Origin of the sequence: Bifidobacterium olomucense (assembly GCF_012932375.1) — a bacterium.
Taxonomy (GTDB): Bacteria; Actinomycetota; Actinomycetes; order Actinomycetales; family Bifidobacteriaceae; genus Bifidobacterium; species Bifidobacterium olomucense.
The window spans coordinates 115,343-173,013 of the sequence record NZ_JAAIIG010000006.1 but is presented as its reverse complement, the minus strand read 5'-3'; the positions used below and the strand labels follow the sequence as shown (position 1 = coordinate 173,013).

32 protein-coding genes and 1 tRNA gene (2 of these 33 running past the window's edge) are annotated in these 57,671 nt (G+C 61.3%); 29 read left to right on the top strand and 4 right to left on the bottom strand.

The annotated features are described in order from the left end of the window. The 20 genes from G1C97_RS07950 to ilvC (G1C97_RS07855) all read left to right on the top strand — a co-directional run. Positions 1–909, top strand: partial view of a heavy metal translocating P-type ATPase gene (locus G1C97_RS07950; RefSeq protein ID WP_169241301.1) — the 3' portion only. It extends 1,407 nt beyond the left edge of the window; the window shows 909 of its 2,316 coding nt (coding positions 1,408–2,316); its start codon lies off the left edge, out of view; it ends in the stop codon at positions 907–909. Positions 910–1,210: 301 nt separating this feature from the next. Continuing rightward, entirely contained in the window at positions 1,211–2,497 is a 1,287-nt protein-coding gene (locus G1C97_RS07945; RefSeq protein ID WP_169241300.1) for an MFS transporter, read from the top strand. A 153-nt stretch (positions 2,498–2,650) separates the two neighbouring features. Beyond that, positions 2,651–4,009, top strand: a complete 1,359-nt coding sequence (locus G1C97_RS07940; protein ID WP_169241299.1) for a glycoside hydrolase family 30 protein — start codon at positions 2,651–2,653, stop codon at positions 4,007–4,009. Between the two features lie 174 nt (positions 4,010–4,183). Continuing rightward, positions 4,184–4,852, top strand: coding sequence for a TetR/AcrR family transcriptional regulator (locus G1C97_RS07935; RefSeq protein WP_169241298.1), 669 nt, complete (start codon positions 4,184–4,186; stop codon positions 4,850–4,852). 638 nt (positions 4,853–5,490) lie between these two features. Next, positions 5,491–6,954 carry an FAD-dependent oxidoreductase gene (locus tag G1C97_RS07930; protein ID WP_169241297.1) on the top strand — a complete coding sequence of 488 codons (1,464 nt, stop codon included), beginning with the start codon at positions 5,491–5,493 and terminating at the stop codon, positions 6,952–6,954. Positions 6,955–7,225: 271 nt separating this feature from the next. Next, entirely contained in the window at positions 7,226–8,176 is a 951-nt protein-coding gene (gene htpX / locus G1C97_RS07925; protein ID WP_169241296.1) for a zinc metalloprotease HtpX, read from the top strand. Between the two features lie 156 nt (positions 8,177–8,332). Continuing rightward, a tRNA-Gly gene (locus G1C97_RS07920) sits at positions 8,333–8,406 on the top strand. A 291-nt stretch (positions 8,407–8,697) separates the two neighbouring features. Continuing rightward, on the top strand, positions 8,698–9,705 hold the full coding sequence (locus G1C97_RS07915) for a DMT family transporter (RefSeq protein ID WP_169241295.1): 1,008 nt from the start codon (positions 8,698–8,700) through the stop codon (positions 9,703–9,705). A gap of 207 nt (positions 9,706–9,912) precedes the next feature. After that, positions 9,913–10,980: a class II fructose-bisphosphate aldolase gene (gene fbaA, locus G1C97_RS07910; protein ID WP_169241294.1), complete on the top strand. Its 1,068-nt coding sequence runs from the start codon at positions 9,913–9,915 to the stop codon at positions 10,978–10,980. 126 nt (positions 10,981–11,106) lie between these two features. After that, entirely contained in the window at positions 11,107–11,967 is an 861-nt protein-coding gene (locus G1C97_RS07905; protein WP_169241293.1) for a YwqG family protein, read from the top strand. 180 nt (positions 11,968–12,147) lie between these two features. Next, positions 12,148–13,434 carry an adenylosuccinate synthase gene (locus G1C97_RS07900; RefSeq protein WP_100497075.1) on the top strand — a complete coding sequence of 429 codons (1,287 nt, stop codon included), beginning with the start codon at positions 12,148–12,150 and terminating at the stop codon, positions 13,432–13,434. A gap of 72 nt (positions 13,435–13,506) precedes the next feature. Then, complete coding sequence (locus G1C97_RS07895) at positions 13,507–14,403, top strand: fluoride efflux transporter FluC (protein ID WP_169241292.1); 897 nt, start codon at positions 13,507–13,509, stop codon at positions 14,401–14,403. Position 14,404: 1 nt separating this feature from the next. Next, on the top strand, positions 14,405–14,776 hold the full coding sequence (locus G1C97_RS07890) for a fluoride efflux transporter FluC (RefSeq protein WP_169241291.1): 372 nt from the start codon (positions 14,405–14,407) through the stop codon (positions 14,774–14,776). A gap of 232 nt (positions 14,777–15,008) precedes the next feature. Next, complete coding sequence (locus G1C97_RS07885; protein WP_169241290.1) at positions 15,009–16,649, top strand: MFS transporter; 1,641 nt, start codon at positions 15,009–15,011, stop codon at positions 16,647–16,649. Positions 16,650–17,387: 738 nt separating this feature from the next. Continuing rightward, a complete protein-coding gene (locus tag G1C97_RS07880) occupies positions 17,388–18,467 on the top strand; it encodes a LacI family DNA-binding transcriptional regulator (protein ID WP_169241289.1) in 1,080 nt (359 codons plus the stop codon). Between the two features lie 198 nt (positions 18,468–18,665). Beyond that, on the top strand, positions 18,666–20,189 hold the full coding sequence (gene gtfA / locus G1C97_RS07875; RefSeq protein WP_169241288.1) for a sucrose phosphorylase: 1,524 nt from the start codon (positions 18,666–18,668) through the stop codon (positions 20,187–20,189). Positions 20,190–20,362: 173 nt separating this feature from the next. Continuing rightward, the gene (locus G1C97_RS07870) at positions 20,363–21,712 is read left to right on the top strand and encodes an MFS transporter (protein ID WP_169241287.1); all 1,350 of its coding nucleotides are present in this window, start codon (positions 20,363–20,365) and stop codon (positions 21,710–21,712) included. Between the two features lie 1,179 nt (positions 21,713–22,891). Continuing rightward, complete coding sequence (locus G1C97_RS07865) at positions 22,892–24,280, top strand: MFS transporter (RefSeq protein ID WP_169241286.1); 1,389 nt, start codon at positions 22,892–22,894, stop codon at positions 24,278–24,280. Positions 24,281–24,623: 343 nt separating this feature from the next. Beyond that, complete coding sequence (gene ilvC / locus G1C97_RS07860; protein WP_100497084.1) at positions 24,624–25,676, top strand: ketol-acid reductoisomerase; 1,053 nt, start codon at positions 24,624–24,626, stop codon at positions 25,674–25,676. A 1,297-nt stretch (positions 25,677–26,973) separates the two neighbouring features. Beyond that, entirely contained in the window at positions 26,974–28,116 is a 1,143-nt protein-coding gene (gene ilvC, locus G1C97_RS07855) for a ketol-acid reductoisomerase (RefSeq protein WP_277348174.1), read from the top strand. A gap of 902 nt (positions 28,117–29,018) precedes the next feature. On the opposite strand, the gene G1C97_RS07850 is transcribed toward ilvC (G1C97_RS07855), so the two are convergent. The 3 genes from G1C97_RS07850 to G1C97_RS07840 all read right to left on the bottom strand — a co-directional run bounded on the left by G1C97_RS07850 (position 29,019) and on the right by G1C97_RS07840 (position 37,090). Then, positions 29,019–30,905: a glycoside hydrolase family 13 protein gene (locus G1C97_RS07850; protein ID WP_169241284.1), complete on the bottom strand. Its 1,887-nt coding sequence runs from the start codon at positions 30,903–30,905 to the stop codon at positions 29,019–29,021. Positions 30,906–31,208: 303 nt separating this feature from the next. Further along, positions 31,209–32,225: a LacI family DNA-binding transcriptional regulator gene (locus G1C97_RS07845; RefSeq protein WP_169241283.1), complete on the bottom strand. Its 1,017-nt coding sequence runs from the start codon at positions 32,223–32,225 to the stop codon at positions 31,209–31,211. 431 nt (positions 32,226–32,656) lie between these two features. After that, positions 32,657–37,090, bottom strand: coding sequence for a prealbumin-like fold domain-containing protein (locus G1C97_RS07840; RefSeq protein ID WP_169241282.1), 4,434 nt, complete (start codon positions 37,088–37,090; stop codon positions 32,657–32,659). 577 nt (positions 37,091–37,667) lie between these two features. On the opposite strand from G1C97_RS07840, the gene G1C97_RS12440 reads away from it, so the two are divergent. The 4 genes from G1C97_RS12440 to malQ all read left to right on the top strand — a co-directional run bounded on the left by G1C97_RS12440 (position 37,668) and on the right by malQ (position 48,692). Then, positions 37,668–42,044, top strand: coding sequence for a SpaA isopeptide-forming pilin-related protein (locus G1C97_RS12440; RefSeq protein ID WP_169241281.1), 4,377 nt, complete (start codon positions 37,668–37,670; stop codon positions 42,042–42,044). A gap of 72 nt (positions 42,045–42,116) precedes the next feature. Further along, a complete protein-coding gene (locus G1C97_RS07830) occupies positions 42,117–44,060 on the top strand; it encodes a SpaH/EbpB family LPXTG-anchored major pilin (RefSeq protein WP_169241280.1) in 1,944 nt (647 codons plus the stop codon). A 200-nt stretch (positions 44,061–44,260) separates the two neighbouring features. Further along, positions 44,261–45,439, top strand: coding sequence for a class C sortase (locus G1C97_RS07825; protein ID WP_169241279.1), 1,179 nt, complete (start codon positions 44,261–44,263; stop codon positions 45,437–45,439). A gap of 946 nt (positions 45,440–46,385) precedes the next feature. Next, a complete protein-coding gene (malQ, locus tag G1C97_RS07820) occupies positions 46,386–48,692 on the top strand; it encodes a 4-alpha-glucanotransferase (RefSeq protein ID WP_169241323.1) in 2,307 nt (768 codons plus the stop codon). A gap of 372 nt (positions 48,693–49,064) precedes the next feature. On the opposite strand, the gene G1C97_RS07815 is transcribed toward malQ, so the two are convergent. Further along, positions 49,065–50,789 (bottom strand): alpha-amylase family glycosyl hydrolase, encoded by a 1,725-nt coding sequence (locus G1C97_RS07815; protein ID WP_169241278.1) that lies wholly within the window; start codon positions 50,787–50,789, stop codon positions 49,065–49,067. Positions 50,790–51,054: 265 nt separating this feature from the next. Between G1C97_RS07815 and G1C97_RS07810 the strand changes: the two genes are divergently transcribed. The 5 genes from G1C97_RS07810 to G1C97_RS07790 all read left to right on the top strand — a co-directional run. Further along, positions 51,055–52,296, top strand: coding sequence for an extracellular solute-binding protein (locus G1C97_RS07810; protein ID WP_169241277.1), 1,242 nt, complete (start codon positions 51,055–51,057; stop codon positions 52,294–52,296). Positions 52,297–52,764: 468 nt separating this feature from the next. After that, positions 52,765–54,138 (top strand): carbohydrate ABC transporter permease, encoded by a 1,374-nt coding sequence (locus G1C97_RS07805; RefSeq protein ID WP_169241322.1) that lies wholly within the window; start codon positions 52,765–52,767, stop codon positions 54,136–54,138. After that, on the top strand, positions 54,138–55,034 hold the full coding sequence (locus G1C97_RS07800; RefSeq protein ID WP_169241276.1) for a sugar ABC transporter permease: 897 nt from the start codon (positions 54,138–54,140) through the stop codon (positions 55,032–55,034). The genes G1C97_RS07805 and G1C97_RS07800 overlap by 1 nt, the downstream gene beginning before the upstream one ends. A gap of 265 nt (positions 55,035–55,299) precedes the next feature. After that, positions 55,300–57,369: a type I pullulanase gene (gene pulA, locus G1C97_RS07795; protein ID WP_335341351.1), complete on the top strand. Its 2,070-nt coding sequence runs from the start codon at positions 55,300–55,302 to the stop codon at positions 57,367–57,369. Positions 57,370–57,441: 72 nt separating this feature from the next. Next, positions 57,442–57,671: the 5' end (the start) of an HAD family hydrolase gene (locus tag G1C97_RS07790; RefSeq protein WP_169241275.1), read on the top strand. The gene runs 595 nt beyond the window's last position; the window shows 230 of its 825 coding nt (coding positions 1–230); its start codon is at positions 57,442–57,444; its stop codon lies beyond the right edge, outside the window.

Genomic DNA, 57,671 nt, shown 5'->3' with positions numbered 1-57,671 from the left:
GTCAAGAACATCGAGGAGACGGCCGGCAAGGGCGTGTCCGGTACAGTGAACGGACATGCGGTCCGTGTCGGGCGGCTGTCGTTTGCGGCCGCGCAGGAGGACGGCTTCTTGCCGGCGGCCGCGGGTGGCGTTGCGGACTCCCGTCGGGCGGCGGACGCTGACTCCCCGGGACTTGCCGGTAAGGCCCGAAATTCCGCGGATTTGCGCACGCGATTCGGGATGCTGCAGCCGGATGAGATGGCGTCCTATATGTCGGTGGACGGTCAGTTGATCGCCCGCATTGTGTTGCGCGATGTGCCGCGCGCCAACGCCAAGGCCGCGCTCGCCGCCCTGCATGGGCTCGGTGTTTCCAAGCTCGCGATGCTCACCGGAGACAAGCGCGCTTCGGCGGAGATCATCGCGCGCGAAGTCGGCATCGACGAAGTTCACGCCGAACTGTTCCCGGAAGACAAGGTGGCCGCAGTGTCGGCGGCGACTCGGGACGGCTCCGGTGACAGGCCGGATGGGCGCGCCCTGTCCGTGCCTCGCACAGGAGTCCCGGCCGGTAAGGACTTCATGGCGAAGCCCGTCACAATGATGGTGGGCGACGGTGTGAACGATGCGCCGGTGCTGGTCGCAGCCGACCTCGGCGTCGCGATTACCGACGGCACCTCCACCGCCGCTTCGGAAAGCGCGCAGGTGGTGATCATGAACGACGATATCGCCGCCGTGCCGCGCGCCATCGCCATCGCCCGACGTACCAAGCACATCATGCTGCAGGCCGTGGTCGCCGGACTCGTGCTGGCGGTGATCGGCATGATCGCCGCCGCGTTCAACCTGATCCCGGTGGTAGTCGGTGCCTTCCTGCAGGAGGCCATCGACGTGGTGAGCATCCTCTGGGCCCTCACCGCCGTGCTGGACCGGCGATGAGCAAGGCGGTTCTTCGGCCGGCTTGAGGACCTGCCCTGGCGAACAGCCGCATGATGCGGCTATTCGCCGGATGATTTTTCTTGGGTTTGTTTGCTGTAATGCTGCGTGTGAATGCGCGGAAACCGCATGATTCCAAGCGAAACGCCCTGCTGAGAGGCCTTGTTTTCCGATTTGACTTAATAGTCATTAAGTGTAAAGTGGTCATCGTCAACAACAGAACATCGCTTCGACTGCGCATAGTGATGGTGCTGGTTCATTGCAGAACAGTGCGAGCCGAGTCGATGGCAACAAAGGAGTAACGATGTCCGTTTCTGAAGCGGTATCAACAGCCTCGAAAGCGTGGACTGGCTCAGTAAGCGATGATGAGCAGCCCAAAGCCCCTATTCTCATTGGCGTTGCAACGGCCCTCGGCGCCATGCTGTGGCTCGGCCCGTACCTTGGCGTAAACGCCGTGCTGCTGCCGGCCAAGGTCGAAATCATCGATCCGGCGAACAAGGCCAGCATCATCGCATTGCTGTCCGGCTCCGCAATGGTGTTCGCCACGCTCGCCAACATCATCATCGGCGGCCTGTCTGACCTTACCCGCAGTCGTTGGGGTCGCCGTACCCCGTGGCTGATCGTCGGCTCCGTCGGCTGCTTCGTGATGCTGCTCGTCTTCAACGCCGTGCAGACCGTGCCGCTGCTGGTGGTTTCATGGTGCCTGTACCAGGTCTTCCTCAACGCGCTCGTCGCCCCGATCGTCGCGGCCATCGCCGATCGTGTGGCGCCTAAGCACCGTGGCCTGATCTCTTCCATCTACGCATTCGGCTACGTGATCGGCCAGTACGGTGGCCAGCTCGTCGGTGCCCAGTTCCTTGGCCCGAAGATCGGCACCGGCATCATCGTGATGAGCGTGCTCACACTGCTGTGCGGTCCGATCACCGTGCTGCTCATGCGTGAACAGTCCAGCCTCGGCATGGAGAAGAAGAGCTTCACCTGGGATATGTTCGTGCAGCACTTCATCTTCCCGGTCAAGGATTGCCGCGACTTCTACCTCGCCCTGTTCGGCAAGATGCTGGTGAACACCGCCACCACCGCCATCATGGCCTATCAGCTTTACATCCTGAGCGATTACATTCATCTCGATACCGCCGGCCAGAAGAAGTACGTGTCCATTATCTCGATGCTGCTCATGGTCACCGCCATCGTGATGTCCATCGTCGCCGGCCCGATCTCCGACAAGATCAAGAGCCGTAAGATTCCGGTGGCGTTCGCCGCCCTGCTGGTGGCCATCGGCGTGGCCATGCCCATGGTTTCCAGCGCTCCGTGGACCATGGTCGCCTACGGTGCCATCGCTGGCCTTGGTATGGGCATCTTCTTCGCCGTCGATCAGGCGCTGAACATCGAGGTGCTGCCGAACGCCGAGAACGCCGCCAAGGATCTGGGCATTCTGAACCTCGCCAACACCGGTTCCCAGCTGCTCGGCCCGATCGTGGCCGCCGCCATCGTGCTCGTGTCCGGTGGCAGCTACTATGGCCTGTTCCCGGTATGCGCCGCGGTCTCTGTGATCGGTGCCGTGCTGATCATGATGATCAAGCGCGTGAAGTAATCGCGCCGGCCGGCCATCCCGCCAAACCGGACCCCAGCCGATCATCGATAAGTCGATCGTCGATAAATACATACCAACCCAACACCAATATCAGCCAAGGCATTCTCGTCACTTTGACTGAATACTGATTAACCAATAAGGAGATTTCCGATCATGGTCACATGGATTGAAACCACCGAGGCCAATCGCTGGCAGACCAAAGAAGCCCCGGCTCAGGGCGCGACCAGCGAACTGGGCGTCACACTGACCGGCGGCAAGGAGCAGGAAGTAGAAGGCTTCGGCGGCTGCTTCAACGAACTCGGCTGGCTGCCGCTGCAGCAGCTGAGCGAGCAGGACCGCGAACAGGTGATCAAGGAGCTGTTCAGCCCCGACGAGCTCAACTTCCGTTTGAACCGCGCCCCGATCGGCGCCAACGATTTCGCCGCCGACTGGTACAGCTACGACGAAACCCCGGGCGACTACGAACTCAAGGACTTCTCGGTCAAGGGCGACGAGCGCGCCGTGCTGCCCTACATCCGCGCCGCCAAGAAATACCAGCCGCAGCTCTCCGTACACTCCAGCCCGTGGAGCCCGCCCACGTGGATGAAGAACCCGCCGGTCTACAACTACGGCAAGCTCGTCATGACGCCGGAGAACCTCACGGCCTACGCCAACTACTTCGTCAAGTACGTGCGCGCCTACCGCGCCCTTGGCGTGAACGTGACCCGCGTCTTCCCGCAGAACGAGCCGTGGTCCGACGCCAAGTACCCCACCTGCAAGTGGACCAGCGAGCAGCTGCGTATCTTCATCCGCGACTATCTGGGCCCCACCTTCGAGCGTGAGAGGCTGCTCGGCAAGGCCGAAGACGGCGGTGTGGAGATCTGGCTCGGCACCCTGAACGGCCCGCGCGACATGCAGTTCGTGAGCCTCTACGGCATGGTGCTCGAAAACTACAACCGCTACGTCGACAACATTCTGATGGACGACGAAGCCCGCAAGTACATCACCGGCATCGGCTACCAGTGGGAAGGCCGCGACTGCATCGAACGCACGCACAAGGCATGGCCTGAGCTGAAGCTCATGCAGACCGAATCCGAGTGCGGCATGGGAGACAACTCCTGGGAGTACGCCGAATACATCTTCCACCTGGTCAACCACTACCTGACCCACGGCGCGCTGGGCTACACCTACTGGAACATGGTGCTCGCCGGCACCGAAAGCACGTGGGGCTGGCATCAGAACTCCCTGTTCTCCGTGGACACCGAAGCCAAGACCTTCACCCGCAACCCCGAGTACTACGTGATGCGCCACTACTCGCACTTCGTCAAGCCGGGCGCTCGCGTGCTTGACCTTGAGGGTCGCTTCTCCTCGATGGCCTCCGCCTACGAGAACCCGGATGGCTCGCTGGTCGTGGTGGTACAGAACGCTCTGGAGCGCGAGGTGAGCTTCAGCTTCGCCGATCCGACGAACGCCGACCGCGCCTTCACCGCAACGTTGGCGCCGCGCTCCTTCAGCACCTTTACGCTGGACTGAGTGAGCAGCACAGCCGCTCGGTAATGCTGCACTGCAGCGCCTAGGTCTTCCCGACATCGCAATCGATGATTGGGAAGACCTTTTTTGTATGTGATTTGTATGTGATTGGGGGCTCTGCGCATTCCTGCGCATCGTATATGGTGACTGTGTATGCGAATGCTGGCAATGTGATTGATGAAGGTGTGGTTGGCCGCAGTGGTTGGATCGAAAAACGGGGCGAAACGTACGCGAGGCGTCAAGGATACCAAGGCTCAGATGACGGCGGAGGAACGCCGCATCAGCATCATCAACACCACCACCCAGTTCGTGGCGCAGCATGGTTTCTGGGGATTGCGTCTGCGCGAGATCGCCGTAGCTGAAGATATGACTGAAGCCGGCCTGCTCTACCACTTCGGCTCCAAAGAGGGGTTGCTGCTCGCCGTGCTGGATTATCGCGATAAAACCGATCGCGCGGCGTTGTATGGCCGTCTCAATGTGCCGTTGCCGGCCGGTGGCGAGGCCATCAGTGACGAGGATGATTTTCCCGTCGGACTGCGCGATCTGACTGTTGCCACTACCGAGCGCAATGCCACCCAGCCGGAAATCGTTCGCCTGTACACCGTGTTGGAAGGCGAGGCCTTGAGCCAGAATCATCCGGCATATGAGTACTTCCGCAATCGCGAACAGTGGGTGATGCGTGAATACACGCGGGCGGCGCGCAATGACGGTGCCGCCGAGCCTGAGCGCACCGCCCGTCAGGCGCTGGCCGCCATGGACGGTCTGCAGATGCGTTGGCTCTACGATCCGGATTCCATTGATCTCGCGAGCGAGTGGAAGCTGCTCGTCGATCGTATTCTGCGCTAGCGGAAGGCCGAATCCCCGTAATCTGACATTAGCGAGGCCCGTGATCGTGCAGTATCCTGCTGCCGTAGCTGCTGAGTGTCCCGGTTCTGAGTTGCAACGTTGAAATTTGCTACGGGGACAAGATTCCTTGTCCCGGTAACGAGTTCTTGGCGGTTTTGTAATACCGGGACAGATTGCTGTGCTCGAATGCAGCTGAACGTCATTCTTCATAATTCGGAATTGTTGGAATTCCGCCATTTTCTCTACGATCGATGCGTGTAAGGCAAGAAGTTCGCAGAGTTAATCTGTCTCGGTAATCCCAAATCAGGCAAAATAGCGTACCGGGACATGAAAACCTGTATCGGTATGGAGAAAGCGGGAGACATCGTGCCGCTGGTACAGGGATTGAGTTGTACCGGCCCGTTTGAATAAGTGCGCGGCGGTGCTGATCAGAGACTGCCGCGGCTTTCGATATTGCTCGGGAAATCAACCAAGCTGCGTACGCTGATCCCGCGCGATTCGCGCATCTCGTGCAACTCGGGCGGCGATGATATGCGTCGCACGACCCGCGTGCCCCCAGCTTCGTCCTGTTCGGCATCACGGAATTCCCACTGCTTTACCCCTGTTGCCGCGGCATGCTTTGCGATAACCTGTAACGCGTGACTGAATCTGTGAATACTTCCGCAACCAACGAATTGCGTATTGCTGTGATCGGCGCTGGCCCGGCCGGCGTCTACTCGTCCGACATCTTCCTGCGCCAGCTCAAGAAGCTGGGCGAAGAGCTCGGCCTCGGTACCCAGGCCCGCATCGACCTGTTTGAGAAGCTGCCGGTGCCGTTCGGTCTGGTGCGCTACGGCGTGGCTCCGGACCACCCGTCCATCAAATTCATCGCCTCCGCACTGGAGAAGACGCTCGACAACCCGGACATCCACCTGTACTGCGACGTGGAGTTCGGCAAGGACGTGACCCTTGAGGACCTGCTCGCCCGTTACGACGCCGTACTGTTCGCCACCGGTGCGGTCAAGGACAAGCCGCTGAACCTGCCCGGCGCCGATCTTGACGGTGTGTACGGCGCCGCCAAGTTCGTCGAATGGTACGACGGTTACCCCACCGGTGCCCGCGAGTGGCCGCTGACCGCCGAGAACGTGGCTGTGATCGGCGGCGGCAACGTGGCCATGGACGTGGCCCGCGAGCTGATGCGCAACGCGGACGATCTCAAGGCCAAAACCGATATTCCGGACAACGTGTACGAGGGCATCGGCCAGAACAAGGCGAAGGTGCTGCACCTGTTCATCCGCCGTGGTGTGGCGCAGGCCAAGTTCAGCGTGCAGGAGCTGCGCGAGATGGAGAAGCTGCCCGGCGTGCAGCTCATCATCAACGAAGACGATTTCGAGCTCGACGATGAGACCATCGAGGTGGCTGGCAAGGACAAGCTCACCCGTCAGATGGTCGAGGAGCTGTTCACCATTCGCGAGATGGCCGAGGACATGGAAGACGACGGCGACGTGGACTTCGAAGGCAACCCGGCCGATCGCAAGTACTACGTACACTTCAACTCCGCTCCCACCGAGATTCTGGGCGAGGACGGCAAGGTGAAGGCCATCCGCGTGGAGCGCACCGAAACCGGTGCCGACGGCAAGATGCACCGTACCGGCGAGTTCACCGATTACCCGGTCGAGGCCGTGTACCACGCGATCGGCTACCAGCCGGCCGAGGCGCCGGGCATCGCCTACGACAATCACGGCGCCCATCTGGCCAACGCGAACGGCGACGGCCGCATCACCACTGATCCCGACGGCGGCGAAGTGCGCGAGCGCCTGTACGCCACCGGTTGGGCCAAGCGCGGTCCGGTCGGCCTGATCGGCTCCACCAAGTCCGACGCTCTGGCCATCGTGACCAACATGCTTGAGGATCTGGCCAAGGCCGCCGAAGGCGGTCGTGTGGCCGCCGATCGTGACCCCGAATCGATCGACCGCCTGCTCGCCGAGCGTGGTGTCAAGCCGATCGACTTCGCCGGCTGGAAGAAGGTGGACGCGTTCGAGCGCGCCGAGGGCGCCAAGGAAGGCCGTGAACACAAGAAGGTCATCGACCCCGAGCAGATGCGTGAGCTGGCTTTGGCCTGATGCGCTTGACGGCGCTGATGCGCTGACGGCGTGACCGTGTGGAATCGCACGGGAATCACGTGGAACTGCGTGGCAACCATGGGCGGCTGGGTGTACCGGCCGCCCTTTTGCATGTGCGTATGTGCGTGCTGCATGTACTGCATGGAAGATCGCGTGATCGGACCGGACCGGTCGCGATGTGCTACGGGTGCCGAGAGCATCACGAATATCTTGATTTTTCTCCTCGCGCATATCCAGCAATCATTCAGGCTATATCCTTAGGCTGAGCCTCATGGATGCCAAAGTACGGGTGCATGGCCACATGAACGGCCTGAAGACGACGCTGTTGTTTGCCTTGATGTGGGCCGTCATCATGCTGATCTGGTGGGCTACCGGCGGAAGCCGCCAGACGCTGGGCGTGTACATTCTCATCGGTTTGGGCACCACGTTCTTCTCCTACTGGTTCTCCGACAAGCTCGCCATCGCCTCGATGGGCGCGCGTGAGGTCTCGGAAGCGGAAGCCCCGGAAATCTATCAGATCGTACGTGAGCTGAGCGCCCGTGCCGGCAAGCCGATGCCCCGCATCTACATAGCTCCTACGATGAGCCCCAACGCCTTTGCCACCGGCCGCAACGAACGTCATGCCGCCGTGTGCTGCACCCAAGGCATTCTGCGGATTCTCAATGCCCGTGAACTGCGTGGCGTGCTTGGCCATGAACTGATGCACGTCTACAACCGCGATATTCTGACTTCCGCCATCGCATCGGCCATGGCCACCGTAATCACCTATCTCGGCTATTCGCTGATGTATTTCGGCGGCGGCTCGCGCGATAACCGTGAAGGCGGATCGGGCGGTCTCGGATTAATCGGCGTACTGCTCAGCGCAGTGCTGGCTCCGATCGCTGCCTCACTGATTCAGCTGGCCATCTCGCGTACCCGTGAATATGACGCCGACGAAGACGGCAGTCTGCTGACCGGAGACCCGGAAGCCCTTGCGTCCGCGCTTAACAAGATTTCCTACGGTGCGCAGACCACGCCGTTGCGCAAAACCGCCGGCACCCAGTCGGTGGCTGCCATGATGATCGCCAATCCGTTCTCTTCCGCCGGGTTCGCCAAGCTGTTCTCCACGCACCCGCCGACCGACGAGCGCATCGCCCGCCTGATGCAGATGGCGCATGAGATGAACGGCGCGTCGCTGCAGTCCGGTGGCGCGGTCCCGTATTCGACGCGGGTGTTGCGCTAATCGCTAGTCTCTAGTCGCTAGTCGATTGGTGATTGCGGCGGATGTGGTCGCGACGTAATCACGGACAGCGTGGTGTACCTCGGCACTAGGGCGTGATACAGTGGTGACTCGTGCATTCGAGTGTTACGGCGGTCGGGTGCAAGCCATACGGCAATTGCGGATGTAGTTCATCGGTAGAACGAAAGCTTCCCAAGCTTTAAAGGCGGGTTCGACTCCCGTCATCCGCTCCATTGATAATCATTGAAATTCCGCCGTTTCCCCATGTTTTGGACTGAAAAAACGTCTTTCCGAGAACAATATGAGAACGATTCATATCGTCTGAGTGCTGTCTGGTGCAGCAGCCCTAAGTCTTGGTTTGGGTTGTCGTTTGTCTGTCTTCTCTATTGCTTGTGAGGTTTCGGGCTTGCTTGTGGGGCGACGGCCGCTCACGCTTCCCGAGGACGGACATATTGTGCCCACCCCTGTTCCCGACGTCAATGGCTGGGCACGCCATAAGGCGAGTTGGCGTAGTGTGTTGGTCGATGCGTGACTCAACCTCAATAGATGCGACCGATGCGACCGATGCGACCGGTATCGAGACCGGGCAATCCGACGCGGTTTCGGCCCCGGCGCCGGCCAAGCCCAAGCGATCCGCCCCCACCTTCGAGCGCACTCCGCGCGATATTGTGATCGGTGCGGCATTGGTGCTCGCCGGTGGCATGCTGTGGGGTATCAATGCCACGGTTTCCAAGATTTTGATGGGTGCCTACCATGCCGATCCGCTGTGGATCGCATGCGTTCGTCAACTGGCCGCCGGCGTGATCTTTCTGGCATGTTCCGCCGTGTTTACGCCGCGCAAGCTGATCGGCGTGTGTCGCGATTGGCGTGTGTGGCCCAAGCTTGTGGCCTGCGCGTTGGCCTGTGTGCTGCTGGTGCAGGTGGCCTATCTCAACGCTATCGATTGGACGAATTCCGGCACGGCCACGGTGCTGCAAACGCTCAACCTGCTGTTCGTGTTGTTGTTCGTCTGCGTGCGGGGCAGCCGACTGCCGCGCGTGCGGGAGAGTGTCGGTGTGGTGCTCGCGTTTGTCGGAACAGTGCTGATTGCCACCGGCGGCGACTTGGCTCGGCTCAGCTTGCCGCTGCCGGGTTTAGCGTGGGGTTTGATTGACACGTTATGCACGGCGGTGATGTCGATCGCGCCGATCGCCATGATGGCCAAATGGGGCAATTTCACGGTAAACGGCATGATGTTCATCGTCTCCGGCGTATTGTTGGTGCCGTTTGTGCGGCCATGGGCAAGCGCTCCCGCATTGGACGGATTGGGGATCGCGCTGATGACGTTCACCGTGGTGGGCGGCACGTTCGGCGCCTATTGGCTGTTCCTGGCCGGCACACAGCGGTGCGGTGCCATGCGGGCCACGATGCTGGGCACCAGTGAGCCGGTGACCGCCACGATCTCCGGCGTGCTGTTCGCCGGCACCGTGTTCACGCCTACCGATCTGGCCGGATTCGCGATGATCATTCTGATGGTGTTCCTCATGCGGTAACGAGCGGTACCTGCGGTGATGCGTGCGGTGGCGTCGGGTACCTGCGGTGGCGTCGTCCGCGCCCATACCTGCACCCGCACCTACACCGACACCCACGCCCACATCCCACAACAGCGTTCCCGTCAGCAGTCCCCGCTGTGACCAATCGCACAGTCGCCGAACCGACAAACCGGTGCTGGCGGGCAGTCCCCGCGCGATAATGAAGCCATGACAATCGCAACACCGGAACGCTATGCCGAAATGCTTGATGCCGCACGTCGTGGCGGATACGCTTACCCTGCCATCAATGTGACCAGCTCGCAGACGCTGAACGCCGCATTGAAGGGCTTCGCCGACGCTGAATCGGACGGCATCATCCAGGTGTCCGTGGGAGGCGCGGCGTACGTATCCGGTATGGGCGTCAACGATCGCGTCACCGGTTCGCTGGCCCTTGCCGCGTTTGCGCACGAAGTGGCCGCAAAGTACCCGAACATCACAGTGGCCCTACATACCGATCACTGCGCCAAGCAGTACCTCGACGAATGGGTCCGTCCACTGCTTGCCCACGAGGCCGAACAGGTCAGGCGCGGTCAGGAGCCTACGTTCCAGTCGCATATGTGGGACGGCTCCACTGTGCCGTTGAAGGAGAATCTGGACATCGCCGAAGAGCTGCTTGACAAGTCGCAGGCGGCCCACACCATTCTGGAAATCGAAATCGGTGCTGTCGGCGGTGAGGAAGACGGCCACTCCGCCGAAATCAACGAAAAGCTGTACTCCAGCCCGGAAGATGGTCTGGAAGTGGCCCGCCGACTGGGCTTGGGCGAGCGCGGCCGGTACATGGCGGCGTTCACGTTCGGCAATGTGCACGGCGCGTACAAGCCCGGCGTGGTCAAGCTGCGTCCGGCGCTGCTCGGCGAGATTCAGGCTCGCGTGGCGCGTGCGGTGGCCGAGGGTGAGTTGCCGAGCGCGGCCGGTCAGGTGGCGTTCCCCAACGGCAAGCCGTTCGAGCTGGTGTTCCACGGCGGCTCCGGTTCCACGCCGGAGGAGATTGCAGAGGCGGTCAGCTACGGTGTGGTGAAGATGAACATCGACACCGACACCCAGTACGCGTTCACTCGTCCGATTGCCGACCACGTGTTCGAGAACTACGACAAAGTGCTCAAGGTCGACGGCGAGGTCGGCGAGAAGAAGTTCTACGATCCGCGTTCGTGGGGTCGCAAGGCGGAAGACGGCATGACGCAGCGTGTGATCGAGGCCTGCCAGCAGCTCGGTTCCGCCGGCAAGGCGCTGAAGTAGGTGCGCTGACGTCGGTTCCGCCAGCCTCTTCTCAGCTTTTCAGCCGTATGGCAGCACTTTGGAAATAGTCAAGGTTTGAATTAGGGGAGCATTGGGGAAGCATTAGGGAAAGGAATTGGTGGGATTATGGTACTGGAGAATCCGGAGAACGACGATCCTGGCCTGCTGGTGCAGGAGATTGTGCGGCGCATCGTGCGCGACACGAGCAAGATGGCCGTCTCATTCACGCCTGAACTTGACGTGCGCCCTGATTTGCTAGGGAATTTCGTCGGAGGCCAATCGTATTGGTCGCCCCAAGGCGTGCCGGTCACGTCCGCGTCCGGCGATCCGCTCTACCCGTTGATGCAGATTCGCTGTACAGATCCTAATATTCCGGGATACCCCACACAGGGGCTGCTGCAGTTCCTCATCGGCACGGATATTATGTACGGCTGCGATCTATCCGCCGATTACGATAGCGAAGTCGACAACGATAACCGGTGTGTGCGCTATATTCCTGAGGCCCCATCCGTACTTGACAACTCCGAGATCGTGCGGCTCCCGCATATCGGCACTGATTCGGATCCTGATCTGCACACGCCGTTCTGTTCGAATTTCCATGGTTGCGCGTTGCGGCCGGAGCTTATCGAGGATCCCGTGTCTCATGAATGCGACGAGTTCGAACCGGCGTACGAAAGCGTCATCGCGGAGTTTGACCCTGCTGTGATTTCGGCGGCCGAAAGTGCGTTGGGTGATCTTGAGCAGGAGGTGATGGACCAACTCAACGTAGTGTCTCCCGGATCATGGTTCCAGATGGGTGGACATCCGGTGTTCACCCAGTCCGACATCCGCGAGGATTACGACGATGAACTCGTGCTGCTGAAGATGGATAGCTACGACGATGTGCTGATGTGGGGTGATTCCGGTTGCGCGAACTTCCTCATTCGCCGTGAGGACCTTGCGCGGCTCGATTTCTCCCATGTGCTGTACGCGTGGGATTGCCTCTGAGCTTTAGTTCTTTGGCACGAGGGCAGGTCTGCGTGAGATCGCCCCTGCCGCGAGTAGAGGCCGTAAGGTAACCTAGTCCCCGGCGGAAAACGTGCGTGGAGCCGTGCAAACAAGTACAAAGCACGTGCAAAAACACGTACGAGACAACGTACAACAGTGTGCAAATCGGGGAGGGCCAGCATGCCTGGAATTGTTCTTATTGGTGCTCAGTGGGGCGACGAAGGTAAAGGCAAGGCAACCGATCTGATCGGCACCAAGGTCGATTACGTGGCCCGCTTCAACGGCGGCAACAACGCTGGCCATAGCGTGGTGGTCGGCAACGAATCGTACGCCCTGCACCTGCTGCCTTCCGGCATCATCAACCCGCACCTGACCCCGGTGATCGGCAACGGCGTGGTGGTCGATCCCGAAGTGCTGTTCCAGGAGATCGACGGCCTTGAGGCCCGCGGCATCGACTGCTCCCATCTGCTCGTTTCCGAAGCGGCGCACATCATCGCGCCCTATCATCGTACGCTTGACAAGGTGACCGAGCGCTTCCTCGGCAAGCATAAGATCGGCACCACCGGCCGCGGCATCGGCCCGGCTTACGCGGACAAGATCAACCGCGTCGGCATCCGCGTACACGACCTGTTCAACGCCAAGCACCTGCATGACAAGGTCGAAGCCAGCCTCCACCAGAAGAACCAGATGCTGGTCAAGCTCTACAACCGTCGCCCGATCGACGTGGACCAGACCACCGATGAGCTCCTGAAGCTCGGCGAACGCCTGAAGCCGTACGTGGCCAACACCGGTCTGATCCTCAACAAGGCGCTTGACGAGGGCAAGACCGTGCTATTCGAAGGCGCCCAGGCCACCATGCTCGACGTGGACCACGGCACCTACCCGTTCGTCACCTCTTCCAACCCGACCGCCGGCGGCGCTTGCACCGGCACCGGCGTGGGCCCCACCAAGATCAACCGCGTGATCGGCGTCTCCAAGGCGTACGTGACTCGCGTGGGCGAGGGCCCGTTCCCCACCGAGCTGTTTGACGAGTCCGGCGAATGGCTGCGCGCCCAGGGTCATGAGTTCGGCGTGACCACCGGCCGCCCGCGTCGTTGCGGCTGGTTCGACGCCGTGGTGAACCGTTACGCCTCCCAGGTCAACGGCCTGACCGACATCGTTCTCACCAAGCTCGACGTGCTTACGGGACTTAAGGAAATCCCGATCTGCGTGGCCTACGATGTGGACGGCGAACGTCACGACGATATGCCGACCGATCAGGCCGCCTTCGCCGCCGCCAAGCCGATTTACGAGACCATGCCCGGCTGGGATGAGGATATTTCGCAGGTCCATGATTTCGATGATCTGCCGGCCACCTGCCAGGCGTACGTCAAGCGTTTGGAGGAGCTCAGCAACTGCCGTATCTCCGCCATCGGCACCGGCCCGCAGCGCGACCACATCATCTCCGTGCACTCCCTGATTGACTGAACCGTCGACCGAATCGTCGACCGAACCGTACGTAACGTGTAACGACTGAGTTCCTCAGTGAAACCGCAGCTTATGTCTGATTCCGTGAACAACACCAGTGCCGAGCCGCAGCCCAGCACGCAGGAGATTTCCGTCGCCCAGGTTCGGGCCCAATCCATGCCCGAACCGCAGGGCGCGGCCGCCGCGGCCAAACCGCCGCAGATTCCGCTCGCGCCCATCAAACGCGTTCAGGCCCGATTCAATCCGTTGGCCGACGGCATGCTGTATCTGGTGGTGTTCCTCGGCGGCACGCTGGGCACCGCCATGCGTTACGGCTTGAGCTTCATCCTGCCCGCCACCGCCGGGGCCGAGGGGTTCTGGCACGCCTTCCACGTGCCCACCTTCACGGCGAATATGGCGGCCTGCTTCATTTTCGCGTGCCTGACGTCCTACCTGTCGCAGGCGGTATGGATTCGCAAGCGCGTGCGCGAGCTCACCTCACGTGGCATCGGCATGGGTATGTGCGGCGGCTTTTCCACGCTGTCCGCGTTGGCGATCGAGGAACTCACCACGTTGCAGGGCAGTGTGGTCGCCGGTGCTGTGTGCTATATGCTGGTGAGCTTCCTGCTGGGCCTGATTGTGGCGTATGTCGGTGCGCGGCTTGGTTTGGCGCTGGCCGCCGACAAAACCGCGAAAGTCGCGATTGCCGCGGTCCGTCAGCAGCAGACGGGCAATTGGCGTCACGTGACGGCGGGGGAGACGGTGGTCGTGCCTACCGCTCAGGGTAACGGTAGCGTCGCGTCACCCGCGTCATCGCCCGTGTCGCCGTCCGATATGCCCGGCGTACCCAACGCGGCTTCCATCACCTCTGACGGCACCGATTCCGCACCTGCCGCCACCGCCCCTATCAACCCGCCCTCCTACGAACCTGCGCCAATCACCGACGAGATTCCGCTGGTAGGCGACCCGACCACTGGGGAGGCGCACTGAGATGTCGTTTCTGCTCATCAGCATGTGCGGCGGCCTGGGTGCCGTGGCCCGATTCGTGCTGAACACATCCATCCAGCGCTGGTGGAATCGCATGTTCCCGCTCTCCACGTTCATCATCAACGTGATCGCCACATTCTGCGCCGGCGTGGCGGCGGCCGCATACGCGCATCAGGTGGTGCCGCAGTCCACGTACCTGCTGTTCGTCACCGGATTCCTCGGCGGCTTCTCGACCTTCTCCACCGCGATTAACGAAATGGTTTCGCTGGCGCGCAACCGTCATTTCGCCATGGCTGCGTACTACTTGGTGGCCACTATCGTGGTGCCGATTATTTGCGTTACGTTGGGATGGATTGTCGGCTCGCTGGGTCGCTGAGCAGGGTCGCTGAGCGGGTGCCGGACGGGGATCGGATAAAAAGCCCGCACAAAAGTCCCGGACGGGTGTCGCACGGACGTGTCGTGCGAAAACATCGCAGGAACGTGCCGTACGAAACCCCTCACGAACGTGTCGTGCGAAAACATCGCACGAAGCGCTGAAGCAAAGCCCGCCAACGGATAGTCTCGCCATGTGCTGACAATGGACTCACGAGAAGCATAAGGAGGGCATCATGTTGGAACCGTATGTGCGCCCGGGTATTGACGATCGCCCGGACCTCGATAAAGCGCTCAGCCCGGAGGACAAGGAGGCCGTGGCGCGACTGGCCATGAAACCGAGCCGCCGCCCGCCGGAAGCGTCTTCCGATCAGCCTGAAGCGCAGGCCATGCGTCTGGCCGCATCCGCCACGTCCGCAGCCGCCGCAGCGGTGTCCAGCGTGGACACCCCGGCACCTGATATGTCGTCCGCGTACCTTGACATGCGCGACCCGATGGTGTCCGCCAGCGGCGAGAAGCCGTCCGCGGCCCGCGTCTCCCGCCTCAACTGGGGCTTCTTCATCGCCTCCATCTTGGTGGGGGCTCCATGGGTGGCGCTGAACACCGTGGCGATGCCCAACGTGGTGGCGCGACTCGGCGGCTACAACACGGCCGTCCGCGGTGAGATTCCCATCAACCCCGCCACCGGCCGCGCACTGCCTGTGGCTACGGAACTGGCGATGCCGTTGGCCGTGCTGGTGATTGTGGGCGTGGTGGCTTCCGTGTTCGCCCTGCCGCTGATTTCCGGTGCTTCCGACCACACCCGTACGCAGTTCGGCCGTCGTACCCCGTGGATGGTGGTCGGCGGTGTGCTGAGCGCGCTGCTGACGTTGCTGCTTGGACAGGACATCAATATTGTCGGCTTGTGCGTGCTCTGGGCGGCGATGCAATTCGCCTACGCCATGCTTTCCGTGCCGCTGGCCAGCGCCATCAGCGAACGTGTGCCGGACAAGTTCCGCCCGCGCATCGAACGCTGGCATGGCATCGGCGTGATGCTCGGCCAGGCGGCTGGCGTGTGCTTGGGTGCCATCGGCGTGATGTTCAGCTCGTTCACCCCGTTCGTTCTGACCGCGGTGCTGTTCGCGCTTTCCGGCATCCTGACCGCGCTGATCCTGCCCAAGGAGCCGTCCAGCGAAGCCCTGCCGCGCGCGCCGTTCAACGCGTCCACCGTAGTCGCCCAGCTGCGCCCGCCAGCCGACGCCCCCGCGTTCGCCCGCGTGTTCGCCGCCCGCACCGCAATGATGACCGGTGTGGGATTGACCGGCGTCTTCCTGTGGTACGTGGTGCGCTACTGGGTGTACGGCAAGGCGGTGCTGTTCACCTCCGCGCCGCTGACCATTCCGGCCGGCTCCCTCATCATGGCCATGGCTATAGCGACGTTGATCGGCACGGCTTTGGCCTCTTGGCTTGCCGCTCCGATCTCCGAAGGTATCGAGGAGCGCGGGATCGCGACCGCCGCCGTAGTCGCCGGCTCGTGCCTGCTGTACGCCGTGGGACTGGCGCTCGCTTGGGGCCTTGGCGTCTGGTCCACCGGTACCGCACGTGAAAATGGTCTGATCGCCTTCGCGCTGATCTCCGGTTTCGCGTTCGGCATTTACGATGCGCTCGGCCTTGAGCTGGTGATGGATGCCCTGCCCGACCCGCGCAATGCCGGACACGACCTTGGCGTCTTCGCGCTCGCCAACTCGGCTGGACTGGCGCTTGCGGCCATCATCGGCGCGCTGCTGGTCAACGCGTTCGCGTCTAGCTACGGGTACTATCTGCTGTTCCCCGCAGCTATCGTCGCGGTACTGATTGCCGGCGCGGTGACGCTCGTCGGCTCTCGTGCGAACGACTGATTGTGGGCGACTGGTCGCCGATTGCGGTTGCGATTGCATGCTCCCGGCGTCGGAATCGTGTGTCGTGTTCGCTTGTTGTCTCAGTACCTTAGTCAATCGTTTGACGTAGCTGCCGGGACAGTTTACGCTGTCCCGGTTCGGCATTTCGCCTCTTATTGCAGAACCGAGACAGTTCAATCCTTCTGCAGACGGGTCCCGATGCGGAACGCATACCTGAAAACGTTGGAATTGCAGGCTTTCCGGTTAAGGCTTATATGCGCTTTCCTCATGATGCTTGTCTCGGTCTGGTAAAAGGAGCCGAATCGGGCTACCGGGACAGCCGAATCTGTCCCGGTTCGCGAATATAACGTTTTACCCGGCAACCGTGCCAGTACGTGATGCGGGGGCAGAGCGTCCTTTACCGCACACGTCCTTCGCCGTATATGCTCTGCACGGTCCATGACAGCATATGGCCGAATGCCGCAAGCCTTGCGCCTGCAGGTGTTTTCGCGAGAGCTTTGGCACCACGCTTTGCCGCACTGGAATCCGGAGCGAGTGTTTGTTGACAATGTACGCGAGATTGTCGAACGACGATTGTACGGCGTTCGTCGTGTGATCAAACCGGTTCGAGTACACTGGGCGTAGTTGACGTTGGCCGTACCGGCGTATGCGCGTATGGCCCAATGATGTGCACGGCATACGTCCGGGAATCGGCAGGCTGACGGCGATTACGGGCGATTGGACTCGTAAGGAGGAATCATGGTTGGCATGCGTGACGTGGCTCGCAAGGCAGGGGTTTCAGTGAGCACCGTTTCGTTGGTGGTAAACAACGCCGGATACGTTTCGACGGACATGCGTGCCAAGGTCGAAGCCGCCATGCGCGAGCTCGACTACATCCCCAACGAGTTGGCCCGCAACCTTTACCGCGATCGGACCGATACCGTCGGCGTGATCGTGCCAACCATCGCCCACCCGTTCTTCGCATCCCTCACTTCGGCCCTGCAGCACGAGTTCGCCGAGCGTGGACTGAAAACGCTGCTGTGCTCCACCGTGGACGCCGACAAGGGTGAGGCGGAATACGTCGATATGCTGCAACGTCATATGATGGACGGCATTGTCATGGCCGCGCACACCGCTCACCCGGCCGATTACTGGACGTCGATCGGGCGACCCATCGTGGCGTTCGACCGATATCTCGGCCCGGGCATCCCCTCGGTGGATTCGGACCATGAGCAGGGCGGTCGGCTGATCGCCCGTCAGCTCATCGATTCGGGCGCGCGTCATGTGGTGCTGATCGGCGGCCCGCGCGCGCAGTTCCACGATCTGGCGGCTCATGTTGACGATGCGGCCGCAGACGGGAACACCACCTTCCCCACGGTGCGCTATTACCTCACGTTGGAGCATGAACTCGATGCCGCGGGCGTGCGCCACGATTATGTGGAGGCCGGCGAGGTGTCCGAATTCGCCGGATACGCCGCCGCCGCGCGCGAATTGTTCGACCGGTTCGACGATGTGGATGCTGTGGTCAGCTCTGATACGGGTGCCGCGTTGTGCGTGCAGGAGGCGATACGCCGCGGGCTCAGCATTCCGCACGATCTGCAGATTATCGCCTATGACGGCACGTATGTGGCGGATGCCGCAGGACTTCGCCTCAGCGTGATTCGGCAGGATTTCGCGGCGTTGGCTTCCGTGCTGGCCTCGCGTCTGAGCGACTGCATCGCCGCGGGAGCGGGGGAAGGTGCCGCCGGCGACGCTGCGGGCAATGCCGCAGCGCAGTCCGGTGGCTTTGGCGAGACCGTCGTCCCCGTGACTTTCGTGCCGGGAGAAACCACGCGCTGACCCAGCTTTTCATATAGCTTTCATCTCTTTTGCCCCGGCGTGTCGAACCGGTTCGAGATTTGACGCACTCGAACCGGTTCGATATAGTATGTATCAGGCTTGGCAAGGACAATGTGCCGTCCTGAACGAGCCGCCGAAACCCTCCATATGAGGAATGCGTTCGCCAGCTGCGAGCGTCACGAGGATAAAGGAGATTCGATGAAGAACAAGGTCCAGCTCATCACCTATGCCGATCGCCTGGGCGACGGAAACCTGAAATCGCTGACCGATATTTTGCGCACCCGTTTCCGGGGCGTGTATGAAGGCGTGCATATCCTGCCGTTCTTCACGCCGTTCGACGGTGCCGACGCCGGCTTCGACCCGGTGGACCACACCACGGTCGACCCGCGCCTCGGCTCATGGGATGACATCACCGAACTGGCCAACACCCACGACATCATGGTGGACACCATCGTCAACCACATGAGCTGGGAATCCGAGCAGTTCCAGGACGTGATGAAGCGCGGCGAAGACAGCCCGTACTACAACATGTTCCTCACCATGAGCACCATCTTCCCGGATGGCGCCACTGAAGAAGACCTCGCCGGAATCTACCGTCCGCGCCCGGGTCTGCCGTTCACCCACTACACTTGGGCCGGCAAAACCCGTCTGGTGTGGACCACCTTCACCCCGCAGCAGGTGGACATCGACACCGACTCCGCCGAAGGCTGGGCCTATCTGACCGGCATTCTCGACCGACTGGCCGCCAGCCACGTCAAGTCCATCCGCCTCGACGCGGTGGGCTACGGTGCCAAGGAAGCCAACTCCAGCTGCTTCATGACCCCGAAGACCTTCACGCTGATCGAGCGCATCAAGGAAGAGGGTGCCAAGCGCGGCCTCGAAACCCTGATCGAGGTGCACAGCTACTACAAGAAGCAGGTCGAAATCGCCCACAAGGTCGATCGCGTCTACGACTTCGCCCTGCCGCCGCTGCTGCTGCACTCGGTGTTCACCGGCCGCACCGACGCGCTCGCCCACTGGGTCGAAGTGCGCCCGAACAACGCCGTCACCGTGCTTGATACGCACGACGGCATCGGCGTAATCGACATCGGCTCCGACCAGCTCGACCGTTCCCTCAAGGGCCTCGTGCCCGACGAGGACGTGGACAATCTGGTCAACACCATCCACGCCAACACCAACGGCGAGTCTCAGGCCGCCACCGGTGCCGCCGCGAGCAATCTTGACCTGTATCAGGTCAACTCCACGTACTACTCGGCGCTCGGCTGCAACGATCAGCACTACATCGCCACCCGCGCCGTGCAGTTCTTCCTGCCGGGCGTACCGCAGGTCTACTACGTCGGCGCGCTCGCCGGCGCGAACGATATGGACCTGCTGCATCGCACGAACGTGGGCCGCGACATCAATCGTCACTACTACTCGACTGCGGAAGTCGACGAGAACCTCGCTCGCCCGGTGGTCAAGGCGCTGAACGCACTGGCCAAGTTCCGCAACGAACTGCCGGCGTTCGACGGCGAGTTCACCTACCAGACTGATGGCGACCGTTCGCTGACCCTCACCTGGACCGCGGCCGATGGCTCATCCGACACGACGCTCGTATTCGAACCGGCTCAAGGCCTCGGGGTGGATAATGGAAATGCCATTGTCACCCTCACCTGGCGCGACGCCGCCGGTGAACACGAGACCCGCGATCTCATCGCCGAGCCGCCGGTCGTGTCCGCCTGAGCGGCTGGACGCCCTCGATTTCCCTGACCTTCCTTGGCCCGTCTTTCGTGAGACGGACCAAGGAATCGCCTGACATAATCCCGGGCCTTACGTACTTGACCTACGTACGTGACTCACATACTTGACTGAACAACGAAGTTATCAATAACAAGAAAAAGAAAAGGGAATCAATTATGGAACAGAATAGTGCGGCTGCAACCGCTGCTATACCGGTCCGGGACCCGTCGGTGTCCGCCGATGGGCACCGGCCGACCAAAACCGAGGTCATCCGCCTCGGCATCGGCTTCACCGTCTCCGCGGTGGCCTGCGCCATCCCGTGGGTCGCGCTGAGCTCGCTGATCCTGCCGTACGTGTTTGAAAGCATCGATGCGGGCACCAAGGAAACGATGCTGGGCCTGGTCAACATCTTCGGCTCCATCGTGGCTTTGCTGGCCAACATCATCTTCGGCACGCTCTCCGATCTGACCCGTTCGCGCTTCGGCAAGCGTACGCCGTGGATCATCGTCGGCGGCCTGATCACCGGTCTGTCGATCGGTGCCATCGCGTTCACCCGCTCGCAGGTGCTCATCATCGTGCTGTGGTGCTGCGCCCAGCTCGGCTACAACGTGATGCTCGCCCCGTACGTGGCCACCATGTCCGACCGTGTGCCGGACAACGTCCGTGGTACGATCTCCGGCTTCTACGGCGCCGGCATCGCCACCGGTCAGACTCTCGGCTCGTTCGTTGGCGCCCAGCTGCTCAAGCAGGGTGATTCCGGTGTGTTCGCCGGCTGGATGATGGGTTTGGTCATCTTCGGCCTGTGCGGCATCTTCGTTGTACTCGTCTGGCCGCGTGAGAAGGGCAACAAGGATGAGGCTCGCGAGGAGATCACCGCCAAGTCCGTGGTCATGCGCTTCCGTCCGCCGAAGAACGCCCCCGACTTCTACTATGCGCTCGCCGGCCGCACGATGATGATGGGCGGCTACTGGATGATCAACACCTACCAGCTGTATATCGCCCAGGATTACGTTTTCGCCGGAGACCCGAACGCCAAGATCAAGGCTGCATCCGTCATCGCCACGATGGCCGTGATCACGCTGGTCGTCTCCCTGATCGCCGCTGTGTGCGCCGGTCCGATCACCGATAAGCTCGGCATGCGCAAGCTTCCGGTGGCGCTCGCCAGCTGCCTGTTCGCCGTCGGCGCGTTGATGCCGCTGCTGTTCCGCTCCGAGATGGGCATGTACCTGTTCGCCGGTATCGCCGGCCTCGGCTACGGCACATACAACGCCATCGATCAGGCGCTGAACGTCTCCGTGCTGCCGAACCCGGAGGAGGCCGGCAAGGATCTGGGCATCCTGAACCTCGCCAACACGCTGTCCACCGTGATCGGTTCCGCGATGACCTCGTTGATCGTGGTGATCGTCAAGTCCGTGCTGGGCGTGACCAAGACTCCGCCGGCCGCATACTCCGTGGTGTTCATCGTGGCCATCGCGATCGTGCTGGTCGCCGCTTGGCTCATCATGCGCATCAAGCATGTGAAGTGATTGCGGTGTGGGGGTCGGTGGTGCGAGATGCGGCTGTGCTCGTGCTGTACTGAGTCCCTATTCAATCTCTCCAAAGCTCCATCGGTCCAATGCGACCGGTGGGGCTTTTCTCTTTTTCTGTTGGTGCGGCGTGGTTTGGTCGGGGCGGGCGGGTTGGAGTTGGGGTGGGGGGAGCCGGTAGCCGAGATGGGGCGTGCCAGCTGTTCTCGCCGGGGCGGGGTGCATCGGCCACCTTCGTGCTGGGGCTCGGCGATGTTGCTGGGCTATTCCTTGGCAGACTGTCCTCGCGCCGGGTATTTGGCGATGTTGCTGGGATGGGATCTGGCATGCTGGCGTCGCTGAGGAGTGTGCTGGCGTCGGCGTGGTGCCATGTGCTGGCGGGATGCCTTCGTAATCGGGTTTGGGCGGAGTCGTTTGGCCGGTTCTTGGCATGTTGCCACCGCTGAGGCGGGGCGGGCGGCGTCAATGCGCGCCCTTTTGGCAGGATGCCTTCGCTGAGGAGGAGGTTCATGGCTGATGTGCTGATTTTGGCTTGTGACATGTCGAGAAGAGGTGTTCTTGCGGTGGGGTGGTGCCGTGTACTGGCACGCTGCCTTCGGTCGGGCGCTCAGCGATGTTGCTGGGCTGGGATCTGGCATGCTGCCGCCGCTGAGAAGTTTGCTAGCGTTGGCGCGGTGCCATGCGTTGGCACGCTGCCATCGCAAATAATATGCGGCATCCGTTTGTCAAGACCCTACGTCCACATAATGAACCCCTGCTGGATTGCGCGCCCAGCCGAACCTATCTTTGCATTCCAGTTCGGGTCGAACGGACCCGAGGAACACCGAAAGGAGGCCACGCGATGACTGGATTCAATGCTTCTGCGTTTGTATCCGCACGAATTATTAGCCCGTCTTCGCTGGCGGACTAATTCGGCATGATGCTTGAAGCCCCGTCAACGAAGGCAGGGCCCATCAAGCTGACACAATCGGTAAGGCCCTGCACGATGCGGGGCTTTTTTGTTGCGCTCACAAGGCTTATGGCAAACCCCGCAACCCGCAAGAGGAAAACCGCGGACGGATAGCAAACAGCAACAAGTAAGACAACAACAGTGATGCAGTGTGAAACGCATCGTGAAACACTGCGGAACATCGCTCTCGCAAGTTGGGTAATGCGAGGCGAGAACCTACAGGAGCAATAATGACTGCAGCTCTCGAAGAGACTGGTCTGGAACAGGCTGCCGGCGCGGCAAGCGCAGCAGCCGGCAAGGCCGCCGCATTGGTACGCGATTCGGTCAAAACCGTTATCGCAGCATCGATGGTCGGCACCGCCATCGAATTCTATGATTTCTACGCCTACGGTACCGCAGCGGCAAACTACTTCCCGCACATCTTCTTCTCCGACAAGGCCAACCCGACCGTGGCCCTGCTGATGAGTTTGCTGACGTTCGCCATCGCATTCATCGCTCGCCCGCTCGGCTCGCTGGTCTTCGGCCACTTCGGTGATCGCATGGGCCGCAAGACCACGCTGGTCGTAAGCCTCATGACCATGGGCGTCGGCACCTTCCTGATCGGCTGCCTGCCCACCTATGATCAGGCCGGCGTGTTCGCAGTCGCCATTCTGTGCCTGCTGCGTTTCGTGCAGGGCATCGGACTGGGCGGCGAATGGTCCGGCGCGGCTCTGGTGGCCACCGAGAACGCGCCTGAAGACAAGCGCGCGCTCTACGGCTCCTTCCCTGAGCTTGGCGCACCGATCGGATTCTTCCTGTCCAACGGCACCTACTTCGTGCTCGAATCCTTCAACGATCAGGATGCGATGCTGTCCTGGGGCTGGCGCGTGCCGTTCCTGCTTTCCGCAGTGCTCGTGATCATCGGCCTTGTAGTCCGCGTTCACATGGAGGAGACTCCGATCTTCCGCATGGCTCAGGCGCAGAAGAAGGTCGTCAAGTCCCCGCTGACCGAGGTCTTCCGCAAGTCTTGGCGTCAGGTGCTGCAGGCCACTTTCCTTGTGGCTGTGACCTACACGCTGTTCTACACGCTCGCCACCTGGTCCCTTGCATGGGGCACCAAGGACACCGCGAACGGCGGTGGCGATCTGGGCTTCACCAATCAGGAATACCTGCTCATGCTGATGATCTCCATCTGCGTGTTCGCCCTGTTCATCGTGCTTTCCTGCCTGTATGCGGATAAGCTGGGCCGCCGCCGTGTGCTCACCTTCTCCTCCTGCGCACTCGTGGTCTTCGCCCTGCTCTTCCCGTTCCTCTTGGACGGTCAGCTCGTGGGCCAGAAGAACTTCGTCGCCAACATGGCCTTCCTGTGCATCGGCTTTGCGCTGATGGGCATCGCCTTCGGCCCGATCGGCGCGTTCCTGCCCGAACTGTTCGACGCCAACGTGCGCTACTCCGGTTCCGGCATCGGCTACAATCTGGCCGCCATCGTCGGTGCGGCATTCGTGCCGACCATCGCCACCTGGCTGTCCCACAACTGGGGCGTGCACTCCGTGGGCCTCTACCTCGGTGTAATGGCCGTGTGCTGCTTGGTCTCCGTGCTGACCTGCAAGGAAACTAAGGACGTTGATTTCACCAAGTGAAATCAACGGCTGGTTTTCGACTTCGCGATTGCTTGTAGGTTGCAATCGCTCACTGAGCCTACGAAAGCCCACAGGGCTTTCGCTTCACGGCTCAGCACGGACGTTGACTTCACCAAGTGAAATCCGCGAAATCCGTCCATATTTATAACTGAAAATCGATGGTTCACAACGTGAAAAAATACAGGTTCACAACGTGAACCCCTTGGAGATTTTCCGGGTGCAGGCGGACTAAACCTGCATCTCGGAAAAGCCCACAAGGAAAACCAAGAAGTTTTCTGCACCAGCAGAATGCAGTAATCAATACTCATCCCATAAATAAACAAGAAATAAAGGAGCGCCAAAAATGGCAGCAACTATCTGGTACGAGAAGGACGCCGATCTGTCCGTGTTCGATGGCAAGAAGGTCGCCATCCTGGGCTACGGCTCTCAGGGTCACGCTCATGCGCTGAACCTGCGTGATTCCGGCGTTGACGTGGTTGTCGGCCTGCGTCCGACCTCCAAGTCCGTCGAGTTCGCCAAGGAGCAGGGCCTGGAAGTCAAGTCCGTCGGCGAGGCCGTTGCCGAGGCTGACGTCGTGATGATCCTGCTGCCTGATCAGTACCAGGCCAAGGTCTACAAGGAGGACGTTGAGCCGAACCTGAAGCCGGGCGCTGCTCTGGCCTTCGCTCACGGTTTCAACATTCACTACGGTTACATCAAGCCTTCCGAGGATCACCCGGTGTTCATGGTCGCCCCGAAGGGCCCGGGCCACATCGTTCGTCGTGAGTACGCTGCCGGCCGTGGCGTGCCGGTCGTGGTGGCTGTTGAGCAGGATCCGGACGGCAAGACCTGGCCGCTGTGCCTGGCTTACGCCAAGGCCCTCGGTGCTCTGCGCGCCGGTGCCATCAAGACCACCTTCACCGAGGAGACCGAGACCGATCTGTTCGGCGAACAGGACGTGCTGATGGGTGGTATCAACCACCTGTGCGACATGGGCTTCGATGTGCTGACCGAGGCTGGCTACCAGCCGGAGATCGCTTACTTCGAGGTGTTCCACGAGCTGAAGATGCTGGTCGACCTCGCAAACGAGGGTGGTCTGAACAAGGCTCGTTGGTCCTGCTCCGACACCGCTCAGTACGGCGACTACACCTCCACGGTCATCACCGAGGAGACCAAGAAGCGCATGCAGTACCAGCTCAAGCGCATTCAGGATGGCTCCTTCGCCAAGGAGTTCATGGATGATCAGGCCGCCGGCGCTCCGAAGTTCAAGAAGCTGCAGGAAGAGTACTCTCACCCGCACCTTGAGACCGTTGGCCCGAAGCTGCGCGCCATGTTCTCCTGGAACAACGGCCCGGCCAAGGATCAGGATGAGGCTGAGTCCTTCAACGGCAAGATCGCTCGTACTCAGGTTCAGTGATTGAGACGGCAGCAGCCGCTGAGTGCCTAAAGAAACAGGTCGCCATCTCGCGCACAATCTCGTGCAACGGATGGCGGCCTTTTTATGTGGCGCGGGTGCGCGGGTGGACATGTGGAGGCGTGAGCGGGACATATGCATATATGGACGAGCTGTGCTGAGGCGCAAGGTGCAGCATGGCTGTAATAACGAAATGCCGTGGCGACTGCGTCCCGCCCGTGCTGTGTAGGTGAGTCTTATACTCTTCTGGTTCCTGCTTGAACGCGCTGCGCAGAGACACTCCCTGCCCTTCTTATGCCGCTTGAGCGCTGCGCCAAGATGCTCCCTATATCTTCTTGCGTTCATGTCGCGCGAATACATCTCTGATTCTGTTTTTTAGGGTTGTGCGCCCTTTTGCTTTTGCCACAAGATTTCGTTTTCTGTGATTCTGCGGTTTCGTACCAATGCGTTGTGCCACGTGAGTGTATTTGCGGCGTTTCCGTCACTTCGTACCACGCGTATTGGCGTAATTGCGTTATCACATACGGCTCTTCTCTAGGGTGGCGTGGTACGACATCGCATATTTGGGCATTTTCCAGCTTCGTACCGCGAAACGAATTGCAAGGTGGGAAGCGAGTAACGTGCGCCCGCTCACGAAGCGCGAATCGAAGCGCGAATGGAATCGTGGGGTGACCCACGAAGCGTTCTGCGAGGCGAAGCGGGACATACCGCGAGGTGAATCGCGGACGAATCGCGAAGCAGGAAGCGAGCAACGCATGTCTGTCCACGAAGCGCGAAACGAATTGCAAGGTGGGAAGCGAATAACGTGCGCCCGCTCACGAATCGCGAAACGAAGCGCGAATGGAATCGCGAAACGTCTTGCGAAGCGAAGCGAAGCATACCGCAGGGTGAATCGCGAAGCGTGCCATGAAACGAAACTTGGGTATTGGACCCGACGTAAACCGGTTTCACGGTTTCTGCGTCGTGGTGTTAATCCGGCCAGGGTTGCCTGTTCCGTGAGCAGGAATAAGTCTTCGAGGGGCGATGCACGATGGCTAAGCGCGACCACGAAAGTGAGAACCGGGCGCGCCACCAAGTCCCTTCCGCGCGCCACCAAGTCCCCCTCGCGCACCTACAGCTCGTCCGCATCGTAAGAAAATGTCCATATGCGACCAAAAGTCAATTCGTGAACTGGCTCACGTTGTGGACGGAGGGCAAGCGCCTACGTCGTTCTCGGTAGGATGGACACCAGTTTGCGGGACACAATCCCGCCACGCTTGAGCCCGCTCGGGATATCCCGAGCGCCACCCAAACGCGCACCATGCATACAAATGCATACGCGCAACCACCACAACACCGTGTGCCGGCTGCCCCATTTCGCCGGCACGCCAGTAGTACAAGGAGTGCTTACATGGCTGCACAGATCTGGTACGACAATGATGCCGATCTTTCCGTCCTCGATGGCAAGAAGGTTGCCATCATCGGTTATGGTTCTCAGGGTCACGCTCATGCGCTGAACCTGCGTGATTCCGGCGTTGACGTGGTTGTCGGCCTACGTCCGACCTCCAAGTCCGTCGAGTTCGCCAAGGAGCAGGGCCTGGAAGTTAAGTCCGTGCCGGAAGCCGCTGCCGAGGCTGACGGCATCATGATTCTGGCTCCCGACCAGTACCAGCGCACCATCTGGGCCAACGACATCGAGCCCAACATCAAGCCGGGCGCTGCCGTCGCTTTCGCCCACGGCTTCAACATTCACTACGGCTACATCAAGCCCACCGAGGATCACCCGGTGTTCATGGTCGCCCCGAAGGGCCCGGGCCACATCGTTCGTCGTGAGTACGCTGCCGGCCGTGGCGTGCCGGTCGTGGTGGCTGTTGAGCAGGATCCGCGCGGCGACGGCTGGGCTCTGACCCTGGCCTACGCCAAGGCCCTCGGTGCTCTGCGCGCCGGTGCCATCAAGACCACCTTCAAGGAGGAGACCGAGACCGATCTGTTCGGCGAGCAGAACGTGCTCATGGGTGGCGTGAACAAGCTTGTTGAGATGGGCTTCGAGGTCCTCACCGACGCCGGCTACCAGCCGGAGATCGCCTACTTCGAGGTCTGCCACGAGCTCAAGATGCTCGTCGACCTGATGAACGAGGGTGGTCTGAACAAGGCTCGTTGGTCCTGCTCCGACACCGCCCAGTACGGCGACTACACCAACACCGTCATCAACGAGGACTGCCGCAAGCGCATGGAGTACCACCTCAAGCGCATTCAGGACGGTTCTTTCGCCAAGGAGTTCATCGACGATCAGGATGCCGGCGCTCCGCACTTCAAGGAGCTGCAGGAGAAGTACTCCAACGAGCGCATCGAGACCGTCGGCCCGAAGCTGCGCGCCATGTTCTCCTGGAACAAGGACGGCGTCAAGGATGCCGACGAGGCCAACTCCTTCACCGGCAAGATCGCTCGCGCCCAGGTGCAGTGATCAGTGATTGCTGCACAGCGATTGCGCTGCTAGGCGTGGCTTGAGCGAGACAATAGTCCCGCGAAAATAGCGTAGGACTTCGCTAACAGCAAGTATCCAATTGCGCATGCCGCGCACCACACACTAAGACGGCCGTCGTTCCGATTCGTTCGGAGCGGCGGCCGTCTTGTTTTGTTGTGCCGCGTGGTACGTTTGCGTGTTTTGGTTGATTTGGTGGTGTTGTGACAGGATTCCTTGCCACAACAGTGTGCAGGGTGATTATTTGCTTTGGTGTGGCAATGGTTTGGGCTATTTTGCGTTGGGGGCGCATGAAGGGCTGTGGTACGTCCTCATGTTTCGTGTGGATTTGCGTCGTTGTGCCGTCGTGGGTGGGGAGAGCCGCGACGGAGGGGAGCAATGGGTGTCGTAGGGCGGCGGCTGTCTTGTTTTGTTGTGCCGCGTGGTACGTTTGCGTGTTTTGGTTGATTTGGTGGTGTTGTGACAGGATTCCTTGTCACAACAACGCGCAGGGCGATTATTTGCGTTGTTGTGACAATGGTTTGGGCCATTTTGCGTTGGGGTCGCGTAAAGGGCTGTGGTACGTCCTCATGTTTCATGTGGATTTGTGTTGTTGTACCACTGTAGATGGGTAGGTGGGTGAGAGCCGCCTCCGTGAAGAAGAGAAGAAATGGGTGTCGTAGGGCGGCGGCCGCGATGGTCGTACGACACCCATGACTGTTGCACATAGCTGCACGCATGAACGGTACACGTAACCATCACGCGATGGATGCGGGTGACCCGTAAGTTGTAATGTATGCGGTGCAACTTACGAGCCGCTTGCGAGTGTGCAGCAGACGCAAGCGCTGCGCACTCGCCTAGTCGGCTCCCCGTCGAGACGGTCGCAAACCCCAGTCAGCGTCCGTCTACCGGATCACCCACGCGGACGTGTCGGTGGGCAACTGGCCTTTGGCGGTCAGTGGGCCGGACGTCAGCACGACCTCGCCTTCCGGCAAAGCAACCGGCGTGGCACCGAAGTTCGTCACAGCCGTGAACGTACGACCGTTCGTCGCCGCGCGGGTGTACGCAACCACGTTAGCGCCCAAATCGATCAGAGCGGCTGACGTGTCGCGTGTGGCGGTCAGCGACTCCTGGCGGATCGCCAGCGCCGCGTGGTACAGCGCGAGCATCGAATCCGGGTCGGCTTCCTCCACGTCCACGGCGAAGTCCTTGAACCACAACGGCTGCGGCAGGTGCGGGTCGGCTGCGGACGTCTCTCCACGCACGTCAGCCGCACCAGCCGCACCGGCCGCGCCCGCCGCGCCGCCGCGCACGTCAGCCGCGCCGGCCGCACCAACCCGCACGGCCGGCGAGAATCCAAACGAAGCACCCGTGCCGAACTGCCCGGCGGCGCACAGCGGCACGTGATTCTCACCGGTGCCGTCGTCGGCCGGAATCGGCAGACTGAAGTCGGCCAAAGACGGCTCGTCGGCGGCGACCCACGGCAGCGGCACGCGGCAACCGTCGCGTCCCTTGTCCATCGTGGCCTGATTGGTGTGGAATGCGGTCGGATCCTCCAAACGGTCCCACGGAATATCCGCCACCTCGAACAGACCCAGCTCCTCGCCTTGGTAAATGTAGGCGGCACCGGGCAGGCCCAGCTCCATCAGCGCGGCCGCGCGGGCGCGACGAGTGCCGAGCTCGCGATCCTCCGGGTAGCTGGCGCCGTTGCGCAGCAGCCAGTCGTGCGGCAGCTGGTGGTACGGCGCGCCCTTGACCTGTGGCAGACCATAGCGCGAGGGGCTGCGCGGCACGTCGTGATTGTTCATCACCCACGTGGTGGTGGAGCCGCCGGTCTCCTCGGCCGCCTTGAGTCCGCCGGCGATCGCCTCGCGGAACTCGTCGGCGAACCAGCTGGCCTTGGCGAAGTCGAAGTTGAAGGACTGACCCAGCTCGTCGGGCGAAGCGTACAGGTGCTGATGTTCGGGCACCACCCAGGCCTCGGCCACGGCGAAACGCGGCGGATTGTACTCGTTGAACACTTCGCGCCACTCGCGGTAGATGTCGTGCACTTCGCGACGGTCGAACAGCGGGTGGGAGAAGTCGTGGCAGAGCACGCCGACCACACTGTACTCGCGTCCCAGCTCTTCCAGCGGCTTGGATTCCAGATCTTTGGCCAGACCGTGCGCCACGTCGATGCGGAAGCCGTCCGCACCGTGGTCGGACCAAAAGCGCAGCGTCTTCTTGAACTCTTCGTGGATGTCCGGATTCTTCCAGTTGACGTCCGGCTGGGCTTTGTCGAACAGGTGCAGATACCACTGGCCGTCCGCCACGCGAGCCCAGGCCGGGCCTCCGAAGAAGGACTGCCAGTCGTTCGGCGGCAGTTCGCCGTGCTCGCCGCGGCCGTCGCGGAAGATGTAGCGGTCGCGCTCGGGGGAGCCGGGGGCGGCGGCGAGGGCTGCCTGGAAGAATACGTGCTTGTCGGAGGTGTGGTTCGGTACGATATCGACGATCACTTTGATGCCGGCTTCGTGCGCGGCTTTGGCCATGGTGTCGAAGTCGTCCATGGTGCCGAGTCGCGGGTCTACGTTGCGGTAGTCGATCACGTCGTAGCCGCCGTCCGCAAGGTCGGATGGGTAGAAGGGGGAGAGCCAGATGGCGTCGATGCCGAGGCGCTTCAGGTAGTCGATTTTTTCGGTGACGCCGGCGATGTCGCCGAGGCCGTCGCCGTTGACGTCCTTAAAGGAACGTGGGTAGATCTGGTAGACGACGGCTTGCTTCCACCAGTCGTCGTTCAGGTTGTTGGCGGTCATGTTGGTCCTTTCCGATGGTTGCGTTGGTTGGGTCGCGCGTCTGTCTGCCTGTGATCGTCGTCTCGTATGCTGATGGGTCGGTTGGGCTGACCTCATCAATGACAACGATACCATCAGTATCGCTCATATTGTTGGGTCATGATATGAATTGGCCGATAATAACGTAGTCATGATTGCTGATGACGTTTGTCTGAGACGGGAGACACGGCGACTCACGGAAGCGCAAAGATGGGATTGGCCGCGTGGGCGTCATGTCACCGGGTTGCGGCGGCAATGATGTTGCGGGTGCGACGGGGGCACCCGCTACGCACGCGGCGGCGCGGTGGTCTCGCGCAGCATCAGCGGCGTGGGCGGCTGGCGGAACGCAGCCTCGATCGGCGTGCCCGCGATGGCGTCCATCGCCAGTCGCCCGGCGTCCGCGCCCATCGCAAACGGATCCTGATGCACAGTAGTCAGTCCCACGGCAGGCGCCAGTCCGGCGTCATCGAATCCGATGATCGACAAATCCTGCGGCACCCGACGGCCATATTGACGCAGACGGTACAGTACGGGCAGAGCCAGGTCGTCGTCCTCGAAGCAGTAGGCGGTGATGTCGGCCGGGGCGGTGAGCACGGCGTTCAAAGCGGCGCTGGTCTCATCGGCGGACCCGCGTGGCACCTTGAGATGCGTCACCTCGACGTCTGGGTGCGCGTCGGTGGCGTCGAGCATGCCTTGAAGACGCGCCTCGGCGCTGTAGCGCATATTGGTTTCGGCCCGATACCCGCCCACGAATGCGATACGCCGATGCCCCAGCGCGATCAGGTGCTCGATGGCCGCGCGGGTGGCCGCCCGATCGTCGATGCTGACCGCCGCATCCACGCCCTCGGTGGAGGGGATGTTGATGCCCACGATCGGCACGTGCATATGCTTCAGGCGCGCCACCTCGTCCGGCTCGATGTTGAACGAGCTGACGATCACCGCGTCGGCGTTGCGGCGCACGGGCAGATCGACGAAGAAATCACGGCGCTCGCTGGCGCTGCGCATCGGGTAGACGACGGTGTCGTAGCCGGCCGGACGAAGTACGGAATCCAGACCGGCGAAAATATTCGAGTTGAACCAAGTGGTGATCGTTTCGCTGGCCAGCAGTGCGATGCGGAACGACTGCCCGGACTTCAGTGCCGCGGCCGAACGGGAGATGGAGTAGTCCAGTTTTTCGGCTGCGGCCATCACCTTGTCGCGGGTTTCGGGCAGTACGAGGTCCGGTTTGGCGAACGTGCGAGACACGGTGGATACGGAGACGCCGGCCTCCCGCGCCACCGCCTGAATGCTTGCCTTGGTCATTGGAACCGCCTTCGCCGTCTGGTTGTTACGCTTGCTCGTTGCGTCGCTCGCCCGCGGCTGATTTGCGTTGCCGACGTGCGGGCTGGTGGCTGGTCATGATCGGACATGGTTTTGCATGTTGTTGGCATGTCTTGATCATGGCCGCGCATGAATGGTGTCGTCATTGCTGTGACAACGATATCATGTGCGGTTCATAAGTGCGACGTGCGATTGTGCGATGTGCGATTGTGCGACGTGTGCTGTGTGCTGTGCCGCAGATTCGTCAGCGTACGTTAGTCCAGAGGAAAAACGCTTCCATCTGGGAAAACGTACGCTGAGTGTCAGTCAGCGTACGTTTTCCCAGATGAGGGGTCGTTTAGTCTGGAAGAACGTACGCTGAGGAGACCGACGGTCCGGATAGACGGGTTGTTTGGTCGCCCGCCCAACCCGAATCAGTCGTCCGAGCGACGGCGATGGGTGCGGCAGTAGCCCATGTAACAGGTGCCGGACAGCAGCAGCATCAGCACGCCGACGCCCAGAATCGCCGGAAGTCCGCGGCCGCCCGCCATCGGCAGAGTCGGGGTCGCGTAGTTCGCCAGCAGGTAGCCGCCGTCACTGCCCGTCTCGAATCCGGGTGCGAGGGCCGCGGCGCTGCCCACGCTCGTCTGCCCGCTTGCGGTGATGATGGTGGGTTTGTGGATGACGAGCGTGCTGCTGCCTTGGTATGGTGCGGTCACCGTGATGGCCCACTGGCAGTGCGGCGGCGCGAATCCGTCCGGGGTGCCGGTTTCGACCAGCCGATAGGTGCCGACCATCAGGCCGCCGAGCGCTATCGAACCGTCGTCGCCGCTGGTCTTGGCCTCGCCCACGCGCTTCCAGTCGGCAGCGTTGGCGGCGCTGGTGTTCGATTGCGCGCTCGCATCGGTACTCGCGTTGGCGGCAGAATCGTCCGTAGCTGTGCCCGTTTCTCCAGTCGAGCCGGAAGCCGCGCTGTCGATCGCATCCGGGTCGATGAGTCCGGCAGTCGGTGCTGAACCGGAACCGACCCAGCGGTAGAGCGCGAACGTGGCACCCGCGAGCGGTTTCACATCACCCGGCCCAGAGCCGCTCGAATCCGACCCGTCCACCTTGGTGAACGTGAACGTCACCGTATCCGCCACCAGTCCGACGCGTGTGTATCCGAAGTCGATGTTGTTCACCGCGGTGGCGGCCGTACCGCCAGCCCCAGTGCCAGTGGTGGTGGTCTTCACATGCGTGCCGTTGTAGGCGTGTGCGTCGGCGTCCACATACCCGGCCACCTCGGTCGGATCGCTGGGCGCGTTCATCACGAGCGTCACCTGCACGGACGAGCCGCCGGCGAGCTTCGCCTCGCTGCCGTCCGCGGCCCGGCTCAGGTCAATCGCCACGGCCTTGACCTTGGAATAGTCGTAGGTGCCGTGGTCAGTCTCGTCCCCCACGGCGGGCGGCGTGCAGTCCTCCCAGATTGCGGTGTCCGTCAGGTCGCGGTTCGCTTCGTTGGCGGCCCCGGTCGGCCCGAACAGATTCAGGCCGGCGACCTTGGAGCAGTACACTTTCGGCGCGAACCCTTGGTCGATGGCCTGCTGCACGTTCACGCTGCTGAGCGTGCCCCGCCAGCGCGGCGTGCTAGCGTCGACCGCCGTGTCCGAGGCGGACGTGTCGGAGCTGAGGTAGTTCTCCAGCGAATCGTAGAGCACGATGCCGCGCGCGGTGGTGCTGGGCGTGGGCGTATAGCGCAGACGGTATTCGTACTGGCCGGCGGCCCGCACCATCACTTCGTTGTTCTTGCCGTTGGTCCAGTCGAGCTGGGTGCCGCCGCGCACGTGCTTCTCCAGGCCGGACGAGGCGACCGTGTCGAAGGCGATGGTGGTGCTGGCCGCCTCGTAGAGGAACGTGAAGTTTGTGTTCATGGTGTCGAGCTTGCGCATGGCGGCGCGCTCGTCGCTGCTCCAGTTGTCGCCGAGCGTGGCGTCCGACAATCCGGTCAGGTCGTCGTTGTCGTCGCCGTCGGCGATGCCGCCGTTGTAGGTTTCGTAGGCCACCACGTTGTGCAGGTCCTTGGCGTTGTCCTTGTAGCCGAGATCGTTGGCGTCCTGCCAGCTGATGTAGGAGTCGAACCGCAGCGTCATGGTGGATTTGCCGGCGTCGCCGTTGGTGTACCGCAGGTTGGTGTAGCCGTCCGGTGCTTCGGCTTCCACTTTCAGCAGCGTGCGTCCGGATCCGCGATAGTTGGGGTAGGCTTTCGCGGTGAGAATGGTCATGACGGTCGTGTCGTCTACGGCAGTGACCTTCACGCTGTCCACATCGGGCGTCACGCCGGTGGGCAGCAGGTCGTAGAAGGTGCCGCGCTGCTGCGGGGTGGCCCAGTTCTTGTTCATGTACTCCTTGCTGTAGTCGCCGGTCTCGCCCATGGTGACCTTGTAGGGGATCTTGACGCGGCCGTTGACGGCGTCGCTCGTCCAGTTGCCGTCGATGGTCTTGCTTTTGATGGATTCCATGGCGAATGGCGTCAGGCGCTGTATGGCTCTGGCGTGGCAGATGGGCGCTCCGGTCGTTGTGCCCGCCCATGGTGGTCCGGAACGTCCGAATGCGGTGTCGTAGTCGTAGTATTGTTCGTCGCTGTTGAACGGGTCCACGTTGAATTGGCCGTGGTAGCCTTCGAACTGCCACTGGTCGTAGTCGCCCCAGTAGGGTGTGCAGGAACCATAATCGTTTCCGGTGATCTGCCGCCAGTCGAAGCCGGCGATGCCTTTCTTGCCTTGCTCGATCTGGTCCTGCGTGCGCACCACCATCGTGTTGTAGTCGGTGAGCGTCACGTAGTCATCGCGCAGTTCGTCGGTTGTCGCGGTTTTGGCGTCGTTGAGTTTCTTGAGCAGCGTCTTGACATGATCGCTGGTCATGAGCGTGATTCTCACGCCCAGGTTGAGCTCCACGGCGGCTGCGGTTTTGGATTCGTACACGGCCTTGATGGCGATGAAATGATCGAAGGGGTTGAGCTGCCAGGTGGCTCCGTTGGCCATTGCCATTTCGTTGACGCCGCCGTCGGCATAGCCGAGGTTGCCGCTGATGGGTTTCCATGCGGTGGTCCATTGCTTGGTGTCGTAATTCCATGTGGCGCTCAGGCCGTAGAGGTGCAGTTTGTCGGAATCCTTGTTCTGGTAATCGGTCCAGGGGTCGCGCACGGTCAGTCCCCAGTTGCCGGTGTCGTCCTGCGCCCAGTCGTATACCGTCCAGCCGCGTGCCGATTCGCTGAACTCGACGTCCGATGTGTCGCAGTAGCTTGATTGTGTTTCCGAGCAGCCCGTGGGGATGGTGATCGAGTCGATGTAGAAGTCGTCGGGTTGCAGTTTGGCGTAGCCTTGCGTGGGGAGGGTCGGGTCGCCTTGGCGGTCCGGTTCGGTGCCGCCCTGTTCCATCTGGCGCGGGTATTCCTCGCCGAAGAGGAAGTTGTCGTCGATGAATTCATGGCGCACGGTTTTCTGGCCGTATTCGGATTGGTCGGTGGGTGCCGTGTATGACGCGCCTCCGCTCGCACTGCCCGCTGCTGTGGTCAGGCCGTAGGTCCGGGCGGCGTAGTGGTTTTTGAACATGGTGGGATGTACGGCTTTGCCGATGTCAAGTGCGGTAAGGCCGCCTGTGATGGTGCATTCGGTGGTGGGGTGGTCGAAGTCTTCGTAGTTCGAGTAGTAGTCGCCGCAGGATTTGTCGAGGCGGTAGATGTCGCCGTCGTATGCGAAGGAGTTGTTCTTGATCTCCTGGTCGGCGGTGTTGCTTTTTTCGGTGGTGATGCCGTCGTCGTCGCCGGTGACCTTGCCGGTCACGCTGTTCTCGAACGTGTAGTTTTCGTCGGTGGGCAAGGACTCGCCGTCATAGTAGGTGACCACGTAGTAGGTGTAGGTGGTGCCGGGCGTGATGCTGACCGTGTAAGGCCCCGGGTCCCATGCGTCGCTTATGGGAGTTCCGGCGGCGTTCAGCAGGCCGAGTACGTCGCCGCCCAGACTGTCGGTGATGGTGTCGGTGATTTCGGCGGTGCCCGGTTGGGCGCCGGTGGCGGAAAGCGTGACCTTCCACTTCACATAGTGGTAGCCGTCGATGTATGCGCCGCTGTCGACCCAGTCGCTGGGCAGGAAATCCTCGGTCTCGCCCACGCTGTCGTAATACTTGAAAATGCTGGAGATGGTGATGCCGGTGTCGTTGGTCCCGGTGATTGGCGGGGTGGTTTTGGTTTCGTCGCTGCCTTTGATGGTGGCGCTGGAGGTGATGGAGCCGGTGCCTTTGCCGGCGTAGTCCTTGTCTGGCTTGGTGTTTTTGTCCGGCACGTCGCCGGCGGTGGCTGTGTAGGTGACTTGGATGCTGAAGGTGTTGGCTGCCGGGATGTCGATGGCGTTGGTGACGACGTACTCGTCGGTGGATTCGTCGTAGGTGTACTGCAGTCCGGTACCGGTGTTGTAGTTGGGTGCTTCTGGGACGGGAAGCTGCGCATCGCCGGTGGGTTTGCCGTCGCGTCCGGTGAACAGGTGGGCGGGAATGCGCCATTGGAGGTCGCCTGCGGGGATGGTTTCGCCGCCGCCGGCGCTGGACTGGCCGGACGAGGTGAGATCGAACTGGGCCGTGGCCGAGAGGGTGTCGTAATAGCCGCTCGGCGTAAACGTGATCTGGCCGGTGCTCGGGTCGATGGTGCCGTTGCTGGACGACTTGATCCATTGCGCCGTCAGACTGGTCACGGCGGAGGTGGCGCCTTCGGCTAGTGCGGTGGTGGGGCCGGGGCTGATGATGACGCACAAAGCCGTGACGACGAACGCTGCGAGCATGGTTGACAACGCTTGCAACTTTTTGGCGGTGAATCGTAGCTGTGGGGTTCTCTCCATTGCTCTCTCCCTCACGTAGGCATAGCTCGTCAATGAGTAGTACCGCATACGTATGCACATCAGTATACATGGGAATACGGGGGATGCATATACGGCGATTATGTGCAAATGACTGAAAATACTTGGATTTGTTAGCGCAAACATGCAATCGGAAGGGGGATGCTGTGATTTCTCTTTCGAACTGTGGACATGCCGAGTAGAAAAATGACAACGTTCGCGGTACACTGTCAACGTGACGGAGGTCATGCAAACAATGCCGTGGTTCAGTTAGCAAACGAATGCAAGATTTCCGGAAAAACAAACGTCACATAACGCCAAGCGACGTGCATAACCCTCAAAGCTGAGCTATGCACCAGCTGACTGCAGAGCTGCACAAGCCGCACAACGGCAAACGGCTCAGCAACAACTCAACAAACCGCAAACGTCAAACAACGACGCACAAATCAACGGCAACGCGAACCGGGCTGGACCGCAATGGTAAGGCGGTCACGGTGAAGAGAGAGCACCGAAGCCCGTGATGCGTGCAGCAGCGCAAAACACAGCGTCGCAAGGCGGAAGTACAGGAGATGAGGTAACCGTGATTCGCGAACATCGCAGGGGAGGCATAACGGCTGGATGCAAGTCCGTATCCGCCGCGATTCTTGCCGTCTCAATGATGCTCGCCACCGCCGTAGCCGGTGCCGTCACAGCCCCTTACGCCGCCTACGCCGACAACGGCACGTCTCCTGCAGCCGCCGGAACGGCAGGCATTTGCGTGCCAGAAACCCATAATCTTGGCGACAGCACCGCCACGGGTGCCATGAACGACACCGGTGTGGCCACCTATGTGGGCCGCAACTTCTTCGTCGGCACGCCTACTACGGATGCCAACAAACTGAACGGCAGCGACGCACCTGGCCCCGACGGCTCGTACGCCACGGAAATCGAAGGTCTGACGGTGGTGAAGGGCGATGCGCTGCTTCACCCATTGAAGGGCTTCTTCTCCGTTGGCACTGTTGCGTTCGGCTCCCAGTTCACCCCGCCGGTCAACAGCACCGTGCTCGCCGTGGGCGGTCAGGACAGCGGGTTCAGCCAAGTCGCGAACGGCGCGAACGTGAAGACGATGGCTTGGGGCACCGCGGCTGGTCTGAACCAGAAGATGAATGCCTCGAAACAGCAGATTACGGGTTACAACGCGAAGCTGGCCGGTACCACGACCCAGGCATGGGGCACGAAAACCGACAGCGTGTATCCGTACAGCTACGAGAAGGGCAATGCCGGCGGTGCAAACACCCCGTACGTGGCATGGAACGCCGATGCGAACGGCACCAACGTGCTCGCCAACGTGAACGGCACCGACTACTCCGGCCAGACCGCCGCAAACGTGCAGCTGTCCATCGAGCTTGTAGCCATCCCACAAAACGGCACGGTGACCGTCTCCGACGCTCCAAGCATCAGCGGCTACATCCGTTACAAGTACGACAATTCCCAGTCGTTCTCCGGCTTCAATCACAGTGAGAAGCTGCTCACCTTCACCGGTGACGGCCAGTCCCTGCTGCAGTCGTTCACCATCGATGCCGACCTGCTGAACCAGATCACCAATGCACAAGGCGTGAGCTACTGGTTCCGCAACATCCCGGACAACGCTTCCGTAGTCGTCAACGTAACCGGTACGAACAGCGGAACCAACGTCGTGTTCCAGAACGGCTGGCGCTTCTGGTGGGGCGGCAACGCGAACGCCAACATCACCGACAGCGACGTCAAAGAAATCTCCAACGGCTACGTCAACGGCAACGCGAACGCCAAAGCCTACGCCCATGCCGCGCAGGCGATCATGTGGAACTTCAAAGCAATCCTGTCCGGCAGTACACTCACCATCAAGGGCGGCCAGAACACCGCGAACAACGACGACCCGGCCGCCGCCATGCTCGGCAGCATCCTCGTGCCGTACGGCAGCTTTGAATCGCACGTGACCACCAACGGCCGTGTGATGGTCGGCGAGGACTTCGGCATGGCCAACCCGACCGTGGCGAAGAATTTCGGTGCCAGCAATACGCCCTCCGCATCCATCATCGACATGGATCAGGAGCGCCACAACCTGCCGTGGAATGGCTCGTACACTTCCGAATGCTCGGTGATCGGCTGGCAGAAGGTCGATGCGGCGAACATGACCACGCCGCTGGAAGGCTCCCAGTGGGGCATCTACGCCAGTGCAGCGGATGCCGAGGCTGGAACCAACCAGATTCTGTTGGTGGCCGACAACGGCAATAACGATTCCGACGCCACTGGCGGCACCATCAAGGTGCGCAGCCTCAATCCGAACGCCACCTACTACATCAAGGAACTCAAGGCGCCGGCCGGCTACCAGGCGAGCAACAAGATCTACACCGTCACCACCAGCGCAAAGGGCGAAACCGTCAACTGGGTGAGCGGTACTGCCGATAACGGCGAAACCATCACCGACGGCAAGATCGGCAATACGGTCGCCGGCGCAAGCATCACATGGGCCAAGGTGGCTGACGGTAACGACAGCGGCACCGTAACCAAGGGTCTTTCCGGCTCCGAATGGACGCTCACCAAGAAGGCGTCCGCCGGCGAAGCTGCGGATACCCAATGGAGCATTCAGGACAACACGTATGCCGTCACCGGCGTGACCGTGACAGACAAGGACGGCAAAACCGTCACTGCGCTCACCTTGACCGAAGGCGACACCACCGGCCTGACCGCCAAAGTCACCCCGGCTGGTGCCAGCCAGTCCGTGACGTGGATTTCCAGTGTGCCGACCGTCGCCGATGTGAACGCATCCGGCGGTGTGATGGCCTATTCAGCCGGCCAGGCCACCATCAAAGCGTGCGCGGTCTCCGATGCGACCAAGTGCGCTCAGGTGATCGTGACCGTCAAGACACCTGCTGTGAACTCGATCGAAATCCGCGACGAGAACAACCAGACAGTCGAGGCCAGCGACACCCTCAACATGAAAACCGGCGGCGCGGTGAATCTGACCGCCGTGGTCGATCCGGCCAAGGTAAAGGCCGTGTGGTCGTCGTCCAATCCGAAGATTGCCACGGTGAATGCAGCCTCCGGTGTCGTGACCGGCGTGGACACCGGCACCGTGACCATCACCGCGAAGGCCGGCGACAAAACCGCCACCGTGAGGGTGCGCGTCACCGACGATCAGAACACGCTCGTCTACGTCAAGAAGTCGGTGGTTTCCGGCTGGAATGACGCTTGGCTGTACTACGGCGTGAAGAACACATCGGCGGATAAGTGGACGTTCGTGCATCTGGAGCAGAGCTGCAACACCGACTATCTGTATGCCGAAGTGCCGCGACTGGGCGGCAGCAACGGCTTCGTACTTCACGATGCGAACAACAATTCGAGCAGCACGAACTGGTGGCCGGGCGGCACCGGTAAGGACGTGATGTTCAACAACCGCACGATCATTGTGATTGATTCGTACGATGCGAACAACAAGTACGCGGAAACCGCGCCCAACTGCACGTATGTGGCCGCTTCCGCTGCTGCCGCGCAGGACGATGCTGCTCAGGCTGATGCGGCTGCGCAGGCGGCCGAGTCGTGGGCGCGGCTGGGCGGGCAGGTGCCCGGTGGCGAGAGCGCTGAGGCCGCAGGTTCTGCAGAGATGACTGTCGACAAGTCCGCTGACGAGGCCGAACCGGCCGACTCCGGCACGCTCTCCGACGGCCGCGCGCTCGCCGAATGCGGCATCGACAAGGCCTACCGTTGTGACATCAACGGTACTGAGGGCATCTTCACTGTCAACGACCTGACTGACGGCACATACACGTTGGTCGAAAAGACCGCGCCGAACGGCTACACGCTCAACACCACCGTGTACGAGTTCACCGTGGCGAATGGCAAGGTCACATGGACGGGCGGCAAGAAGCCGAGCATCCTGACCGATGGCACCGTAGCAATCGCGGACAAGCCCACCGAAGTCAAGTGGTCGAAAACCGACAACAAAACCGGTGAACAGCTCGCCGGTTCGCAGTGGAAGATCGCCGCTTCCGACGGTCGTACCGACACGTTCTGCGTGGCCGACAACATCGGTGGCCAATCTGCCGCAATCGATGGTTGCGACGGTACTGAAGTTGCGGATTCCAACGAAACCGCCGGCGCATTTACCGTAAAGGGCCTTGCGTTCGGCACGTATCACCTGACCGAAACGAAAGCCCCGGCCGGCTACGATCGCGTCGCCACGGTGTACACCATCGTCATCGATCAAAGCGGCACCAAGATCACCGACGGCAACGGCAATGCCGTGACGGCGATTGCGAACAGCGAGACGCCGGTCGACGTAACGATTCCGGTGAAGAAGTCCGTGAAGCACACCAGCTGGCCGACCGATGCGAACGGTGCGTTTGTGCCGTTTACGTTCAAGATCGCGGCGTGGGATGCGAACCAGCCCGGCTCGATTCCGGTGCCCAGCAACTGCAGTTCGCTTGACGATTGCACGATTGCGCTTGCACCTGCCGCCGGTTCGACAGGAGAGACTTCGGTCACCGGTACGTTCGGCAAGCTGACGTTCACCGAAGGCACGCTCGCCGATGACGCTGGTGCTGACGGTACGTACGCGAAGACGTACGTGTACCGGGTGACCGAGGTTGTGCCGGACGCCGCCGATCAGGTGAAGGACTTGCGGTACTCCAAGGCCGTGTACAAGGTCACCGTGACCGTGCAGCACAAGAAGGCTGAGAACGGTACGCTTGCCGGTCTCACGGTCAGCGCCGTGATGACTCGCGTGACTGACGACTTCGGTAACAATACTTCGGGGGACGCTCCCGCCGCTGCCTTTGTGAATACGAAGGTGCTGACCGGATTGCCTGTTACGGGCATCGATTGGACCGGAAGACTGGTGCTTCTGGTCGGCGGCGGATTCATACTTGCCGGCCTTGTTGCCGCCGGCATCCATCGATTCATCACTCACCGGCGAGGGGAGGAAGACGCCGAGTCATAACCGCGTTGTACACACCCTGAACCTCATCACAAATGTAAGAACCTTTACACAGGAGTAGAGAAAGGAACAACCATGAACTCCCTGTTCAAGAAGGCGATCTCCGGAGCTGCGGCTCTGGGCGTCGCCGTCGCCGGCCTCGCGCTCGGCGCCTCCTCCGCCTATGCGGCGGATGATCCCAACTATCCGGCAAACCCGACCACGGGTAGCATCACCATCAACCTGCCATCTAATAACTATGAGCACACTTTCAACGGTTGGCATCTCGCCTCGCTAACCAGCATCACGTACAAGGTCAACGATGATGGCACAACGAAGAGCATCAACGGCTTCCTCATCGACACCGACAACGACATGGTCTCGGCTATTGAGGGTGCAATGACCGCCGATCAGCTGGCTGGCTATAAGGCTGATGGCAACTACTACACCGCTAACGGCATCGACAACAACCCAATGGGTTATCTGGTCGAGAAGGTATTCAAGGACCAATCCGGTGCCGCGCTGAGCGAGCTGAATTCCCCGTGGGGCGGCGACAGCTCGCCACTGCGCGCGTTCGCCACCTCGCTGCAGGCGGAGCTGGCCAAGAACGGCGCACAGCCTGCCGACAAGACTGGTAACAGTGCGCTGAAGACCGGCGCGAACGAGAACCTTGAGCAGGGCCTGTGGTTCCTTGAGGACGCCACCAACAACGAGGAAGTCGCCAAGAAGGAGACCAACTCCATCCCGATCATCACGCCGACCACCTTCGCCGGTGCCGACGGCTGGGGCACGGTGACGCTGAAGAACACCACCCCGACCATTGACAAGAAGCTTGTTGATCCGGACGGCAATGGCGGTTACACGGACAACACCAAGCCCGACTACGCGGTGGGCGACACCGTCTCCTACGAGCTGACCTCCAAGATCCCGACCTTCACCGGCTACGACATCGACCCGACGCTGAGCACAACCTCTGGTAAGACCCGTGTCTTCCAGATCATTGATACCGCGGATAAGGCGTTGACTGTGCCGGCGGCTGCTGCTATCAAGGACGGCGACCCGGTTGTGTCCGTCAAGGTCGGCACCACTAAGCTTCAGTACGGCAAGGACTACACCGTGTCCGTCGCGGATTATGACGACGACAACAACCCTGCCACCGATGTTCCGGACACCGACCTCTATAAGGGTGGCCACGTGACCACCATCGATCTCGCCAAGTACGTGAACATGGCTGATGAGTCCACTTCTAAGACCACCGGCAAGATCGACGAAGGTGCTACCGTCACCGTGATCTTCCAGGCCAAGCTGAACGCCAATGCGAAGATTTCCGATGCGAACTCCAACGACCCGCTGGAGAACTGGAACCGCGACGACCTGCGCTACTCCAACAAGCCGAACGAAGTGAGCGACGCCCACAAGGTTCCCGGCAAGGAAGTTCCGGTCTACGCTTACAAGTTCGGCATCCACAAGACCGACAAGGCTGGCACCAAGCTGCCCGGCGCCCAGTTCGTCATCAAGGCTGGTGCGGACACCTCCAACAATGGCAAGTACCTCGGCACGTACACCAACACCGCCGACGACAAGTCCGGTTGGAAGTATGAGAACACCAAGCCTACGGCTTGCACCGCCGATCAGATCACGAATAATAGCTGCACCACTGCTGGTGTCTTCGTGAGCGACGCCGATGGCAACATCGCGGTTGAAGGCCTTGACTCCGGTACCTACGAGGTCGAGGAGATCGCTCCTCCGGCTGGCTACACCGCCGTCAGCCTGCCGAAGTTCAACTTCACCATCACCCCGACCACGGGCAGTGAGGAGAATGGCCACAAGACCATTACGGCCGTGACCAACAGCAAGGATGGTACTGATGAACGTATCACCCTGTCTCAGGACGGCAAGACCCTGAACATCTGGAACGCCAAGAACATCACCGAGCTGCCGAAGACTGGTGGCGTGGGCCTCGTGATGATTATCGCGGCCGGTGCCATGTTCATCGCCGCTGGTGGTCTGTTCGCTCTTCGCGCTCGCCGCAAGGCCTGACGTGAATCCTTGAATGATGCTGGCGGAGGTCTTCTCTCCTTCATTCCTTCGCCGGCATCATGTCCGCCTCTGGCGTGCGGCGCCGCTTCCTCTCCTGAGCGGCGGCGCACGCCAGAGGTTCTCTCATATCCGTGAAAACGCTATCTGTCCGTCAACGTTCATCAACAACAATCTGAGTAGCGCCAAAGGAGGTGATGATCATGACCACAGCAGTCGCAAGCACAAGCACAAGCGCGAACAGTCGTAACGGCGCGTCCAACGAAATTAGCGAAACCAATCAAACGGACGCCACAATCGGCGAAATCAACAATCAAAAGCGTGCAGTCAACAAGGCCAGCGAAACCGGTCGCGCAACCGGCGAAATCAACGATAAGACCAGCGAATCCAGCACAGGCACAAGCGAGGTCGGCGACACAACCAACAAACCCAACAAATCCGGCAAGCCCAACAACAGTCGTGACAAAGGCTCCCTGCTGTTCAGCATCCTGTCCGTAGTGTTCCTGCTGATCGGACTGGCCATCATCACTACTCCGTTCGTAATGCGCGCCATCAACGAATACCGGCAAAACAACACCGTGCAGCAGGCACAAAGCGAGGTCGCCAACTGGCCGTACCCGCAAGCCGAAAACAAGCTCAAAGCCGCGCGCGCCTACAATCAGAAGCTTGCCGCAAGCGGCCAGACCACCATCGGCGAGGTCCAGGATCCCTTCACCAGCAACGCCGGCCAATCCACCACCTCCGACGCAGACGATTCCCTGGCCGCCAAAGACACCGAATACCAGAGTCTGCTCGACGCCGGCCAGGGCGTGATGGGATCCATCCGCATCCCCGAAATCGACGTGAACCTTCCCATCTACCACGGCACCAGCGACGACGCTCTGGCCGTGGGCGCCGGCCACCTGTACGGCACTTCGCTGCCGGTGGGCGGCAAATCCACACATGCCGTAATCACCGGGCATCGCGGACTGCCCGGCTCGCTACTGTTCACCCGCCTCGACGAATTGAAGGTCGGTGACTCCTTCTACATCGACGTGATGGGCGAAACCCTCGGCTACAAAATCGACCGCATCAGCGTGATCGAGCCCAGCGACTCCAGCAAACTGCGCATCACGCCCGGCGAAGACCGCGTCACCCTGATCACCTGCACGCCCTACGGCGTCAACTCGCACCGACTGCTGGTTTCCGCCGTGCGCGCCGAAATCCCCAACGAGGTGCCCGCGCCCGATGAAGTGCACGGCCTGAACACCACGTGGCTGGCGCTGGGCGGCATCGCAGCCGCCGTGCTGGCGTTGGTCGTGGTGACGGTGTTGCTTCGTCGGCGGCGGCGGGGCGGCTGTGACGTCTCTCTTCAGGCGCGTCACGCCGCTCGCCGCGGCTGACGCTCTTCGACCCCCGTATGGCGGCCTCCCTGTTGTGTTGTGCGAATTTGACTCACTGAGCTCGCGTCAGTGAGTCAAATTCGCAAGAGGGAGACCACAAGTGACGAGATGAGTCGGGCTTGTTTCTTAGCGTACGTTCTTCCAGAGTAAATCTCGCATCATCTGGAAAAACGTATGCTTACTCTCGCTCAGCGTACGTTTTCCCAGATGAGAGGTCTTTTAGTCTGGAGGAACGTACGCTGAGTGGTTGAGATTGCGGGATTGACGGTTTTGATACTTGGGTTGCGTGGCTGGTCGGTGGGCTCGACTGGTTGGTGTGGCCGGTTAGTGTGGCCGGTTGTGCGGTTGGTCGGTGGGCTCGGCTGGTTGGTGTGGTGTTGCTTCGGCGGCGGAGTCGGAGTGGCGGTGGCATCTCTTTCCAGGCTCGTCACGCCGCTCGCCGTGGCTGACGCTCTTCGACCCCCGTATGGCGGCCTCCCTGTTGTGTTGTGCGAATTTGACTCACTGAGCTCGCGTCAGTGAGTCAAATTCGCAAAAGAGAGTTCCGCAAGGCGAGTGGGGGTGAGGGCCCTCAACGCACCGATATCTTGCAATCGTTGTCAATCTGAGATACGGTATGAGACGAACGGCTTAAGCATTGGCCTGTAAGACTGCTGGAAACTCAACGTAGAGCGGCTTCTAGGTAGTAATGCAAACGATGAGCAACTATAGAGCGTATAAGGAGTCTGTAATGACAGATGAACAAAGCAACGGTGCGGTTGCCGAGGCAGTGGCCAAGACGGGTGCAGAAGAAACTACAGTGATTGATATGGATACAAAGAACAACGTGGCGGCTGCGGCAGATACGGGGGAGTCTGAGGCGGCGAAGAAAGGTGTACAGGAGGCCGTGGTGATTAACGCGCTTGAAGGGGAGTCTGCGGTGACTGAGACGGCCGAGGCGACTGCGATGGCCGCGACGGCCGCAACAGCCGCGACAACCGCAACAGCCACGGCATATGCGGAAGAAGCTGCGCAATCCTCGCGGTCTTCCGAACCCACCCAGCGCACGGAAAGCGCGGCGCGACTGGCCCGCCCATTGATCAGGCTCGCCAAGGCGTCCGGCCTGGCCACTTCATTTATCGATCAGCTCGGCACCTACACCGAAATCAGCGACGAGGCGCTGATCGCCGTGCTCAAGGCCCTCGACGTGGACGCCTCGACCCCGGAAGCCGTCGCGCAATCCATCGAGAATCTTGAAGCCGCCGAACGCGCGCAGCTGCTGCCGCCCACCGTCGTGGCGGTCGTCGGCAAGAAGACCCGCATCGAACTGAACTGCGCTTCCGATGCGGACGTGAACGTCAGCATCAGGCTCGAAGACGGTTCGGCATTCACAGACTTCACCGTACTGCCGGACTTCAATGCCGATCATCCGGTGCTGACGCTCGATGCGGACCTGCCGATGGGCTATCACACACTGACGGTCGCGGTCGTCGCGCCCGACGACGCCCTCGCAACCACAGCTCCCGCCGCCACCGGCACCGCAGCCCCGGACACCCGCACCGGCACCGCCGCCATCATCAACGCCCCCGCGCGCATCCCGGTGCCCGAAGCGGTGCAGGAACACCACCGCTGGGGCTGGATGACGCAGATGTATTCCGTGCGCTCGCACGAATCATGGGGTGTAGGCGACTACGGCGACTTGAAGCGCATGTTGGCCGACGCGGCGCACAAAACCGGCGCGGACTTCATGCTCATCAACCCGATTCACGCCGGCGCTCCGATCCCGCCGCTCGAACCTTCACCCTACCTGCCGGAATCCCGCCGATTCCTCAACGTCACCTACATCCGTCCGCAGGACATCCCCGAATACGCCACGTTGAGCGCCGAGGCCCGTGCGAAGGTCGATGCCTTGCACGCCGAAGTGGCGCACCGCAACGAGGAATCCACGCCGATGGACATCAACGCGGCATGGGATGCCAAGCGCCCCGCCCTGCGCCTCATCTTCGACGCCGGCCGCAGCGCCGAACGCGAACAGGCATTCGAAGCTTTCAAAGCCGCGGCCGGCCCGGACCTCGACTCCTTCGCCACATGGTGCCTCTGCTTCGAGCTCTGGGGCGCGCCATGGGGCGAAAACCGCTGGTTCTTCGAGAAAACCATCGACGATCCGTCCGTGCAGGGGCTGGTCGCCGCCCACCACGATCTGTTCGAGTTCAACCGCTGGCTGCAGTGGATCGCCGCCGAACAGGTGACCGCCGCGCAGCAAGCGGCCATGGAAGGCGGCATGACACTGGGCCTCATGCAGGATATGGCGGTCGGCGTGCATGGCCTCGGCGCAGACGCCTGGGCCAATCCCGAGCGTTTCGCCACCGGTGGCGTAACCGTCGGCTGCCCGCCGGACTTCTACAACCAGCAGGGGCAGGATTGGGGTCAGCCGCCGTTCAATCCACGCTACTTGGAGGCCACCGGGTACCGGGTGTACCGCGAGATGGTGCACTCCATGTACGAGCATGCGGGCGCGGTGCGCATCGACCATATGCTCGGCCTGTTCCGCCTGTGGTGGATTCCGCAGGGGCTGGGCGCGCGCAACGGCGCGTACGTGATGTACAACCACGAGGCGATGCTCGGCGTACTCGCCATCGAAGCCACGCGCGCCGGCGGCATGGTCGTGGGCGAAGACTTGGGCACCGTGCCCGATTACGTGCGTCAGATTCTCGCCGAACGCGGCGTGCTCGGCACTGATGTCGAATGGTTCTCGCGCGAAAATGACTCCCCGAACGCGGGTGACCCGTACAAGGGTCCGGAAGAATACCGCAAGCAGGCGCTCGCCTCGGTCACCACGCATGATCTGCCGCCGACCGCCGGCTACCTGACGTTCGAACACGTCAAGTTGCGCGAGGAACTGCATCTGCTCAGCGAGCCGGTGGAAGAGTTTGCGGCGGCCGCGATGGCCGAACGTACCGCCATGATGAACCGTTTGGTGGAGAACGGCTACATCAGCCAGTCGGTTGCCGACGACGTGCCCGCCCACATTCAGGAAATCGTCGAGGCGCTGCACGCCATGCTCACCGATACGCCGTCACTGCTGCTGCAGGCCGCGCTGGTGGATGGCGTGGGCGAGACGCGCTCGCAGAACCAGCCGGGTACGTCCAGCGAATACTCCAACTGGCGTGTGCCGCTGGCCGACGGCGAAGGTCATGTGGTTGCGTCCGGCGACGTGTTCGACCTGCCGCGCGTGCAGTCGCTGGCCGCCGTGATGCGCGGCGACCGCAAGTAGCGCACGTTGCGCACGTGTCGCACGTAGCGCAAGTCACGTAAGTGACGTACGTAGCGCCGCAAGTAATGCAAGCTGACAGCGGCCGTACGTAAGCAAGTAACGCACGGCCGCCCGCCCGCCACGCCTACCGTACTTTTCGTGCGATTAGACTGTTTCCCTTCAGTTTTTGTAGGTCTTACCGTTCTTTTCGCACGATTCGATCGTTTTCCGCCGTTTTTGGCGGGGGTAATCGTACTTTTCGTGCGAATTTGACAGTTTCGCGGGCCTACTGTACTTTTCGTGCGATTCGACTGTTTCAGGTCCGTTTTTGCGGGACTTGCCGTACTTTTCGCGCGATTTGGTTGTGTGACTGCGGGGCTGTTTGCTGCGGATTCAGGCTGCCTTGAGAATGACGAACGATTGCGGCGGCAGCAGCAGCGTCGCGCCGGATGCCGTAACGCACACGTCGGGCGACGATTCCCAGCCGAGGCTGGCCAGTACCGTCGCGTTCGCGGCGAACGCTGCCGGAACATCGATGGTTTCCTCGTCGCGTCCCGGATTCATCGCAATCAACAACGATTCCGATTGGTCCGCAGCCGAACGGACGTACGCGAACGTGCGGCCGTCCGACGGCGCGGCGGCCACGTCAAACGCAGCGTACGAACCCAACGCAGGATGCTTGGTGCGCAACTTCAGTACCAGCTGAATCCAGTGCCACAGCGAATCCGGGCGCGCCTTCGCCTCGGCAACGGTCGGCGGCACCGCGCCGCTCGGTTCGTCCGCAGCCCCCGACTCGACCGGCAGATACAGTGCCTCCGCGCTCGCGACCGCCGAGAATCCGAGATTCGGCGCCTTCGCATCCCACTGCATCGGCGTGCGGCTGCCGGTGCGCACATAGCCGCCCTCCTTGGTGGGCAGCGGGCGGTAGCGCATGCCGATTTCGTCGCCGTAGTAGAGGAACGGGCAGCCCGGCATGGTGAACAGCATGCCGTACGCCACTTGGAGTTCGCGTTCGGTCAGTCGCTGGGCCGTGCGCAGGGTGTCGTGATTGCAGGTGATGAGGTCGAACAGTCCGCCGGCCCGTTCGGCGTCGCGAAGCTGCGGCAGGTACTGGTCGAGGAACGGCCTGATCGAAGTGCCGGAGTCCGCGTTGAAATAGCTGGCGTCGTTCTCATGGACCAGTGGCGTATCGGTGTTGCGCAGCAGCATGTTGTAGCCGTTCGGATTGCCGTCCCAACGCCAGTCGAGGTAGAAGTCCATGTCGAATCCGGCTTGCATCGACTCGTGCGGGCGGCCCCATTCGGATACGAACGCGGCGTCCGGAAACTCGGGGCGGATCTTCGAGAACAGGTACTGCCAGGTGCGGATGGTGAAGGGCTTGCCGTCGTCGTCATGCTTGACGAGGCTGTCGGCCATGTCCACGCGGAAACCGTCCGCGCCGCGGGAAAGCCAGAAACGCATCACGTTCAGCATCGCCTCGCAGGTGGCGAGGGCGTCCGGGCCCAGCGCCGGTTTCTGCCACGGGTGCTTCGGGTGCGCGAAACCGTAGTTGAGCGCCGGCTGGCATTTGAAGAAGTTCAGGATGTAGGTGCCGTCGCGTTCGGTTTCGCCGCCGATGAACGGCAGTCCGTCGCCGCCGGCAATCCACGAGTCGGTCCAGATGTAGCGTTCGGAGACGTTCTCGCCGCCGCTCAGCGTACGATCGGCCGGGTCGGGGCGGCAGGAGGCGCGGAACCACGCGTGTTCTTCGCTGGTGTGGCCGGGCACCAGGTCGAGCAGTACGTGCATGCCGCGTTCGTGTGCGGCGGCGAACAGGGCGACGAGATCGTCGTTGGTGCCGTATCGCGCGGCTACGCGGGTGTAGTCGCGCACGTCATAGCCGGCGTCTTTGAAGGGGGAGTCGAAGCATGGATTGATCCACAGCGCGTTGCAGCCGAGGTCGTTGATGTAGCCGAGTTTGCCGATGATGCCGGGGATGTCGCCGATGCCGTCGCCGTTGGAATCGGCGAAACTCTGCGGATAGATTTCATAGAATCGCGCTTCGGCAAGCCAGCTTGGGTGGGAGGATGAGGCGTCGGAAATGGTGTTTGCTTGAGTGTGTCGCGGTTGTGCAGTCATCGAAACTCCTTTGTTTTCGCGGGTTTTCGTCGGTTTGGCCCACTTGCAATACTACTGGTTTAGCAAATATTGCCAACGTATGCAAAAAAACGTGGTACACTTACAAACAACGATGTTCCGCAGCGTTGCAAACACGAAACATTTCAAGGCATAACCAAGATGATGCGAGCGTATGCAACACGATATCCAGTGATGGGTTGAGAACGTGTGCATCGAAACAGGAATTTTGGACGTAACAGGCCAAGGAAAGAGAAAGGATCGATCAATGATGATCAACTGGAAGAAGGCCATCGGCCTCACTGCTGCAGCCGCCATGCTGCTGCCGCTCGCCGCGTGCGGTGGCTCCGACTCCTCCAAGGGCGCTGCCTCCTCCTCCGAAGGTGGGGCCGTAACCCTGAAGGTCTGGGCTCCGCAGGAGGATCAGGACGGCGACAACTCCTGGCTGTCCCAGGTTGAGGCCAACTTCGAGAAGGCCCACCCGGAGTACAAGATCACGTGGAAGAACGACGTCGTCTCCGAGGGTGACGCCTCCAAGACCGTGCAGACCGATCCGGCTTCCGCCGCCGACGTCTACATGTTCGCTTCCGATCAGCTCGGCACCCTTCTTGACGCCGGTGCCATCGGCCAGCTCGGTACCGACGCCGCCGCTCAGGTCAAGAAGCAGAACAACGATACGGAAATCAACTCCGTCACCGGTTCCGACGGCAACCTGTACGGCGTGCCCTACACCGGCAACACGTGGTTCATGTACTACGACAAGTCCGCATTCTCCGAGGACGACGTCAAGAGCCTCGACGCCATGGTTGCCAAGGCCCCTGTCGCCTTCCCGCTGTCCAACTCCTGGTACATCGGCGGCTTCTACTCCGGCCTGACCCTCTTCGGCGAGAAGGGCAACGATGCTGACGCCGGCATGGTCTTCCCGAAGGATTCCGTGGACATCACCAAGTACCTGGCCGGCCTCGTCGCCAACCCGAACTTCCATGACTCCGCCGATAACTCCGGCCTGTCCGAACTGCAGGCGGGCACCGTCAAGGCCTACTTCTCCGGCACTTGGGACGCCGCCACCATCAAGAAAGCCCTGGGTGACAACTACGCCGCTGCCCAGCTGCCGACCTTCACCGTCAACGGCCAGACCAAGCAGATGAAGTCCTTCGCCGCCACCAAGGCCGCCGCGTACAACCCGAACGCCAAGAACCCGAAGGTCGCCGCACAGTTCGCTGCCTACCTCGGCTCCACCGAATCCCAGAAGCTGCACTACGAGCTGCGTCAGATTCCGCCGTCCGACAAGTCCCTCGCCGACCTGACCGCCGACGATCTGGCCGCCAAGGCCCAGTCCGACACCATGGCCAACACCGCCATCGTCCAGTCCGGCCTGTCCGGCATGAACGACTGGTGGACCCCGGCCGAAACGTTCGGCAAGGCTCTGGTCAACAAGGAAGTCACTGCTGACAACGCTCAGGAGAAGACTGACGCTTGGGTCAACCAGGTCGGCAAGTACGCTGAGTGACCTTTCGATGGTCAAACATCGATAATCAAACACTTGGGCGATACGTATACCCCCTAACTCCTTCGTGTCGCCCAACGCAACTTTCCCAACCCAACAACTCAAACCAACAACTCAACAAAACTGAATATCGAAAAACTGAACACATAACTGAACAGCCGAAAGGCACTGTGCTGGAGGTCCGTCAAAGGTACGCCAGTTGCGGGCGGATGATGGGAAACCGCGCATCCGCCCGCAATCCCCAGCACTTATCAGTGGTTTCATCTTCTTGTTTCTCCTCCTTCATTGCCAGGCAGAGCTCGGGCGACGTGCAAGCGATGCCCGAGCTCTCCGTGGGTTTAGCGGGAATCGCGTGTACCATACCGGCGACGGAGCCGCCAAGAGCGATGATGGGGGAATGTACCAATTAGCAATCGTTATTGTGAGAGGCGGTAGGGTGCGATGAGCACAGCAACCCTTTCCCGGCGGGAGATGAGGCTCCGCAAGAAAATGGGCGCCGATTACGTGGCTCCTTCTCCATATTCGGTGAAGGCCGCGCTGACCAACGGCGACGTTTTCACCAAGCTGTCCGCGGTCGTCTTCGGCCTCGGCAACATCGTTCGCAAGCAGTATGTCAAAGGCGTCGCGCTGCTGGCGCTCGAAATCGCGTTCATCGCGTTCATGATCACGAACGGCGCGAGCTACCTGAGCAAACTGCCCAGCCTGGGCACGCAGAAGCAGGGCAAGCAGCTGGTGGATGGCTTCTGGGTCTACATCGCCGGCGACAACTCCGTCATCATCCTGCTCTACGGTGTGTGCACATTGGTGGTGTGCGTGCTGTTCGTCTACCTGTGGACCATCTCCCTGAAAACCGCGTACAAGGCCGAATGCCTGATGCGCGACGAGGGCAAGGCGCCGAGCGTTGCGGACGATTTCCGCGCACTGACCGACCAGAAGGCCAATCAGCTGCTCATGTTCCTGCCCACCCTCGGCATTCTGGTGTTCACCGTGCTGCCGTTGATCTTCATGATCTCGATGGCCTTCACCAGCTACGATCACAAGAACCTGACCCTGTTCGACTGGGTCGGTTTCAAGAACTTCGCTGAAGTCTTCTCCAACAAGGGCGGCACCGTCAACGCCGGACTGTTCATGTCCGTGCTGGTGTGGACGCTGGTCTGGGCGTTCTTCGCCACCTTCCTGAACTTCTTCCTCGGCATGTTCTTCGCGATGATTATCAACCGCAGAACCACCCGATTCAAGGGATTCTGGCGTGCGTGCTTCTCGATGTCCATCGCCGTGCCGCAGTTCGTCTCCCTGCTGGTCATGCGTACGATGCTGCAGCCCACCGGTGCCATCAACCGACTGCTGATGGAGTGGGGTTGGATCGATTCCGCACTGCCGTTTTTCACGAACGCCACGTGGGCGCGCGTCACCGTGATCATCATCAACCTGTGGGTCGGTATTCCGTACACGATTATGCAGATCACCGGTATTCTGCAGAACATTCCGGCCGACCTGTACGAGGCGGCCAAGATCGACGGCGCGAACTGGTGGCAGATCTTCACCAAGATCACGATGCCGTACATCATCTTCGTGCTCACCCCGTACCTGATCACCACGTTCACCGGCAACGTGAACAACTTCAACGTGATCTACCTGCTGTCCGCCGGCAATCCGACGCCGGTCGGTTCATCCGCCGGCAAGACCGACTTGCTGATCACCTGGCTGTACAAGCTGACGGTCGATAAGAACGACTACAACCTCGGTGCCGTCATCGGCATCATGACGTTCATCGTGCTCGCGGTGGTGTCGCTGATCACCTACCGCAATTCCGGTTCCTACAAGAATGAGGAGGCGTTCCGCTGATGAGCAACCACAGCATTCAGAAGGCTGAATCGCACAGCCTCATGCACGATGCGAAGAAGCGTCGCATTCTGGGAGACGTGCTTTCGCACCTGTTCCTCGCCGTCATGGCCGTGATCTGGCTCGTGCCGATCGTCTGGGTGTTCGCCGAAAGCTTCAACAAGAACACCGCCCCGTACACGAAGACGTTCTTCCCGACCGAGTTCTCGCTGGACAACTACATAGCGCTGTTCACCGACCGGTCCGTGCTGAACTTCCCGAAGATGTTCATGAACACGTTCATTGTGGCCGTCTTCGTGTGCCTGATCTCCATGTTCTTCGTGCTCTCGGTGGCCTACTGCATGAGCCGTCTGCGCTTCCGCACGCGCCGTACGTTCATGAACGTGGTGCTGATCCTCGGCATGTTCCCGGGCATCATGGCCGTCTCCGCCATCTACTTCATCCTCAAGGCTGTGGGTCTGACCGGTGAAGGCCTGACCACGATCGCCCTGATTCTGGTCTATTCGGCCGGCTCCGGCGCTGGTTTCTACGTGATGAAGGGCTATATGGACACCATCCCGACCTCGCTCGACGAGGCCGCGATGCTTGACGGATGCACCCGTTTGCAGGTGTTCTACAAGATCATCATCCCGATCTGCAAGCCCATGATCGTCTATCAGGCCATCATCGGCTTCCTGACCCCGTGGCTCGACTTCGTGATGGCCAAGGTGATCTGCCGTACGCAGTCCAACTACACGGTCGCGCTTGGCTTGTGGCTCATGCTCGACAAGGAGTACATCCAGAACTGGTACGCGCGCTTCGCCGCCGCAGCCGTGGTGATCTCCATCCCGATCGCCGTCCTGTTCATCGTCATGCAGCGCTTCTACCAGGAGTCGATGTCGGGGTCTGTTAAAGGCTGACGCGTTAAGCGGGAAGTCCGGTGGACTTCCCGTAGCGTCAGCCTGAGCGAGGCGATAGCCGAGCGAAGGTCGGATTGAGTCTCGCCGAAGGCGAGTCCGTAATTGCTGGGCCGAAGGCGAGCCGTTAAGCAGGAAGCCCGGTGGGCTTCCCGTAGCGTCAGCCTGAGCGAGGTCCGTTCTTGCCGCACCTGACACACATACATAACTGAATGGCTCCCGCCGCATTCGGGAGCCATTCGTATATACATCAACAAAGGAGCTTCCCGTGCCGCAACCTGCTTCGATGGCAGTCGCCGATTGGACCCCGGCAGAGCCGGCGTTGCCGTGCCCCGACTACCCCGTGTATACGGATGGCGACCTCGGCGCGGTGCCGGATGCCAAAGGCACCACGTTCCGTGTCTGGGCGCCTACGGCCAGCGGCGTCACCTTGCGACTGTTCAAAACCGGTTCCTCCAACGAGGAGGCCGTGGTGAACGATGCCGAGGCGTTGGTGGGAGCCGATGCGCCCGCCGATGCCGACTCGGGTATCGCCACTCCGTTCGCCACCTATGAGCTCACTCCCGGCGCGGCCGGTACGTGGCTCGTCCGTTGCGACGGCGTCGGCCATGGCGTCTACTACGACTACATCGTGCGGTTCCCGGACGGCACCGAACACCGTACCGCCGACCCGTGGGCCCGCGCTGCCGGCGTGAACGGCCGCCGCAGCATGGTTGTGGACTTGCGTCTTACGGACCCGAAAGGCTGGGCCGAGGACCGCCGCCCGCACATCCCCAGTCATGATCTGGTCATCTGGGAAACCCACATCGGCGACTTCAGCAACGACCCGCACAGCGGCGTCCCGTTCGAACATCGCGGCACTTACCTGGCCTTCACCTACCCGAACACCAGCGTGGACGGCGACGGCGAATTCCCGACCTGCGTGGCCTATCTCAAGCGTCTCGGCGTCACCGCCGTGCAGATCATGCCGTTCTACGACTACGGTTCCATCGACGAATCCCTCTCCCGCGACGATCCCCGCCACGGCTTCAACTGGGGGTACGATCCGGTCAACTACAACGTTCCGGAAGGTTCGTATAGCACCGATCCGTTCGACGGCGAAGTGCGCATCCGCGAATGCAAGCAGATGATTCAAGCCCTGCACAAGGCCGGCATCAAGGTGATCATGGACGTGGTCTACAACCACATGTTCTCCACCGACAACTGGTTCGAGCGCATGATTCCCGGCTACGCGCTGCGCCGGCGCGAGGACGGCAGCTTCGCCGACGGTTCGGCCTGCACGAACGATGTGGCCACCGAACATCCGATGATGCGCAAATACATCGTGGATTCCGTGACCTACTGGGCGCGCGAATACCATATCGACAGCTTCCGCTTCGATCTCATGGGCCTGATCGACGTGGACACCATGAACGCGGTGCGCTCCGCGCTCGACCAGCTGCCGGGCGGTGCGTCGATTCTGATGCATGGCGAGCCGTGGGCCGCCCGCGAAACTGCGCTGGTCAAAGGCACGATTCTGGCGGACAAGCGCGGTATGCCGTACCTGAGTCCGCGCATCGGTATGTTCTGCGACTCCACGCGAGACGCGGTGCGCGGTCACGTGTTCTACCAGAAGGTGCCCGGCTACCTGACCGGTGCGGCCGCCGATTATGCGGACGACATCCGCCATGCCGAGGACGGCTGGCGCGGCACCTTAAGCGGCACCGCGGCCGTGGGCCAGCTCATCCAGTACGTGTCCGCGCACGACGATTTGACCTTGTGGGACAAGCTGTGCGCCACGATGCGCCCGCTGCCGGTCGAGGCCGACTATGCGGCCGAAGGCGAGCGCTGCGAAGATCTGATGCGTGCGAATCGGCTGGCGGCCGGCATCGTGTTCGCCGCGGCCGGTGTGCCGTTCCTGCTGAGCGGCGAGGAGTTCGCGCGCACCAAGCATGGCGTCTCCGATTCGTTCCGCAGCCCTGTGGAGCTGAATCAGCTCGACTGGCGTCGCGCGCAGCGGCTGAGCTCTCTGGTGGACCATTACGCGGCGTTGATCCGCTTGCGCCAAGGCAATCCGGCGTACTTCGGCGGCGCGCGCATGATCGTGCCCCGCGAAGACGAGGTGGTGGTGTTCCGCGTGGGCGACGATTGCGTGGCCATCAACCCCACCGGCGAGACGCGTGCGCAAGCCGCGGTACAGCTGGAAATGCCCGGGCCGTACGACGAGGTGTCCAAAATCGCGCCCGACGATTGGCAGCTTATGTACTGCTCCGAACCCGATGCCGCCCCCGCTGGCGTTGAGGATCGTCAGTTGCCGTTGCCGCCTTACAGCTTCACCGTGTGGCGGCGCTCGCGGTAGTGCTGGTGCTGGTGCTGGTTCGATGGTTCGATGAGGCCGTGAGACCTCTTCATGCATTATGAAAGGAATCCCATGCCTCACTATTCCGCCGTATTCTTCGACCTGTACGGCACGTTGGTCGATATTCGCACGGACGAATCGTCGGAGAGAGCTTGGACGGCCTTATGCGATGCCTTGGCGATCGAATGCGGCGCGCTCTACTCCTCGAACGAAGCGTTGCGTGAGCGATTCGAGACGCTTGCCGCTCCGGTTCGGGCCGCGGCCGAGAATGCGCACGGCGAATGGGGCGAACCCGATCTGCT

Coding starts and splice junctions, on each gene's coding strand:
- G1C97_RS07945 (WP_169241300.1), top strand. CDS start 1,211: ATGTCCGTTTCTGAAGCGGTATCAACAGCCTCGAAAGCGTGGACTGGC.
- G1C97_RS07940 (WP_169241299.1), top strand. CDS start 2,651: ATGGTCACATGGATTGAAACCACCGAGGCCAATCGCTGGCAGACCAAA.
- G1C97_RS07935 (WP_169241298.1), top strand. CDS start 4,184: ATGAAGGTGTGGTTGGCCGCAGTGGTTGGATCGAAAAACGGGGCGAAA.
- htpX (WP_169241296.1), top strand. CDS start 7,226: ATGGATGCCAAAGTACGGGTGCATGGCCACATGAACGGCCTGAAGACG.
- G1C97_RS07915 (WP_169241295.1), top strand. CDS start 8,698: ATGCGTGACTCAACCTCAATAGATGCGACCGATGCGACCGATGCGACC.
- fbaA (WP_169241294.1), top strand. CDS start 9,913: ATGACAATCGCAACACCGGAACGCTATGCCGAAATGCTTGATGCCGCA.
- G1C97_RS07905 (WP_169241293.1), top strand. CDS start 11,107: ATGGTACTGGAGAATCCGGAGAACGACGATCCTGGCCTGCTGGTGCAG.
- G1C97_RS07900 (WP_100497075.1), top strand. CDS start 12,148: ATGCCTGGAATTGTTCTTATTGGTGCTCAGTGGGGCGACGAAGGTAAA.
- G1C97_RS07895 (WP_169241292.1), top strand. CDS start 13,507: ATGTCTGATTCCGTGAACAACACCAGTGCCGAGCCGCAGCCCAGCACG.
- G1C97_RS07890 (WP_169241291.1), top strand. CDS start 14,405: ATGTCGTTTCTGCTCATCAGCATGTGCGGCGGCCTGGGTGCCGTGGCC.
- G1C97_RS07885 (WP_169241290.1), top strand. CDS start 15,009: ATGTTGGAACCGTATGTGCGCCCGGGTATTGACGATCGCCCGGACCTC.
- G1C97_RS07880 (WP_169241289.1), top strand. CDS start 17,388: ATGGTTGGCATGCGTGACGTGGCTCGCAAGGCAGGGGTTTCAGTGAGC.
- gtfA (WP_169241288.1), top strand. CDS start 18,666: ATGAAGAACAAGGTCCAGCTCATCACCTATGCCGATCGCCTGGGCGAC.
- G1C97_RS07870 (WP_169241287.1), top strand. CDS start 20,363: ATGGAACAGAATAGTGCGGCTGCAACCGCTGCTATACCGGTCCGGGAC.
- G1C97_RS07865 (WP_169241286.1), top strand. CDS start 22,892: ATGACTGCAGCTCTCGAAGAGACTGGTCTGGAACAGGCTGCCGGCGCG.
- ilvC (WP_100497084.1), top strand. CDS start 24,624: ATGGCAGCAACTATCTGGTACGAGAAGGACGCCGATCTGTCCGTGTTC.
- ilvC (WP_277348174.1), top strand. CDS start 26,974: ATGCATACAAATGCATACGCGCAACCACCACAACACCGTGTGCCGGCT.
- G1C97_RS07850 (WP_169241284.1), bottom strand. CDS start 30,905: ATGACCGCCAACAACCTGAACGACGACTGGTGGAAGCAAGCCGTCGTC.
- G1C97_RS07845 (WP_169241283.1), bottom strand. CDS start 32,225: ATGACCAAGGCAAGCATTCAGGCGGTGGCGCGGGAGGCCGGCGTCTCC.
- G1C97_RS07840 (WP_169241282.1), bottom strand. CDS start 37,090: ATGGAGAGAACCCCACAGCTACGATTCACCGCCAAAAAGTTGCAAGCG.
- G1C97_RS07830 (WP_169241280.1), top strand. CDS start 42,117: ATGAACTCCCTGTTCAAGAAGGCGATCTCCGGAGCTGCGGCTCTGGGC.
- G1C97_RS07825 (WP_169241279.1), top strand. CDS start 44,261: ATGACCACAGCAGTCGCAAGCACAAGCACAAGCGCGAACAGTCGTAAC.
- malQ (WP_169241323.1), top strand. CDS start 46,386: ATGGCCGCGACGGCCGCAACAGCCGCGACAACCGCAACAGCCACGGCA.
- G1C97_RS07815 (WP_169241278.1), bottom strand. CDS start 50,789: ATGACTGCACAACCGCGACACACTCAAGCAAACACCATTTCCGACGCC.
- G1C97_RS07810 (WP_169241277.1), top strand. CDS start 51,055: ATGATGATCAACTGGAAGAAGGCCATCGGCCTCACTGCTGCAGCCGCC.
- G1C97_RS07805 (WP_169241322.1), top strand. CDS start 52,765: ATGAGGCTCCGCAAGAAAATGGGCGCCGATTACGTGGCTCCTTCTCCA.
- G1C97_RS07800 (WP_169241276.1), top strand. CDS start 54,138: ATGAGCAACCACAGCATTCAGAAGGCTGAATCGCACAGCCTCATGCAC.